Origin of the sequence: Streptomyces kanasensis (genome assembly GCF_043077165.1) — a bacterium.
GTDB lineage: Bacteria > Actinomycetota > Actinomycetes > Streptomycetales > Streptomycetaceae > Streptomyces > Streptomyces changanensis.
Genome location: NZ_JBIBSF010000001.1, coordinates 161,149 through 218,819, shown reverse-complemented (window position 1 = coordinate 218,819; position 57,671 = coordinate 161,149). Strand labels below are relative to the sequence as shown.

The 57,671-nt window shown below is 73.6% G+C and carries 41 protein-coding genes and 2 pseudogenes (2 of these 43 only partly in view); 28 read left to right on the top strand and 15 right to left on the bottom strand.

The genetic code is table 11. From position 1 onward, the window contains the following. Both ACF053_RS00895 and ACF053_RS00890 read right to left on the bottom strand, forming a co-directional pair. A pseudogene (locus ACF053_RS00895) lies at positions 1–831 on the bottom strand (hypothetical protein); it reaches 1,375 nt to the left of the window's first position. A 331-nt stretch (positions 832–1,162) separates the two neighbouring features. Further along, complete coding sequence (locus ACF053_RS00890) at positions 1,163–2,422, bottom strand: PP2C family protein-serine/threonine phosphatase (protein ID WP_391952609.1); 1,260 nt, start codon at positions 2,420–2,422, stop codon at positions 1,163–1,165. Positions 2,423–2,966: 544 nt separating this feature from the next. On the opposite strand from ACF053_RS00890, the pseudogene ACF053_RS00885 reads away from it, so the two are divergent. Together ACF053_RS00885 and ACF053_RS00880 are read left to right on the top strand one after the other, a co-directional pair. After that, a pseudogene (locus tag ACF053_RS00885) lies at positions 2,967–3,478 on the top strand (hypothetical protein). Between the two features lie 130 nt (positions 3,479–3,608). Continuing rightward, positions 3,609–4,679, top strand: a complete 1,071-nt coding sequence (locus ACF053_RS00880) for a hypothetical protein (protein ID WP_391951794.1) — start codon at positions 3,609–3,611, stop codon at positions 4,677–4,679. 202 nt (positions 4,680–4,881) lie between these two features. Here the strand turns inward: ACF053_RS00880 and ACF053_RS00875 are convergent, their stop codons facing one another. From ACF053_RS00875 to ACF053_RS00865, 3 genes are all read right to left on the bottom strand, one after another. Then, positions 4,882–6,123, bottom strand: coding sequence for a glycoside hydrolase family 64 protein (locus tag ACF053_RS00875; protein ID WP_391951793.1), 1,242 nt, complete (start codon positions 6,121–6,123; stop codon positions 4,882–4,884). Between the two features lie 178 nt (positions 6,124–6,301). After that, positions 6,302–7,009, bottom strand: coding sequence for a B3/B4 domain-containing protein (locus ACF053_RS00870; RefSeq protein ID WP_391951792.1), 708 nt, complete (start codon positions 7,007–7,009; stop codon positions 6,302–6,304). 234 nt (positions 7,010–7,243) lie between these two features. Next, on the bottom strand, positions 7,244–8,080 hold the full coding sequence (locus ACF053_RS00865) for an EamA family transporter (RefSeq protein ID WP_391951791.1): 837 nt from the start codon (positions 8,078–8,080) through the stop codon (positions 7,244–7,246). Positions 8,081–8,201: 121 nt separating this feature from the next. Here ACF053_RS00865 and ACF053_RS00860 point away from each other — a divergent pair, with 121 nt between their 5' ends. The 7 genes from ACF053_RS00860 to ACF053_RS00830 all read left to right on the top strand — a co-directional run bounded on the left by ACF053_RS00860 (position 8,202) and on the right by ACF053_RS00830 (position 20,966). Next, positions 8,202–8,786 (top strand): helix-turn-helix domain-containing protein, encoded by a 585-nt coding sequence (locus tag ACF053_RS00860; protein WP_391951790.1) that lies wholly within the window; start codon positions 8,202–8,204, stop codon positions 8,784–8,786. Between the two features lie 149 nt (positions 8,787–8,935). After that, on the top strand, positions 8,936–10,096 hold the full coding sequence (locus ACF053_RS00855) for a helix-turn-helix domain-containing protein (protein ID WP_391952608.1): 1,161 nt from the start codon (positions 8,936–8,938) through the stop codon (positions 10,094–10,096). Next, positions 10,003–10,578: a hypothetical protein gene (locus ACF053_RS00850; RefSeq protein ID WP_391952607.1), complete on the top strand. Its 576-nt coding sequence runs from the start codon at positions 10,003–10,005 to the stop codon at positions 10,576–10,578. The genes ACF053_RS00855 and ACF053_RS00850 overlap by 94 nt, the downstream gene beginning before the upstream one ends. 50 nt (positions 10,579–10,628) lie before the next feature. Next, positions 10,629–12,677, top strand: a complete 2,049-nt coding sequence (locus ACF053_RS00845) for an SPFH domain-containing protein (protein ID WP_391951789.1) — start codon at positions 10,629–10,631, stop codon at positions 12,675–12,677. A gap of 84 nt (positions 12,678–12,761) precedes the next feature. Further along, positions 12,762–17,630 (top strand): DNA repair ATPase, encoded by a 4,869-nt coding sequence (locus ACF053_RS00840; protein WP_391951788.1) that lies wholly within the window; start codon positions 12,762–12,764, stop codon positions 17,628–17,630. A gap of 268 nt (positions 17,631–17,898) precedes the next feature. Beyond that, positions 17,899–20,340: a bifunctional serine/threonine-protein kinase/ABC transporter substrate-binding protein gene (locus ACF053_RS00835; RefSeq protein WP_391951787.1), complete on the top strand. Its 2,442-nt coding sequence runs from the start codon at positions 17,899–17,901 to the stop codon at positions 20,338–20,340. Between the two features lie 281 nt (positions 20,341–20,621). Continuing rightward, the gene (locus ACF053_RS00830) at positions 20,622–20,966 is read left to right on the top strand and encodes a hypothetical protein (protein ID WP_391951786.1); all 345 of its coding nucleotides are present in this window, start codon (positions 20,622–20,624) and stop codon (positions 20,964–20,966) included. Between the two features lie 353 nt (positions 20,967–21,319). Here ACF053_RS00830 and ACF053_RS00825 read toward each other — a convergent pair whose 3' ends face one another. Together ACF053_RS00825 and ACF053_RS00820 are read right to left on the bottom strand one after the other, a co-directional pair. Continuing rightward, positions 21,320–22,918, bottom strand: coding sequence for a trypsin-like serine protease (locus tag ACF053_RS00825; RefSeq protein ID WP_391951785.1), 1,599 nt, complete (start codon positions 22,916–22,918; stop codon positions 21,320–21,322). 197 nt (positions 22,919–23,115) lie between these two features. Continuing rightward, the gene (locus ACF053_RS00820; RefSeq protein ID WP_391951784.1) at positions 23,116–24,156 is read right to left on the bottom strand and encodes a vWA domain-containing protein; all 1,041 of its coding nucleotides are present in this window, start codon (positions 24,154–24,156) and stop codon (positions 23,116–23,118) included. Positions 24,157–24,576: 420 nt separating this feature from the next. Here ACF053_RS00820 and ACF053_RS00815 point away from each other — a divergent pair, with 420 nt between their 5' ends. Further along, positions 24,577–24,849 carry a DUF3253 domain-containing protein gene (locus tag ACF053_RS00815; protein WP_391951783.1) on the top strand — a complete coding sequence of 91 codons (273 nt, stop codon included), beginning with the start codon at positions 24,577–24,579 and terminating at the stop codon, positions 24,847–24,849. 576 nt (positions 24,850–25,425) lie between these two features. Here ACF053_RS00815 and ACF053_RS00810 read toward each other — a convergent pair. After that, positions 25,426–26,460, bottom strand: a complete 1,035-nt coding sequence (locus ACF053_RS00810) for a hypothetical protein (protein WP_391951782.1) — start codon at positions 26,458–26,460, stop codon at positions 25,426–25,428. Between the two features lie 226 nt (positions 26,461–26,686). Between ACF053_RS00810 and ACF053_RS00805 the strand changes: the two genes are divergently transcribed. From ACF053_RS00805 to ACF053_RS00795, 3 genes are all read left to right on the top strand, one after another. Then, positions 26,687–30,244 carry a polymorphic toxin type 17 domain-containing protein gene (locus ACF053_RS00805; protein WP_391951781.1) on the top strand — a complete coding sequence of 1,186 codons (3,558 nt, stop codon included), beginning with the start codon at positions 26,687–26,689 and terminating at the stop codon, positions 30,242–30,244. Further along, complete coding sequence (locus ACF053_RS00800; RefSeq protein ID WP_391951780.1) at positions 30,244–30,696, top strand: hypothetical protein; 453 nt, start codon at positions 30,244–30,246, stop codon at positions 30,694–30,696. Before ACF053_RS00805 ends, ACF053_RS00800 begins: the two co-directional genes overlap by 1 nt. Before the next feature lie 173 nt (positions 30,697–30,869). Further along, positions 30,870–31,274, top strand: coding sequence for a hypothetical protein (locus ACF053_RS00795; protein ID WP_391951779.1), 405 nt, complete (start codon positions 30,870–30,872; stop codon positions 31,272–31,274). 132 nt (positions 31,275–31,406) lie between these two features. On the opposite strand, the gene ACF053_RS00790 is transcribed toward ACF053_RS00795, so the two are convergent. After that, the gene (locus tag ACF053_RS00790) at positions 31,407–31,865 is read right to left on the bottom strand and encodes a VOC family protein (RefSeq protein ID WP_391951778.1); all 459 of its coding nucleotides are present in this window, start codon (positions 31,863–31,865) and stop codon (positions 31,407–31,409) included. A 95-nt stretch (positions 31,866–31,960) separates the two neighbouring features. Between ACF053_RS00790 and ACF053_RS00785 the strand changes: the two genes are divergently transcribed. Beyond that, the gene (locus tag ACF053_RS00785; protein WP_391952606.1) at positions 31,961–32,542 is read left to right on the top strand and encodes a TetR/AcrR family transcriptional regulator; all 582 of its coding nucleotides are present in this window, start codon (positions 31,961–31,963) and stop codon (positions 32,540–32,542) included. A 692-nt stretch (positions 32,543–33,234) separates the two neighbouring features. On the opposite strand, the gene ACF053_RS00780 is transcribed toward ACF053_RS00785, so the two are convergent. Further along, positions 33,235–34,116, bottom strand: coding sequence for an NAD(P)-dependent oxidoreductase (locus ACF053_RS00780; RefSeq protein ID WP_391951777.1), 882 nt, complete (start codon positions 34,114–34,116; stop codon positions 33,235–33,237). Between the two features lie 108 nt (positions 34,117–34,224). On the opposite strand from ACF053_RS00780, the gene ACF053_RS00775 reads away from it, so the two are divergent. Next, positions 34,225–34,797 carry a TetR/AcrR family transcriptional regulator gene (locus ACF053_RS00775; RefSeq protein WP_391951776.1) on the top strand — a complete coding sequence of 191 codons (573 nt, stop codon included), beginning with the start codon at positions 34,225–34,227 and terminating at the stop codon, positions 34,795–34,797. Between the two features lie 480 nt (positions 34,798–35,277). Beyond that, positions 35,278–35,790: a DUF1203 domain-containing protein gene (locus tag ACF053_RS00770; RefSeq protein ID WP_391951775.1), complete on the top strand. Its 513-nt coding sequence runs from the start codon at positions 35,278–35,280 to the stop codon at positions 35,788–35,790. A 220-nt stretch (positions 35,791–36,010) separates the two neighbouring features. On the opposite strand, the gene ACF053_RS00765 is transcribed toward ACF053_RS00770, so the two are convergent. Both ACF053_RS00765 and ACF053_RS00760 read right to left on the bottom strand, forming a co-directional pair. After that, positions 36,011–36,559, bottom strand: a complete 549-nt coding sequence (locus tag ACF053_RS00765) for a DUF1062 domain-containing protein (RefSeq protein ID WP_391951774.1) — start codon at positions 36,557–36,559, stop codon at positions 36,011–36,013. 359 nt (positions 36,560–36,918) lie between these two features. Further along, positions 36,919–37,836, bottom strand: a complete 918-nt coding sequence (locus ACF053_RS00760; protein ID WP_391951773.1) for an alpha/beta hydrolase — start codon at positions 37,834–37,836, stop codon at positions 36,919–36,921. A gap of 285 nt (positions 37,837–38,121) precedes the next feature. Between ACF053_RS00760 and ACF053_RS00755 the strand changes: the two genes are divergently transcribed. Together ACF053_RS00755 and ACF053_RS00750 are read left to right on the top strand one after the other, a co-directional pair. Then, positions 38,122–39,798, top strand: a complete 1,677-nt coding sequence (locus ACF053_RS00755; protein WP_391952605.1) for an alpha/beta hydrolase — start codon at positions 38,122–38,124, stop codon at positions 39,796–39,798. Positions 39,799–40,799: 1,001 nt separating this feature from the next. Next, positions 40,800–41,768, top strand: a complete 969-nt coding sequence (locus ACF053_RS00750) for a DUF4232 domain-containing protein (protein WP_391951772.1) — start codon at positions 40,800–40,802, stop codon at positions 41,766–41,768. Positions 41,769–42,225: 457 nt separating this feature from the next. Here the strand turns inward: ACF053_RS00750 and ACF053_RS00745 are convergent, their stop codons facing one another. The 3 genes from ACF053_RS00745 to ACF053_RS00735 form a co-directional block, all read right to left on the bottom strand. Continuing rightward, the gene (locus tag ACF053_RS00745) at positions 42,226–42,480 is read right to left on the bottom strand and encodes a hypothetical protein (protein WP_391951771.1); all 255 of its coding nucleotides are present in this window, start codon (positions 42,478–42,480) and stop codon (positions 42,226–42,228) included. 453 nt (positions 42,481–42,933) lie between these two features. Then, on the bottom strand, positions 42,934–43,248 hold the full coding sequence (locus tag ACF053_RS00740) for a hypothetical protein (RefSeq protein ID WP_391951770.1): 315 nt from the start codon (positions 43,246–43,248) through the stop codon (positions 42,934–42,936). Next, complete coding sequence (locus ACF053_RS00735; protein WP_391951769.1) at positions 43,245–44,333, bottom strand: helix-turn-helix domain-containing protein; 1,089 nt, start codon at positions 44,331–44,333, stop codon at positions 43,245–43,247. The genes ACF053_RS00740 and ACF053_RS00735 overlap by 4 nt, the downstream gene beginning before the upstream one ends. 143 nt (positions 44,334–44,476) lie before the next feature. On the opposite strand from ACF053_RS00735, the gene ACF053_RS00730 reads away from it, so the two are divergent. The 10 genes from ACF053_RS00730 to ACF053_RS00685 all read left to right on the top strand — a co-directional run. Beyond that, complete coding sequence (locus ACF053_RS00730) at positions 44,477–45,106, top strand: DJ-1/PfpI family protein (protein WP_391951768.1); 630 nt, start codon at positions 44,477–44,479, stop codon at positions 45,104–45,106. Positions 45,107–45,654: 548 nt separating this feature from the next. Next, positions 45,655–47,442: an FG-GAP repeat domain-containing protein gene (locus ACF053_RS00725; protein WP_391951767.1), complete on the top strand. Its 1,788-nt coding sequence runs from the start codon at positions 45,655–45,657 to the stop codon at positions 47,440–47,442. Between the two features lie 665 nt (positions 47,443–48,107). Further along, entirely contained in the window at positions 48,108–49,505 is a 1,398-nt protein-coding gene (locus ACF053_RS00720; RefSeq protein ID WP_391951766.1) for a hydroxymethylcytosylglucuronate/cytosylglucuronate synthase, read from the top strand. Positions 49,506–49,702: 197 nt separating this feature from the next. Beyond that, entirely contained in the window at positions 49,703–50,692 is a 990-nt protein-coding gene (blsE, locus tag ACF053_RS00715; RefSeq protein WP_391951765.1) for a cytosylglucuronate decarboxylase, read from the top strand. A gap of 157 nt (positions 50,693–50,849) precedes the next feature. Next, positions 50,850–51,833: a CGA synthase-related protein gene (gene blsF, locus ACF053_RS00710; RefSeq protein WP_391951764.1), complete on the top strand. Its 984-nt coding sequence runs from the start codon at positions 50,850–50,852 to the stop codon at positions 51,831–51,833. 184 nt (positions 51,834–52,017) lie between these two features. Next, on the top strand, positions 52,018–53,196 hold the full coding sequence (blsG, locus tag ACF053_RS00705) for an arginine 2,3-aminomutase (protein ID WP_391951763.1): 1,179 nt from the start codon (positions 52,018–52,020) through the stop codon (positions 53,194–53,196). After that, on the top strand, positions 53,193–54,371 hold the full coding sequence (locus tag ACF053_RS00700; protein WP_391951762.1) for a DegT/DnrJ/EryC1/StrS family aminotransferase: 1,179 nt from the start codon (positions 53,193–53,195) through the stop codon (positions 54,369–54,371). The genes blsG and ACF053_RS00700 overlap by 4 nt, the downstream gene beginning before the upstream one ends. Further along, complete coding sequence (locus ACF053_RS00695) at positions 54,368–55,648, top strand: ATP-grasp domain-containing protein (protein WP_391951761.1); 1,281 nt, start codon at positions 54,368–54,370, stop codon at positions 55,646–55,648. The genes ACF053_RS00700 and ACF053_RS00695 overlap by 4 nt, the downstream gene beginning before the upstream one ends. A gap of 183 nt (positions 55,649–55,831) precedes the next feature. After that, positions 55,832–57,064 carry an MFS transporter gene (locus ACF053_RS00690; protein ID WP_391951760.1) on the top strand — a complete coding sequence of 411 codons (1,233 nt, stop codon included), beginning with the start codon at positions 55,832–55,834 and terminating at the stop codon, positions 57,062–57,064. A gap of 307 nt (positions 57,065–57,371) precedes the next feature. After that, positions 57,372–57,671, top strand: partial view of a hypothetical protein gene (locus ACF053_RS00685; RefSeq protein WP_391951759.1) — the 5' end (the start) only. The gene runs 1,599 nt beyond the window's last position; only the first 300 of its 1,899 coding nucleotides appear in the window; its start codon is at positions 57,372–57,374; the stop codon falls past the right edge of the window.

Below are 57,671 nucleotides of genomic sequence, written 5' to 3'. Positions count from 1 at the left end.
CGGCGCACGGGCCGCGACAGCGCGCGGAACCGGGTCGGCTCCCGCAGCGTCACGTCACCGTCCGACAGTGCGCAGGCCAGGCGGAGGACGTCGGTGACCGTGTCCAGGAGCGGTTCCGCGCCGACCGCCAGCCGGGCCCGGTTGACGAGCGCGCGGTTCTCGCGGACGGGTATCGCCGCCGGTTGGGGCCCGTCCGCGCAGTGCCCGGCGAGGAGCCGCAGGTCGCGCAGGGCGTCCTCGCCGAGCGGGATGCTGCTGCCGGCCAGCGCGAGGTACAGCGCGGTGACCTCGTCCTCCAGGACCGCCCGGGTGCAGCACCGTCATGCGGTCACCCAGGGCGGGGGTCAACTCGTCGTGCGCGGCGAGCACCTCGGCGTACGTGTGGCGGTAACGTCCGTACGAGGGCAGGGTGAGCAGGTCCACCACGCCCGCGCTCAGCCGGGCGAGGGTGCTGTCGCGCACGCGGTCGTCGGTGAGGGCCTCGGCGATGCAGCCCAACCAGAAGTCGAGGGTGTCGGGGACGTTGGCCGGGAAGTCCACGAAGTAGACGTTGTGCTCGACGTGGTCGCCGACCATCTGACGTACCGTGCGCAGGGTACGGACGGCGGTGTCGAGGACCGCCCCCTCGGACAGTCCGGACACGTGCTCCAGGAGCCGCGCGGACAGTTTGAAGCCCACCGACATCAGCGCGGTGTCGAACTGCCGTGCCGCGACGGCACCCTGACCCCCAGGGTCCGCGGCCGCGGCGGACACGGCGCGTCCGACGGCCTCCGCGGGGAGGGGGACGCGGTGGGTGTGCCGTACGACCAGCTGTTCGAGGGTGTCACGCATTGCCGCATGCTCGCAGACGCCCATGACCGGCTGCACCGAATTTCGGGCGCACGCCCGAGTGCGGTCCTGCGCCCGAGTGCCACCTGCGTCCGAGCGCGGTCCTGCGCCGGGGCGGCGCCGCGCTCGGACGGCCCCGCGCCCCCCGGTCGGCCCCTCGTCACCGGAGAAGGCCCCGAACGGCCGGCGTCGCCGGCTCCGTCCACCGCGCGGGCAGGCGCCGCGCCACCGTCCGGGCGGGCCCGACCGCCCCCGGCAGGTGCCACCGTCCGGGCAGGCGCCGCGCCACCGCGCGGCCGGGGGGCGCTCCCCTCGTGGGGGAGGAAGGCAGATGTCAGAGGGGCTGCCGCGGGCGGCCTGCCGACGCCTGCCCGGTGTCCGCGCCGGAACTGACGTGGCGCTGGGTCTCCTGCGGGCCGTGCCAGTCCAGGCACATCACGGTGGCGTCGTCCTCCAGCCGGCCGCCGGCGGCGTCCCGGACGGCGGACGTCAGCGTCAGCGCGGTCTCCCTCGGGTGCAGGTGCCGGGTGCGTTCCAGCAGGTCGAGCAGGTCGACCTGCTCGCCGTGGCGTTCGAGCATGCCGTCGGTGATCATGAGCAGTCGGTCGCCTGGGCGCAGGTCGACGTCCTGCACGCGGTAGTGGTGGGGCGCGACCACGGACAGTCCGAACGGGCGGTCCACCTCGCAGGCGATCACCACCGCGGTGTCCCCGCGCAGACGCAGGGGCCAGGGGTGACCGGCGTTGACGAGCCCGGCGCGCCCGGTCGGGAGATGGATGCGCAGCAGTTGCCCGGTGGCGTGGCCGTGGCCGTGCTCGGACAGGGCCCGGTCGGCCAGGTCGGCCTGCTCGATCAGGTCGGCTCCGGCGCGGCGGGCCCCCCGGAGGGCGCCGACCAGCACCGTGGCGGCCAGGGCGGCGCGGATGTCGTGACCCATGGGGTCGGTGATCGACACGTGCAGGGTGTCGCGGTCCAGGGTGTAGTCGAAGGTGTCGCCGCTGAGGTTCTCGGAGGGCTCCAGGTTCCCGCAGAGGGTGAACTGCGCCGCCTCGCAGGACAGTGACGGCGGCAGCAGCTGGTACTGGATCTCCGCTGCGAGGCTGGGGGGCTTGGAGCGTTTGCCCCAGGTGTAGAGGTCGGTGAAGCGCCCGTTGGCGATCACGATGTAGGCGAGGGCGTGCGCGGCCTCCCCGACTGCGGCGAGGACGTCCTGATCGGGGTCGGCCGGCAGGAACAGCTCCAGCAGTCCGATCGCGTCCCCCCTGTTGGTGACCGGCACGATCACCCGCTGCCCTCGGCCGGTCGACTCCCAGTACAGCCGCTGGGTACGGATGACCTGCTCGTAGACGGTGCCGAACAGGGGGATCCGCTCCGCTTCCCGCCCACTCCCTCCTGCCCCGGCGGTGGACAGCCGTGCCACCGCCTTCCCGGTGAGGTCCACGATGAGGAAGGAGGTCTCCGTGGCCTGGAAACGCCGCCGCAGGTCCTCCGCGATCACGTCGATGGCGTCCGCCGGCGCTGCCGTTTCCGCCGCCGTCAGCAGACGGGGTAGTTCGCTCTGCCCACCAGTCACGGCCTTCGGTCCTTCCACCATGCCCCCTGCCAGGTTGGGAAGCGCTTCGAGGAGCGTCGATTCGCGGTCAGCCACGTCACGTGAGGGGCGAGCGGTACGTCGGGGCGGCATCTCGTGCCATCCGCGTCGCACCGTGGTGGCGCCGGTGGCGGCCCCTTGCCGCCGAGGGCCCCGGCGCGCTGAGGACCGATTCGTCCGGGGCGGTGAGGACCGGGATCCCGGGCCCGGGTACGGCGATGTGCTGCTCGTCGGTGCGCATGTCTCCGAGGACGACACCGGCGCGGGCCCCGGTTCGCCGGCGGCCGCAGGACCGCCCGGACGAGTGAACGCCGTCACCGCGCCACCAGCCGACGAGAGGCCCCTGGCGTCCCTTCTGCGGTCGCGCGCTGGTGACCGGCGTGCCCGAGGCACCCCTGGCGTACCACGGGGTGCTCCGGCACCATCTGTCTGCCCCGCCTGCTCGCGCACCGCCCGTCCCGGTGTCGGCACCCGCACCAGCACCCGCACCGCTCGTCCCGGTATCGCACCGGCACCCGCACCGCACCCGCGTCCGCAAGAGGTACCCATGCGGCTCCGCTCCGTGCTCACCGCCCTCGCCCTGATCCTCGGGGCGGTATTCCCCCGGGCTCCGGGCTCGTCGGCGGCGCGACCGACGCCCACGCCGTCACCGAGATCAGTCACGCCACTGCGACCTCGATGTTCCGCTCGTCCGGCATCACGTGGTCGTCGTCCGGCGGTTGCTCCGACCGCAACAAGCCCACCTGTACGTCGTTCGAACAGCTCAACCTGGCCACCGCCAAGGGCGCCCAGACCCTGAGGAGCGCCAGCGGCTGCGCCCTCAACGTCACCGGCGCCACCGAGACCGGCCACGCCGGCGGGACCTACTCGCACGGGAACGGCTACAAGCTCGACTACAGCAAGTACACCTGCGTCGGGAACCACATCAAGAACGCGTTCACCTACCTCGGCACCCGCCCGGGCGACGGCGCACCCCAGTGGAGGTCCGGCTCCGGCAACGTCTACGCCGACGAGGGCAATCACTGGGACGTGACCTACCACAACTGCGGCGGGTGCTGACGAGCACGCCGTCCCATCCGGGTCCGCGAAAAAGGGACTGACAGATCGTCGTCGCCCTGCTTACGATGCCCGCGATGACCAACCTCTTCTCATACGGATGGGAGGAATCGTACGAGCAAGGTGAGTGCTGATGGCACATCACCCCGCGATCGCGATTCCGACCCCGCGTCTGCTCATGTGGCAGCGCGTGCGCCAGTACGCCGAGCCACCGTCCATGATCGAGACCGCCACCGCACGGCGTGCGGCCGGCGACTGGGCGGGGGCCTGCGCCGCCGCCCGCATCGACGTCGACCTCGACGTGCGCGCCGTGCGCGACCGCCACGGCACCGACCTCGCCACCCGTCTCCGCGCGGACCTGCGCCGGCTGGCGCCGGACCTGCTGCGCTGGCACATGCCCCGGATCGCCCCCGACGGGCGGCTGCGGCCCGGTCTCACCCTCTCCCTGGCCCGATACCGCGGCTCCGGCACCCTGACGCCGCAGCTGGTGGTGCGGACCCCGCCCGCCCGGGCGGACGCCGGACAGCGGATGTCCCTCGCCCTGTGGGACGGGCCCGGGGACCGCGCCGCCCCCGGGAACCACCCGCACCCGCACCCCGACCGGCGCTTCCGGCTCGACCTGCACCCGCACCTCTGGGACGCCGGGCGCAGCGGCGAACTCGCCCGGCGGTGCGGTGCGGTCGGAGCACCGTACGGGGCGCCACCCGACCGGCCCGCCGGCCACGGCGACCCGTGGGCGGTGGCACGGTGGGCCGCCGAGGCGGAGCACCTGCTACGGGCGGAAGGCCGCTCCCGGGGGGGGGCCTTCAGCGTGCGGCTCGGCGCGCGGAACCACGCCGTGCTCGAACTCGTCGCCCCCGACGACAACCACGTCCCGACGTGCCGGCCGCCGTCCGGGGCGCTGTCGCGGCAGCGGGCCGCGGCGCTCCCGGTGCTCCCGGAAGTGGCGGCCCGGGTCCTTCCGGACCTGGAGCTGCTGCGGGCCGGGCTGGTCGCGCCCGAGCGGTTGCACCCGCTCGTCGCCGCGGCGTTGGCACCGGCCTACCGCTCGGCACGGGTGGCCGGTACCGCCCCCGAGCCGCGGCGTTGGCACCGGCCTACCGCTCGGCACGGGTGGCCGGTACCGCCCCCGAGCCCGCCGACCCCCACCGGGTCCAGTGCCGGGGCGAGATCCACCGGATCGCCCTGTGGGACGGGGTGCTGACGGCCGTCGACCACGACCCTCTTCCGCCGCCCGCCGGGCCGGGACGAGGAGGAGGGCCCCGCCTACGTGCCGGGCACCCCGCCGCCCTGGGCCCGTGTCGTCACCATCGGCTGAGACCGCGGCGCGGCGCGACCCCACGACCGCGGGGCGGTACGCCCCCACGACCGGCCGCGGCGGTACCGGTCCGGCGGGCACCGCCCGGTCACGACCCGACCGACACCGTGAAGCGGCGCGGGTTGCCGTCGTGCGCGGCACCGGAGACGTCCGGCCGGCCGTCCGGACGGACGTCGTCGTAGGGGAAGGCGTAGCCGATCGGCGTGTTCGCGTGGACGACCCGCGCGTAGTGGTTGGTCGACGGGTCGCGGTAGTAGTCCGAGGGGGCCGGGCCGTTCGGCTGGTCGGCGTGGGTGAGCAGGGTTGTCCGGTTGAAGCCGGCGGCGAGGCGGGCGAGGAGCGCCTTGCGGTCGTCGGAGTCGCCGGGGTTGTTGGTGAACGGGCCGTGGTTGCAGGTGAAGACGTCCCTGGACGTGGGGCGGGTGAAACCGTGGCCACCGGTGAAGGTGAGGACGTCCCCGTGCACCCGGCCCACCCGGACGCCGCGCCCACCCTGGAGGTCGATGCGCAGGTCGGTGGTGCGGTACTTCTGCCACACGCGGTCGATGTAGCCGGTGAGGGCGTCGCGGAACGGCATCTGGGCGGGGCGGTCGAAGTACGGCGCCATGAGGTTCTGCGGGGAGATCACCCGGAGGACCGAGCCGTCGGAGGCGCGGATGACCAGCTTGTCCCACGGCTGGCCGTCCCGCGCCGCCTGGGCGACGAGCCCGTCCGCGATCCGCTGGAGGGCGCCGGCCGGGAGCGGGGCGACGGTGTGCGTGGCGTCGCCGGTGAGGGTCAGACCGATGGGGAGGGCGGTCACCAGGTCGACGTAGCTGAGGTTGGCGTACAGCTGCTGCGGGTTGAACGTGAACTCGGCGAAGGACCAGACGCGGCCGTGGTTGGGGTCGGCGGGCGTGGCGAAGGCGGGCTCGACGAGGGCGGGCCCGGGGTTGAGGAAGAAGTCGAGCCGGTCGTCACGGACGAAGTACACCCGCGCGCCGTACATCTGGGGCAGCGTCAGGACGACCGGGCCGGCGCCCGCCGGACGGAGGGGTATCGCGCAGTCGACGGGCAGGGGCGTGAGCGGGGCGGCGGGGGACTCGGGACGGTAGACGCCGCCGCCCGGGCGGAGCAGCACCCAGCGGCCGGTGCCCTGCTCGCGGCCGGTCACGTAGGCGCGGACCGTTCCCGGCAGGGAGCGGTTTTCCAGGGCGAGTTCGCAGGTCGCCGGTGCGGCGAAGGCCGTCGCGCCGCCTCCCGGACCGAGGGCGAGAGCCGTGGCGGTGGCCGCGGTCGCGGTGAGCAGGGTGCGGCGGGAGAGCGAGCGGGAGGACGTGGGGGACGCCATGCGTGCACTCCTGGGGGGTGGGGTGGTGGGTGCCGCTCACTTTCGTGGCGGTCGGAAAGGGCGTCAAGAGAGGTGACTGAGAGCGCTCTCAGATTCGCCATTCCTTCACGACGTGGCGCCGGAGAGGCTGGGGGATGTCGTCGCTTCCGCCGGCACGGGGCCCGCGGTGGCCCCGGGCTCAGAGGCCGGCCTCCGGGTGGGCGGGGGCGAGGTAGTGCACCGTGGTGCGTGCGGCGTGCGGGTCGAGCAGGCGCCGCAGCTCGTCGGCGGCGCTCTCGAGCAGGTGCCGGTCGTGGGTGGCGCGGAGGGTTTCGAGGGCGAAGACCACGTGGGTGGAGTCCTCGGTGACGCGGGTGCGGTGGGCGTCACGGTGGTTCCAGTGGCGGGTGAGGACGCCGGTGGCGTCCGCGTAGACGATCTCGCCGGGCTTGGGGTTCTCGACGGTGTCGGGCTCACCGAGCGGGGTGAACTCCTCGCCTCCGTCCGCGTGCCGGATGTCGACGTCTCCGGTGACGCGGTCGAGGTCGAAGGCGCCGGCGGGCAGGCCGTGGCCGACGGAGACGGCGTTGTACGAGTCGACGGCCGGATTGATGCGCGGCAGGACGCCCTTCTTGGCCAGACGCCGGCCGAGGGCGTCGACGCTGGGGCGGACGCGGCGCGGGTTGGTGCCGAACGAGCGGTAGGCGGCGTGCCACGCCTCGATGCGGGGGTCGCTCTCGTCGGCGGGTCGCCAGGTGCCGTCGGCGAGCTGCTGCTCCAGGCCCTCCAGGGCGACGGCCGTGTCGGGCCAGGGCTCGCGGCCGCGCAGGCCGGCGGCGGTGACCAGGGCGACGAGGGTGCCGGGGAAGGCGTCGGCGACGGCGGGGGTGAGGCGGAAGGTGGTCACGGGCGGGTCCGTTCGCGGGTAGGGGCGGGTGGCGCGCAGGGGTGGGGCGGGTGGGCGGGGCGGGTGGTCGGGACGCGGGGGCCGGCCGGGAGGCCGGGGCCGGCGGTCGGGACGGCCGGCCGGAGCCCGGCGGGGGGGGAGTGGAGCGGACGGCCGGGGCCTCCCCCGGCCGACGAGGTCCGGGGGCCGTCGCCGGCGCCGCCGGCGCGCGGGTGGACAGGGGGGAGGGGGCGGTCAGGCCAGGGCGAGGAGGCTGACGGCGACGGCGGCGGCGCCCAGTCCGACGAGCTGGCCGCGGTGGACGCGCTCGGCGAGCACGCCACGGGCGAGCAGGACGGTGCCGGCCGGGTAGAGGGCGGTGATCACGGCGACGACGGCGAGGTCGCCGCTGCGGGCGGCCAGCAGGAACAGCAGGTTCGCCACCGAGTCCAGCACGCCCGCGGCCGCCGACATGGCGTACGCCGGCTTCTCCGGGCCGAGCCTGCGGTACAGCAGCCCGGCGGCGGCGAGGGTGACCGCCGAGGAGACGGCCCGGCCCACGATCAGCGGGGCCACGCCGCTGTCGGACGGAGCCTGGTGCAGGCAGACGAGCTGCAGGGCGATGGCGGCTCCCGCGCCCAGGGCCAGCAGGAGCGCCGTACGCGAGGGGCGTACCGAACCGGCACCGTGACCGGCACTGACCAGGACGACCGCGGCCAGGGCGAGCGGCAGTCCGATCAGCCCGGCCGCGCCCAGGTGCTCGCCCTGCACCAGTCCCACGCCCACGGGCAGCATGGCGGACACCAGGGCGGTGACGGGCGACAGCACGTTCATGGGGCCGATCGCCAGGGTCCGGTAGAGCAGCGCGAACGCGGCGGCCGACGCGACCCCGGACGCGGCACCCCAGGCGAGGGTGTCGGCGCTGAACGACGCCCCGAGGAACGGCCACAACAGCAGCTCGACCACGAGCGAGGCCGGCGCCGCGATCATCACGGTCCGCAGCACGTGGGCCTTGCGGGCGCCGAGGCCACCGAGGAAGTCGGCACAGCCGTAGGCGAGGGAGCTGCCCAGGGCCAGCAGCAGAGCGATCACGGTACGTCCATCCCTTACTATTCAACCGAACGACCAGACCGTACAGTGAACCGACCGGTGTATGTCAACCAAACGACCGGATGGTGCATCGGAGTGGTCCACTCGCGAGGAGGGTGATCGGATGGCCGAGGCGGAGGAAGCTCTGCGGACGCTCGCGCACAACGTCAGGGCGGCCCGTCACCGCGCCGGGCTGTCGCTGGACGAGCTCGGCCGCCGCGCCAAGGTCAGCAAGGGGGCCCTGGTCGGTCTGGAGAAGGCCCAGGGCAACCCCAACTTCGCCACCCTGGTCCGACTGGCCGACACCCTCGGCGTCTCCGTCTCCGCGCTCATGGAAGGCCCGACGGAGGGCCGCGTCCGCGTGGTGAGCGCCGACGCCGTGACGCCGCTGTGGACCGGCGCGCGAGGGGGTGAGGCCCGGCTCATGCTGACGACCTCGGGCCCGGCCCCGGTCGAGGTCTGGCGCTGGCGACTGGAACCGGGCGAGGAGTACCCCAGCCACCCCCACCAGGCCGGGGTTCTCGAGACCGTCAGCGTCACCGCCGGCCGCATGACCCTGGTGGTGGACGGCACCGAGCACCCCGTCGAAGCCGGACAGACGGCCACGTTCGACGCCGACGCGCCCCACACCTACCGCGGTGCGGGCACGGAGACCTGTCACCTCGTCATGACCGTGCACCTGCCCCCGGGCCCCGCCGCCCCGGCGTGACCCCCACGGCGGGCCGGCCCCGCGCGGGCAACGGATACGAGCAGACGGAAACTGCTGCTCGGACCAGTTGCCCGCAGCGGACCCGGCCGAGAGGGTGACCGCTTCATGGTTCGCAGACCTGCCCAGCCGGTACCCGGAAGCCCCGCCTGGTGGGCGAGCCGGACGCCCCCCCCCGCGTACCGGCGCGGGCGCCCCCGCTGGACGCCGGGCGGATCGTCGACACGGCCCTGCGGCTCATCGACGACGAGCGGATCCAGGCGCTCACCCTGCGCATGCTCGTCGACGCCCTCGACTCCGGTCCGGCGACCCTCTGGCGGCACTTCGACGGCAAGGACGAACTCCTTCGCCCCCGTCGCCGACAGGATCCCGGGCGAGGCCCCCGTACCATCCGGCGGGTTGGACGGCCTGCCCTGGCGGGACGCGGTGACCGGTGGCGGAGGCGTTCCACGCCGCGCTCGGCCGGCACCCCCGCGCGCGGCCCCTGCCCGCGGCCCAGGTCCCCGTCGGCCGCCACGGTCTGCGAGCCAGGGAACGGCTCGTCACGTTGCTGCTGGCCCACGGGTTCCCCGGTGGGCCTGGCCGCCCGTGCCTTCACGGCCATCGGGCACTACGTGATCGGGTTCGCCATCCAGCAGTACGGGCCCGCCGCCCCTCGGGGCCCTGGTCACCGCACGGCGGCCAGGGCCCCTCGGCGTCCCCGCGACGGTGCCGACCAGGCTCGGCGGCGCGGGCCACGGTGCGGGCGGGGTGATCGCCGTCGAGACGGTCGAGCCCGCGCCCCCGACGAGCCGCCGGGGCGGTCCCCCGCGAGCCGCCGGGGCGGTCCCCGGCGTGCGGGCCGGTACCCCTTCGCGGCCTCCTCCGCCGGCCGTCTCCGCCCGCCTCGCGCGCGGCTTCCCGCAGGGAGCAAGGGGTACCCCGCCCCCCGGCCGGTCATGCCCTCTCCCGGCTCGCTGCCGCGCCTCCGGCGGGCCCCCTGCCGCCCGGGCGGAGCGGGGGAGGAGGGGTGGCCGGGGGAGCGGCCCCGGCATCAACGGGACGTCAAGTTTGCCGGAAGACGGCAATGCGCGTGGACTTGTCGTCCTGTCAGCATGACAGGGCCGGGGACAGCGCGCGATGCCGATGCCGTAGCCCGGAAATCACCGTGCCACGTCGGCGACGCGAAGGGGGACACTTCATGGGCGAGTTCTGGCAGGCCACCACCACGTTCCCCACGGTGCTGTTCACGGCGGCTCTCGCGGTGGTCGTCGGCTTCTGGTCGCTGGTGCTGGCGGGTGCCGCCGACCCGGACGGCTTCGACACCGACGTGAACACCGGCGCGCTCGGCCTGGGCGGGGTCCCCGTCTCGGTGGCGGTCTCGCTGCTGATCGGCCTGTCCTGGGCCTCCAGCCTCACCGGGTCCGTACTCCTCGCCCGCACGGGATGGCCCGACCTCGTCGTCCACCTGCTCGACGTGGTCCTGCTGTGCGCCTCCTCCGCCGGTTCCTGGCGCGTGACCCGGGCGCTCGTACGGCCCCTGGCGAAGCTCTTCCCCGACGAACGCGGGCCGTCCCTGCACGACTTCGTCGGTTCGACCTGCACCATCCGCACCGGGCGGGTGGACGCGGCCTTCGGCCAGGCCGAGGTCGCCGCGACGGACGGCTCCACCGCAGTCGTCCAGGTCCGGCAGGACGACGGCAGTCAGCTGGCGCTCGGGAGCACGGGACTGCTGTACGCCTACGACGACGCCGGCGGGTTCTTCTGGGTCGCGCCCTTCGACGAGGCGCTGGATCCCGGCCCCCGCCGCGGCTGACCCCGCGACCCTCCCACCTCAGCTCCCACCCTTCGATCCGGGGATTCCTCATGGATGCCATCTCTTGGGGCATCGGCGCGCTCATGGCCGTCGTCCTGCTCATCGCCATCGCCGTGCTGTTCGTCATCAGCCGGCTGTTCCGCAAGGTGGAACAGGGCAAAGCGCTCATCGTGTCGAAGATGCGCAAGGTCGACGTCACCTTCACCGGACAGGTCGTCCTGCCGGTCCTGCACAAGGCCGAGGTCATGGACATCTCGGTGAAGACCATCGACATCAGCAGGACGGGCCGCGACGGACTGATCTGCCGCGACAACATCCGCGCCGACATCCGCATCTCGTTCTTCGTACGCGTCAACAAGACCGTCGAGGACGTCATCAAGGTCGCCCAGGCCATCGGCACGGCCCGCGCCAGCGACCAGGCCACGCTGCAGGAACTGTTCAACGCCAAGTTCTCCGAGGCGCTGAAGACGGTCGGCAAGCAACTCGACTTCACCGACCTCTACACCAAGCGAGACGAGTTCCGGGACCGGATCATCCAGGTCATCGGCACCGACCTCAACGGCTACAGCCTGGAGGACGCGGCGATCGACCACCTGGAGCAGACGCCGCTCGCCCAGCTGGACGCCTCCAACATCCTCGACGCCCAGGGCATCCGGAAGATCACCGAGCTGACGGCCGTCGAGCACGTGCGCACCAACGAGTTCCGGCGCACCGAGGAGAAGGAGATCACCCGGCAGAACGTCGACGCCCGCGAGGCCATCCTCGAACTGGAGCGCCGGCAAGCCGACGCCGAGATCAAGCAGAAGCGCGAGATCGACACCGTACGGGCCAAGGAGGAGGCCGAGACCGCCCGGGTGGTCGAGGAGGAGCGGCTCCGCGCGCAGAGCGCCTTCCTCAGGACCGAGGAGCAACTCGGCATCCAGCGGGAGAACCAGTCCCGCGAGGTCGCGGTCGCGCAGAAGAACCGCGAACGGGTCATCGCCATCGAGAACGAGCGCATCGAGAAGGACCGCCTGCTCGAAGTGATCGCGAGGGAACGGGAGACGGAGCTGACCCGCATCTCGGCGGAGAAGGAGGTCGAGGCCGAGCGCCGCGAGATCGCCGAGGTGATCCGGGAGCGGGTCGCGGTGGACCGCACGGTCGCCGAGCAGGAGGAATCCATCAAGAAGCTCCGCACCGTCGAGGAGGCCGAACGCAAGCGGCAGGCCCTCGTCATCGCCGCCGAGGCCGAGGCGCAGGAGCAGCTGGTCAAGGACATCAAGGCCGCCGAAGCCGCCGAGCAGGCCGCCGTCCACCGGGCGGCGGAGGAACTGACGCTCGCCGAGGCCCGACACAAGGCCGCCGACATGGACGCCCGCGCGAAGGTCCGCCTCGCCGAGGGCGTCCAGGCCGAAGCCGCCGCCGAGGGACTGGCCGCCGTCCAGGTACGGGAGAAGGAAGCCGACGCCATCGAGAAGGCCGGCCGCGCGGAGGCCGAGGCGACCGAGGCCCGACTGCGCGCCGAGGCGGTCGGCACCCGCGAGAAGGCCCTGGCCGAGGCCACCGCCATCGGCGAGAAGCTCAAGGCCGAGGCGGCGGGTCTGACGGAGAAGGCCGCCGCGATGGCCGCGCTCGACGAGGCGTCCCGCTCCCACGAGGAGTTCCGGCTCCGCCTGGAGGCGGAGAAGGACATCCGGCTCGCCGGGATCGACGTCCAGCGGCAGGTCGCCGAAGCACAGGCCACGGTCCTCGCCACCGGACTGGAGAACGCCGACATCAACATCGTCGGCGGCGAGTCGGCCTTCTTCGACCGGATCGTCGGGGCGATGTCCCTGGGCAAGAGCGTCGATGGCTTCGTGCGGCACTCGCAGACCGCCCAGGCGCTGGCCGGGCCGTGGCTGGACGGCTCCGCCTCCTTCACCGAGGACCTGACGAAGGTGCTCGGCTCGGTGTCCACCGCCGACGTACGGAACCTGACCGTGTCCGCCCTGCTGACGAAGCTCATGCCGGCCGGATCCGGCCGCCTGGACGAACTGCTCGGCACGGCACGGCAACTGGGCCTCGCCGACATGCCGGTGGCCGAGCTCGCGGGGTTGGACGGCACCGCCGCCAAGAGCTGACCGACCGGTCTCGAAGACCTCCGGAGCTGCCGCGCGGGGGGCGGCAGCTCCGGAGCACCACCACGCACACGAGGGAGCTGGACAGTGACAGCCACGGGGACCACGACCGCGAGCGGCCTGGACGCCGGTACGTACGAAGTGCTGCGCGACCGCCTCGGCGCGCGGGCCGCCGAACTGGCCCGCCGCGCCGACGCCCTCAACACCGCACGCGTCGCGGCCTTCGGCGCCACCGAACTGGCCCTCACCGACACCGGCCACCTCCGCACGGACCGGGAACTCGTCGCCCGGGACGTCGTCGCGGTCGGCGGGGTGCTGCTCGTCGGGTACGAGGCGCCGTCGCCCGACGACGTCTTCGCCCTCCACGACCGTGACCTCGAACCCCTCCCGCACGACGCCGTGCCGGGCCTGCTCGACGACCCCGCCTTCGTCACCGAGTTCGCCGCCCTCCACCGCTACTACCAGGGCGCCCGGCTGCTGCGGCTGCGGCACGTGGACGGCACACTGCTGGCCGTGTTCCGGACCGGGGCCCAGGCCGCGGACGTCCGGGTCCTGCGCTGGTCCCTCGCCCCGTCCGGCGAGGTGCGGTTCCTCGACGCCCGCGGCGAGCGCGACCACGTCCTCCCCGCGCCGTACGACTTCCCGTGGACCGCGACGACCCGGGACGACCACGTCCTCGGGCGGCACCCGCACGTCGCCGTCGCCGGCGGCACGGTCTTCGTCTCGACGGTCGGCGGCACCCTCACCGTGAAGACCGACGACGACACGGAGACCGGCGACGGCGTGTACAGCGAGCCGGTCGACGAGCCCCTGCAGTCGCTGGCGGACGCGGAGGTGGCGTACGCGGTCGTCGGCGCCCTGGTCCTGCTGAGGGTGCGGCCCTACAAGGAGGAGACCTGGCGCCACCTGGTCTATCAGACGCTCACCGGGAAGGTGGTCCGGCTGGACGGCATCGGGCAGTCCTGCCGCCGCCTGCCCGACGACCAGGGCATCGTCTTCCCCGGCGGCTACTGCCTGGCCACCGGCACCGTGAGGACGTTCGCCCCCGACGCCCCCGACGACCCCGCCGCCTCCGGCATGGCCTTCGAGCGGGTCGTCCGCTCGCCGAACGGCGAGGACGTGCTGTACGCGTTCCACGCCGGCGCGCGGGGCCGCACCCTCCTGCTGCCGTACAACCTCATCCGCGAGGAGGTCGCCGCCCCCCTCGTGTGCCGCGGCCACGCCCTCCTCGACGACGGCACCCTCGCCACCCTGCGCGTCGAGACCGGTGAACCCGCCCGCCTCCACCCGGTACAGCTGTGGCGGACGCCGTACGTCTCCGGGGTCGCCCCCCGGGGCGAGGGGCCGCTCGCCCGCATCGGCAACGCCGACCTGGTCCGCGCCGTCGCGGACTGCCTCGCCATCGCCCGGCAGGTCGCCGAGACCGCTGCCACCCGCGAGACGTACGCCGCCCTGGTCGCCGCCTGCACCCGCACGGCCGACCGCTTCCCCTGGCTCGGCGACGCGGACGCGGGCGACCTGCGCGCCCCCCTGGAAGAGGTGCGGGCCACCGCCGAGCAGGTGCTGCGCGAGTTCGCGACCGTGACCACCCTCACCTCGCGGGCCGCGGAAGCCCTGACCGGGGCGGCGGAGGACCTGCGGCGGCTGGTGCGGCGCGTCCGCGGTGAGGCACCGGCCACGGCAGAGGAGTGGATCGAGCGCATCACCGCCCTGCGCCGCGCCCAGGGCCGCCTGGTGACGCTGAAGGACATGCGGTACGCCGACACCGCGGCCGTCGACGCGCTCGCCGGGGAGGCCGCGACGCACATCGCGTCCACCGCGCAGCGGGCCATCGCCTTCCTCCGGCGCGACGACGCCTTCGCCACCCAGCACGCCGAAGCGGAACGGCTCACCGCCGACGCCGGGGCCGCCACCACGACCGCCGAGGCGGCGACGGTCACCGAACGCCTCGACACGCAGGTCCTCGGACTCCAGACCCTCACCGAGGTGATCGCCGGCCTCGACATCGGTGACGCGACCGTACGCACGACCATCCTGGAGCGGATCGCCGGCGTCCTGGGCGGCCTGAACCGCGCCCGCGCGCTGCTCGCCGCCCGCCGCCGTGAGCTCCTCGACCAGGAGGGGCGGGCGGAGTTCGCGGCGGAGTTCGCCCTCCTCGCCCAATCCGTCACCGGCGCCCTGGCCGCGGCCGACACCCCGGAAGCCTGCGACGCGCAACTCGCCCGGCTCCTGCTCCGACTGGACGCCTTGGAGTCACGCTTCGCCGAGCACGACGGCTTCCTCACGGAGATCACCGACAAGCGCGCCGAGGTCGACGACGCCTTCGCCGGCCGCAAGCAGACGCTCCAGGACGCCCGGGCCCGCCGCGCCGAACGCCTCGCCGCCTCCGCCTCCCGCGTCCTGGAGACGATCGCCCGCCGCGCCGCCACCCTGGACGGCCCCGACGACGTCACCACCTACTTCGTCTCCGACCCGATGGTCGAGAAGGTCCGCCGCACCGCCCGCGAACTGCGCGAGCTCGGCGACCAGGTCCGGGCCGAGGAACTGGCCGGCCGGCTCGACGCCGCCCGCCAGGAGGCCGGACGGGCCCTGCGGGACCGCGCCGAGCTGTACGCGGACGGCGGCGCCACCATCCGGCTCGGCGCGCACCGCTTCGCCGTCAGCACCCGCCCACCGGAGCTGACGCTCGTCCCGCACGCGGACGGCGGCCTGGCGTTCGCGCTGACCGGCACCGACTACCGTCACCCGGTGACCGACCCGGACTTCGCCGACACCCGCCCCCACTGGGGCCAGCTCCTGCCGTCCGAGAACGCCGAGGTCTACCGCGCCGAACACCTCGCCGCGCGGCTCCTCGCGGAGCACGGCGCCGCGCACCTCGCCGCGGCCGACCTCCCCGACCTGACCAGGAAGGCCGCCGAGGACGCCTACGACGAGGGCTACGAGCGCGGCGTCCACGACCACGACGCGGCCGCCATCCTCTCCGTACTGCTACCGCTGTACGAGCGGGCCGGGCTGCTGCGCCACGCGGCCGCCGACCGGGCCGCCGCCCAGCTCTTCTGGGCCCACGGCACGACCGCCGCCGCCCGAGAGGCGTGGACCCGTGGGGCCGTGTCGCTGGTCCGGGCCCGGGACACCTTCGGCACGGCACCGGCCCTGGACGCCCTGCGCGCCGAACTGGCCGCCGCCGGAGCGCTCTCCGGCGCCGCGGCCGCGTACCTCGTCGAGGAGCTGGCCGCCGGCGGGTCCTTCACGACCAGCCCCTCCGCCCGCTCGCTGCTGGAGAAGTTCCGCCGGACCGTGGGCTCCTCGCCGTACGCCGCCGACGTCCGCGCCCTCCTCGCCGACGGGGAGGTGGCGGCGGCGCGGCGGCTGGTGGAGGGCTGGCTCTTCTCCTACGCGGCCTCCGGCGGCGAGGACGTCGACGCCGGGGACCTCGCCGAGGCGGTGGCGGTCGAAGTCTGCCCGGACCTGCCCCGCCGGGACGCGCAGTGCGCGATGACCGGCCGCGTCGAGGGCCTCCTCGGCACGCACCCGAGGATCGACCGGGGCGCCCTCCCCCTCCGCCTCGACGCGTTCCTCGCCAGGACGGACGACTTCGCCCGCCGGGTGGTGCCCGGCTTCCGCGCCTACCAGCGGCGCAGGAACGCGCTCGTGACCGCCGAACGCCGGCGGCTGCGCCTGGACGAGTACCGGCCGCGCGTCATGTCGTCGTTCGTCCGGAGCCGCCTCGTCGACGAGGTGTACCTGCCGCTCGTCGGCGACAACCTCGCCAAGCAGATCGGCACCACCGGTGACGGCAAGCGCGCCGACACCAGCGGACTCCTGCTGCTCCTGTCGCCGCCCGGGTACGGCAAGACGACCCTCATGGAGTACGTCGCCGACCGCCTCGGCCTGCTCCTGGTCAAGGTCGACGGGCCCGCCCTCGGCCACGACGTGACCTCCCTGGACCCGGCCGAGGCCCCGAACGCGGCCGCCCGCCGGGAGGTCGAGAAGATCCGCTTCGCACTGGCCGCCGGCAACAACGTCCTGCTGTACCTGGACGACATCCAGCACACCTCGCCCGAACTGCTGCAGAAGTTCGTGCCGCTGTGCGACGCCACCCGTACCCTCGACGGCCACGACCTGCGCGGCAAGCGCTTCGCCGTCTGCATGGCCGCCAACCCCTACACCGAGTCCGGCCGGCGCTTCCGCGTCCCCGACATGCTGGCCAACCGCGCGGACGTCTGGAACCTCGGTGACGTGCTGACCGGCAAGGAGGACGCCTTCGCCCTGAGCTTCATCGAGAACGCGCTCACCTCCCACCCGGTCCTCGCCCCCCTGGCCGGGCGCCGGCGCGCCGACCTGGAAGTGCTGCTGGACATGGCCGCCGGCGACCCCACCGCCCGCCGCGACCGGCTCGCCCACCCCTACGCGCCCGCCGAGACGGAGTCGATCCTCGCCGTGCTGCGCCATCTGCTCACCGTCCGGGCGACGGTCCTCGCCGTCAACGCCGCGTACATCGCCTCCGCCGGTCAGGACGACACCGCCCGCACGGAACCGGCGTTCCGGCTCCAGGGCTCGTACCGCAACATGAACAGGATCACGGCGCGGGTCTCGCCGGCCATGAACGACGCCGAACTGGCCGCCGTGATCGACGACCACTACACGGCCGAGGCCCAGACCCTCACCACCGGCGCCGAAGCCAACCTCCTCAAGCTCGCCGACCTGCGTGGCACCCTCACCGAGGAGCAGCGGGAGCGGTGGGAGGCCGTGAGGGCGGCGTACGTCGGCTCACGGGCACTGGGCGGCGCGGGCGACGACGCCCTCGGCCGGGCGGTGGCCGCGCTCGGACTGCTCGTCGACCGGGTCGCGGCCGTCGAGGTCGCCATCACCCGCGCCACGGACCGCCGTCACCGCCCGAGCCGTCCATCCGGCCGCCACGCGGCCCACGGGGAGGGGGGCGGCGATCCCCGATGAACCGCCGGGGCGCACCGGGTCCGCCGTCGTCCGGGGACCGCAGGGCGCTTCCCCACCGCGTCGCCGCAGGGCCCCGCCCCACTCACGAACGGCCGAGGTCGGTGGCCGAGCCCGGCCGGTGCCGGGACGGGGACGGGGGAGGGGGAGGGGCGGCGCGCGGCCGGAGGCATGCCGCGCGGCGACACGGGGACCGTGCCGCCGGGCCGGTGTGCGGGATCAAGCCATCATTCCGTCACCCGATCGGCCGATCAGGACCTAGAGTGTGCGCGTGACCGAGGAGAACTCCGCACTCATCGCCGGCCGGTACCAGCTGGTGGAACGCATCGGCCAGGGCGGCATGGGCCGGGTCTGGCGGGGCGTCGACCAGCAACTCTTCGGACGTGAGGTCGCCGTCAAGGAGATCCTCTTCCCGGCGGGCCTGGACGACGGCGACCGTGCCACGCTGCTCGGGCGCTTCATCGGGGAGGCCCGCGCGGCGGTCACTCTCAGCCATCCCGGGATCATCACCATCCACGACGTCGTGGAGCACCACGGTGCCCCCGTGATCGTCATGGAGTTCGTCCGTGGGGAGTCCCTCGCCGCGGCCATCCGCCGGCAGGGACGGCTGCCCGTGCGGCGGGTGGCGGAAATCGGCTCCGCCGTGCTCGACGCGCTGACCGAGGCGCACGACGCGGGGATCATCCACCGCGACATCAAGCCCGACAACGTCCTCCTGACCAAGGACCGCGTCGTCCTCACCGACTTCGGCATCGCCCACCTCGCGGACGCCACGACCAAGCTCAGCCACAGCGGGATCGTCATCGGCACCCCGCAGTACATGCCGCCGGAGCAGTTGGAGGGCAAGCGCCCGACACCGGCCAACGACCTGTGGGCGCTCGGCGCCACCCTCTACCACGCCGTGGAGGGGCACCCACCGTTCGAAGCCGACGGGCTCCACGCCCTCGCCGTGGCCGTCTTCACCCGCCCCCACCGGCCGCCGGCCCACGCCGGTCCGCTGGCGCCCGCGTTGGACGCGCTCCTCACCAAGGACCCGCGGCAACGCGCCGGCGCCCCCCGGGCCGCCGAGCTGCTGGCGTCGGCGGTCCGGTCCTCGCGGCTCGCGGCGGAGGCCACCGGCGAGCCGACCCCGGGCGAGCCCGACCCGGCACCCGTACCGGCCCCCGGCCCGGCACCCGACCCGGCACCGGCCCCGGTACCCGCCCCGGACGCGCCGCCGGAGCACGCCCCCACCCCGACGCGGGGGGAGACGGAACGCCCGTCCCCGCCACCCCTGCCGACGCCCACGGCCTGGGACCCCGCGTCCGCCCCCGACACCCCCCGCCGCCCGGTGCCGGACCCATCGACCGCCCCGACCGCCCCGGGCACCCCCGCCACGCCCGTGCCCCCTGCCGAGGACCTGATCCCGCTGGGCGGGACGGGTCGGCAGGTCCCCGACAAGACGGCGCCCGACCGGCGGCGTACCCTCACCCGGCGCTCCGCCGTCCTGGGAGTGGCCGCGGCCACGGTCGCGGCCGGCTCGCTCCTGACCTGGACCCTCAACCGTGGCGCCCCGGACGGTGGCGGTGGGGCGGCCGGCAGCGGTCCCGCGGCGCCGCCCGTCACCGTGGTGATCGGGGTGGACGCGCCGCTCACGGGCGGGCTGTCCTCCTTCGGCCTCGGGGTCAGGAACTCGGCCGACCTGGCGGTCAGGAACGCCAACCGGACCCGGCACGTACCCGGCGTCACCTTCCGGATCAAGGCTCTCGACGACGAGGCGACACCCGCCAAGGGCCGGTCGAACGCCACGGAGTTCATCGCCGACGAACAGGTACTGGGCGTCGTCGGCCCGGTCAACTCCGGCGTCGCCCAGACCATGGCGGAACCGTTCTCACGGGCGAACCTGGTCAACGTGTCACCGGCCAACACCGACCCCGTGCTGACGCTCGGCCCCCGCTGGGCCGGGGGCACCAAGTCCCGCCCGCACAGGACCTACTTCCGCAACCTCGCCACGGACGTCGACCAGGGTCCGTTCGCCGCCCGGTACCTCCACGAGGCGGGGAAGGAGAAGGTCTTCGTCATCGACGACAAGAGCGCCTACGGCACCAGCCTCACGTCGGGTTTCCGGGCCGAGTTCACGAAGCTGGGCGGGACCGTCGTCGGCACGGAAGGAGTCGACCCGGCGGAGAGCGCCTTCTCGGGCCTCGCCGCGCAGGTGCGGGCCTCGGGCGCCGAGGCCGTGTACTTCGGCGGCTACTACACCACCGCCGGGCCGCTCTCCCGGCTGCTCAAGCAGGCGGGCGTCGGCATCCCCCTGATGGGCGGCGACGGCGTCTTCGACCAGCAGTTCATCGCGACGAACCCGAAGGCCGAGGGCGATCTCGCCACCAACATCGGGGTGCCCGCCGAGGCCCTGGCAGGGGGACGGGACTTCCTCGCACAGTACCGCCGGGCCGGGTACCCGGAGCCGGCCGACTGGTACGGCCCCTATGCGTACGACGCGACGTGGGCCGTCATCGAGGCGGTGAAGTCCGTCGCGGCGGCCCACGGCGGCACCCTCCCCCGGGACGCCCGGGCGAAGACGGCGAACGCCGTGGCGGATCTGGCGTTCGACGGTGTCACGGGTCGCGTGGCCTTCGACGAGTACGGCGACACGACCGACCGCCGGCTGTCCGTGTACGCGGTGAAGGACGGCAGCTGGACGCTTGTGAAGAGCGGCCCCCACGCCCCCTGATCCGCCCCGGCGGACGGACGCACCCGCCGGGCCGGGACGGCCCCTCGGTCAGGCGGAGCCACCGGCCCGGCGGCGGGCCCGCCGGCCGACGTCCTGGAACGTGTCCGGGACAGGCGCGGCACCAGGGCTCTGAGCAGGGCGGACCGAGGCACCCCCGTCCGGGACAGCGCGATCCCGTTGTTCCGGCTCCTCCCGGCCCGGCACGCTCCTGTCGTCGCCCCGGACGGGGCGAGACCGCCGCCCATGTGGGAGGCGGAACGTGACCGAGAGGACACCGGAGAATGCCTCGCACTCGCCAGATCCTGATGCCCCTGGCCGCCGTGGCCATCGCGGCGGGAACCCTCACCGCGACCACCCCCGCGGCGGTCGCCGCGGAAGCCGCCGCCTGCGGCGTGTCCGCCCCCGACCGTGACAGGCGCCAGAACGGGCAGTACTTCACACAGGACGTCTACCTGCGCACCGGACCCGCCTGGGGCTGCGGGATCACCGGCACCGCCACCACGGCGAACTACGTCGACTACCACTGCACGACCGCCGGGTTCACCTACCTGCGGACCGCGTCGTCGAAGCTCGGCTGGGTCCACAACAGCTACCTGGTCGGTGGCGGCACCAACGTCCGCTGCTGATCCCGCCGTCACGCGAGCCGGTCGGGTGGCGGCCGGCAAGCCGATGCGGACACCGAGCCCTGGCTCGGTGTCCTTCGGCGCGTCCCCACGCGCCCCGGGCGTGGGCCCGCCACCGCGACGGGTGGACCCGACGGGCCCGGGAGGGGCAGCCGCACGTCGTTCGCCCGGCCTCGCGGGCGACCGGGACCAGTACAGACGGGACGGCACGATGGCCACCCGGCGTGGCCCCGGGCGGCTGCCGGTCGCGAGTGCGGCACCCCCCGGCGAGGCCGCCGGGCGATGGATCCGGCCGGCGGCCCCGGCCCGTGCCCGCGAGGGCGGAGGGCGCTGGAGCGGCGTGTACCGCCGGCTCGTCAGCCGATGAGGCTGTACGCGTTCCAGCCGCTGCCGACCTTCACACGGTTCTGGAGGGGCGCAGCGAGGTTGCCGGTGCCCTTGTAGAGCCAGAGGTCCCCGGCGGAGTCACGGACGAAGAAGTCGGCCTTGGCGTCGCCGTCGACGTCACCGCTCGCGGCGTAGGCGGTGTAGTTCCAGCCCGTGCCGATCTGGACGCGGTTCTGCCAGGGGGTGGCGGCGATGCCGGTGCCCCGGTAGAGCCACAGCTTGCCGTCGGTGTCGCGGGTGAGGAGGTCGGGCTTGCCGTCACCGGTGTAGTCGCCGCTGCCGAACGAGGTCAGGCTGCCCCAGCCGGTGCCCGTCTTGATCCGGGGCAGCAGTCCACCCCACGGGGCCTTGAAGGGGTAGACCCACTGGACGCCGTCGGCGTCGACCGCGACGATGTCCGGCGAACCGTCGCCGGTCACGTCACCGGGGACCGTGAGGGAGCGCATGGCGCCGAACCCGGAGCCCAGCTTCGTCTCGTACTCCTCGTGGGCCTCCGGGTAACCCCACGGGTCGATCTCGACCACTGCCCAGTGGCGCCAGTAGAGGTCTCCCGCCGCGTCGCGGTAGATGTGGTCCTGGGCGCCGTCCCCGTCGAGGTCGGCCTGCCGGAAGCGGGTGTACGTCGAGGAGATCCGCTGCCTGACCGGCGCGGACAGGCCGCTGCCCGTGCTGTTGTGGTGGTACGCCTTGCCGTCCGGGGTCATGGCGAAGAGATCGGCCCGGTGGTCGCCGTCGAGGCTGGTGGCCTGGATGCGCGGGGCGAGCTCGCCCACGAACGCGCTGACCTTGGTGAACACGGCCTGTCCGCCCTCGGACGTGCACCCGGGGCCGGTACCGCGCGAGTAGATGCCCACCAGGCGGCCGCGGACGATCAGCGGGCCGCCCTCGTCACCCGTGCACGGCGCGACGGTGCCCGCGTCCTCGCCGGTCGCCGGCTCGCCCGCGCACACCATGCGGCCGGGGGTCCAGGCGGTGCCGAGGGCGGTGGCGCACTCCTCGTCCGCGCGCAGGGGCAGCGTGGCCTCACGCACCGACGGAGCGGGCTCCGACGAGGTACCGCTGGTGCTGCCCCAGCCCCGGAAGGTCGCCAGGGTCCCGGGCGTGTACGACGCGGTGTCGTCGGAGGTCGTCAGCCGGACGGTCCTGTGTGTGTTCAGGTGCCCCAGGGCGGCGACCAGGGCGACGTCGTTGCGCCCCGTGGCCGGTTCGTACTGCGGGTGGACCCAGGACAGCTCCGCGTCGGACCCGGCCATGGCCAGATCCTCGTACTGCGGGGGCCAGTCCGCGTCCGTCGCCAGGCGGGTGATGCCGGAGGCGACGCGTATCTCCTTCGCCCCCGCCACGCACCCGGCCGAGGTCAGCACCTTGAGGTTCCCGCCGACGGCGGCGCCACCGCAGACGCGCTTCGTGCCGTCGGCGAGGGTGACGTGGACCTGCACCATCCAGTCACCCTCACCGCCCACCTCGCTGCCCCCGACCACGGCGTGCGCGGGCGCCGCGGCCAGCATGCCGCCGATCAGGGCCGCCGCGGCGGCCGCCGCCGGCAGGGACCTGCCGAGAAATCCCATCAGTCTTCCCCTCATATGAGCCGTCATCCGGCTACGTCACGATCTTCGACAGCGGGGCACGGCAAAGGGTTGTACCTCGTGGTCGAAGTGCCTTGGCGGCGGGTGCGGTTGGACGGGGGACGGGGGAGGGGGCTGCCGCCCCGAGCCGGCTTTGCGCCCTCGCCTCCCGGATCGGGAGCGAGGGCGGGACGCCGCGGTCAGAGCATGAGCAGCAGCCGCGTGTTCGGGACCAGCTTCCGGTTCACGCTCGTGCTCTGCACGAAGATGGTGAAGTCGTCGTTGTGGTCCGGCTTGATGCGCACTTCCACGTCCGGCAGGCGGAGCAGGGATCGGGCCTCGTCTCCCGTGTACACCCGGTCCGTCTTCTTCTCCAGAACCGCGATCTGCTTGCGCGCCTGGATCTTCTCCGACTTGCTCAGCTGGTAGAACGCGCCACCGGTGTGGTAAGTGTGTCCGCTCTCGACGACCCAGTCCCGTATCGCCGCGTCACGCGTCACCGGGATCAGCCGGTACGCGGACGGCTTCGCCGGGGTGAGACCGGCCGCCTTGATGGTTTCCTTGTTGACCGCCTCCGCGCCCGTGGAGAAAACCGCCCGCGATCCCCGAATGCCCTTCGTGCGGCCCACCATGAATTTCTCGGTGGCCTGCTGGATGACCTGCCCGGCCTCCTCCAGCCCCTGGGTGCTCGTGGCGTCCCAGATGGCGATGTTGTCCTTCGGGAAACCGCACTGCATGGCCTCCCGCTTGCCCATCTGGTCCGGCACGAGAACGGCCAGCGTCCAGTTGACCCCCTGCGTCTCGATCATCTCGGACACGGCACTCACCAGTTCGCGGGGGTCCTTGGTGGGCGAGTCCGGGCAACGGTGGCTGGCGTTCTCCTGGCCGTCGGTGAGGACGAACGTCAGGAAGCTGTGGTCGCCGTACAGTTGGGCGGTCTGCGCAAGCTCCCGCTGTGACTTCAGGGCGGCCGCGAGCAGGGCCGTCATCCCGCCGACCCGGTACAGCTGCTTCAGTGACGGCATCCGCAGCACGTCCTTGTCATAGATGACGCACTCCACCTTGTCGGCGAAGACGTACACCGTGACGCGCGTTTCCTGGTCGAGCTCCCTGGACCGGCGGGCGAGATAGGCGATTTGCTGGTCGGCGACTTCGACGACCTTGTGGCTCAGACGCGACATCGACGAACTGGCGTCCAGTACAAGGGCGACGTGATTGATGTAATTCTGGGTTCCGGACATGGCAGCTCCCCCTCTTTCCGAACTCGATGGACCTACCGTCTCACCCACCACTGACAATCACCCTGGCTCCCTGCCCGGTTGCAGAGCCGATCCGACCGGGGGCCGGTCGGGAGTCGTGTCGCGCCGGCCGTGGCCAGGCCGCGGCCCTCGCGTGCGCACGGCGGACCCGGTCACCGACACGCCCCGCCCCGGCACCGCGTGCGGCCGTGGGTCGGGTCGGAAGCGGGGAGAGGGATGTCCAGTGGGGCGTCCGCCGCCGGCCGCGCCCCCGATCCGTGACCCGGTGCGGCGCCCGTCATGTGAGCGAACACGCCCCCGACGGGCCCACCGTCCCCCCGACACCTCTGTGTACGGGACGGCTGGTGCGCACTGTCCTCGTCCCGTCCGCCCGAGCGACCGGACCACGGCGATACTGGCGGAATGACGGACATGGAGCGACAAACGGACCGGCGCCTGGAGCGGGCCATCCTGGACCTGCTGGAGCGTCGTGGCCCGGCCGCGTCGATCTGTCCCTCCGACGCCGCACGCGCGGTGTACGAGGGCGACGACGACGGCTGGCGCGCGCTCATGGAACCGGCGCGCCGCGCGGCTCGTCGGCTGGTCACGGCGGGCGAGGTGGAGATCACCCAGGGCGGCCGTCCCGTCGAGCCGAGCGGGGCCCGGGGCCCCATCCGGATCCGCCGCGCCCGCTGACAACCGAAGGCACCACGGCTCGGCGCGGCGCCCGCGCGGTCACCGCCAGGGCCGTACGGCCATGGGAGAAGCGGCTCGGTCGAGCCCCACCGGCCGCCGCCGGCCCCACCGGCCCCATGAGATCCCCAGCCGTGCGGGTTCGAGCCCTGGGGGGCGGGCGACCCGACGGCGGGCGCCCGGCGGTCACGGGCCGGTGGGCCCTCCGCGCGCTGTCCCACGCCCACCGGCCGGCCGCGCGTGCACCAGGACCGACGAGCAGGGGGCACACAGCCGCCCGGGCCGACGCCGACGGTGCCCTCACGACCCGCGCGATCCGCAGGAGGCGGCATCCCCGCCCGCACCGCTGCTGTCCGACGTGGGTGAGTGCCGTGTCGTCCGTTCGGCCGTGGCGCACCGCGGGATGCCGTCGGGCCGCCGGACGGCGCGCGGTCCCCTCCCTCGGCCACGGCGAGCGAGCAGGGTGCCTCCGGCGCCGGGTACGAAGGGCCGGGCCTTGAGCATGGCGCGATGCCGGGGACGAGGCGTGCGCGCCGCGCGTCCTCCACGACGGTGTGGGGACACGGGCGGCACGAACCACTACTGGATGCTCCAGCGGTGGGGATGCGTGGGCTCGGCCGGGCAGACGAAGACGTTCAGCTCGCCCCACCGGCCCACCGTCACCTTGGTGGGCGTGGCCGACTCCAGGTCACCGCCTTCCCGGGTCCGGTCCTCGACCGGGATCCAGCTCCTGCTGCCGCCGTCCCACTCGGAACTGTCGATCGTGATCAGCAGGACCATCGGCGTCGCACAGGCGGTGCAGTCCATCGGATAGGGGTCGGTCGCGTGCCAGGAGGCGTAGCCGCCGGCGCGCCAGCCCGGCGGGATGGACAGGTCGTACTGGTAGGCGGGCGTGTCGTCCGTCTCCTCCGGCTCGTCCTCCGCGGCCGCCTCGGCCTCCTCCTCCCAGGCGTCGAGCCGCGCGCACAACTCCTCGGGCAGTACGCCGGCGAACGGGTACGTGGTCACCTGTTCCGGGTGCAGGACGCACGGCTCGGCGACGTAGCCCTCGTAGCCGACGACCTCGGGTTGCGGCGGCGTGGTCAGGATCTCGCGGACATCCGCGGACCGCCGCCAGCGCAGCTCCAGGGCCATGCCGTGACCGGTGGGGCCGTGCCGGTCGAAGGGGCAGCACAACACCTGCAGCAGATCGCACCCCTCGGGCCCCGCGGGCAGATCGGGCACCTCGTGCCGGTAGAGCTGGGCCAGGGCGACCATCGGCAGCGGATCGGTGTCGACGATCCGATCGACGACGTGGTCGCGGCCGAGTTCGTCGAGGAGACGGCGCTCGTCCTCGGTCGGGCCGGAGTGCGGGTCGCGTGCCAGGGCCTCCGCCAGGACCTCGCGGTACCGGTGGATGTCCGCGGGCCGTCGACCGCGGCCGCGCCCGTGCGCCTCGTCGCACACCGGCCACGGTTCGTCGGCCGGCCACAGCAACGGACCGCCGACGGAGCTGACCGTGACGTCGGGCGCTCCGGGGCGCGGGTGCAGCCGAGTGGTGGTACCGCGGTATGCGGCCAGCTCCGGGAAGAGCGCCTCGATGTCCAGCGGGCGCGGCGGCGTCGTTCTGCTCATGCCGTGACCCTAGACGCCCACCCGCGGACCCGGTCACGGCCCCTTGGAGGGGCGGATCAGGACAGGTCCGGCGTCCGTAGAAGGTCTGCGCCTTCGGGCCGCGGCGGTCTTCCCGGTGACCCGGTTCTCCTCTTCCCGCCGTCGCTTGTGTGATCATTCCCCCGTAGACATGGGGGGGGGCGGCAGCGAACCGGTGTCCCCCTGACCGTCCAGGGGAAGAGGGGGCATGAACCCGATCATCACGCCGCACAGACGGCGTACGCGACCGGCACTGTTCGCGGCCACGGCTCTCACCGTGGCCATGAGCGTGCTGGGCACGACGGCCGCGGAAGCGGCACCCGCACGGACCGGCTCCGACCAGCCGGCGCCGAGCGCCCGCGCCCGGGTCGTCGAAGCGTGGCAGGAGGGGGGCCCGGCGACCCGACTCGCCGCGGAGCAGGCGCTCGTCGGCACGGACGCCGAGGTCCGGGAGTTCCTGGACACCGCGATGCGCGTCGCGGCCGAGGAGGACGACCGACTGACGGCCCTGCGGATGCTCAACACCGCGGGTCCCGGCGTGCGCGTGGCCGCGCAGCAGGCGCTGAGCGGGACGCCCGCCGCCCTGCGTACGTTCCTGGAGTCGGGCATACCCGACCCGTTCCAGCACGACCAGCGCGCCGACGTCCTGCGCGTCATGAACACCGGTGACCGCGCCGTGCGCGCCGCGGGACAGGCGGCCCTGGACGCCGGCACGCCCGAGGCGCTCGGCGCCTTCCTCAACACCGGGCAGCACAAGGCCCGCGAGGAGGACGAGCGCTTCCGCACCATCCAGATCATGAACGCGGGCGGCCCCCTCGTCCGGCAGGCCGCCGGCGAGGCCCTGTCGGGCAGCGCCGCCGACGTCCGGGAGTTCCTGGACAACGGGCAGCACGCCGCCCGGGCCCGCGACCAGGAGACCATGACGGTCACCCAGCTCGCCGAGGTCGCCGCCGAGGCGAGCAGGCGCGCCAAGCGGGAGACCGACCTGGCGAAGGACGCGTCCGCCAAGGCGCAGGCCGCCGCGGAGGAGGCACGCAAGGCCGCCGTGCGCGCGGCGGAGGAGACCGCCGCCGCCAAGGACGACGCCAAGAAGGCCAGCCGGGCCGCCGGGCGTGCCGCCGAGGCCGCACAAGGTGCCGCGCAGGCCGCCCGTACCGCCATCGGCGCGGCCAACCAGGCCACCTCGGCCGCCCGGATCGCGGCGAACGCGGCCACGGCCGCCGCCTCCGCGGCCGCCGCCGCCGGCCAGGCCGCCTCCCGCGCCTACCACTCGGCGAGCGCCGCCGTGAAGGACGCCGGGCAGGCCGCCGCCGCCCGCCAGGCCGCGCAGGACGCCCGTACGGCGGCCGCCGGCGCGCGCACCGCGGCGGGCGCCGTCCTGAAGGCGATCGAGGCGATCGGGCAGGCGGTCGGCTCCGCCCGTGCCGCTGCCAGTGCCGGCGCCAACGCCGCTGCCGCCGCCGCTGCCGCCGCCGAGGCCGGAACGCACTCGGAGACGGCGGGCGCCGAGGCCCGACGGGCCGCCGCTGCCGCGGCCGAGGCCCGCCGCGCCGCCTCCATCGCGAACAGCGCCGCCAACCGCGCCGAGTCGCTGGCCGCCCGGGCCGCCGTCGCGGCGCAGGAGGCACGCGCCGCCGCCGACAGTGCGGCCAAGCACGCCGACGCCGCCGCCGCGGCGGCGGAGGACGCCGCCGCGCACGCGGGCCAGGCCGCCGACTGGGCCAACAAGGCCACCGCCCACGCCAACGCGTCCCTCACCGCCGCCAAGGAGGCGAGGACCGCTGCCGACCAGGCCCGCAGGACCGAGGAGCTCGCCCGCGAGACCGAGGCCGCGGAGCTGGCGGCCGACAAGGACCAGGCCGTACAGGCCGCGGAGGACCTGAAGAAGAAGTACGAGGCGCAGCAGGCGGAGGTCGCCTGGGACGAGGCCGAGGCCGCCCGGCGCGACGCGGAGACCAAGCAGCTCCTCGCCGACGCCGCCGCACCCTCGACCGAGCCCGCCGTCGCGCTGGCCAAGGCCCGCAAGGCCGCGCTGAACCTCGCCAAGGACAGCGGTCCGTGGACCGGGAAGGCCGCGGAGGAGGCGCTCGCCGGCAGCGACGCCGCCGTCATGACGTGGGTGCGGACGGGCCGTCAGGTCGCCGAGGAGCAGGACGACCGCGCTCGGGTGACCCATCTGCTGCTGACCGGTGGCGCGTCCGTGAAGGCGGCCGCCGAGGCGGCACTCGCCGGGGACCACGCGCGGGTCAAGGAGTTCCTCCAGACCGGTCAGCACACCGTCATGGCCGACGACTACCGCGTGCGGACGCTGGAGATCATGCAGACCGGCGGGCCAGCCGTACGGCGCGAGGGCAGCGCCGCGATCGACGCGGGAACCACCGAGGCGCTGCGGGACTTCATCAAGACCGGCCAGCACAAGGCGCGTGAGGAGGACGACCGCGCGGAGACGCTGCGGATCATGAACGGTGGCGGAGCCCACACCAAGGCCGCCGCGGAGATCGCGCTCGCCGGCCCGCCGCCGCTGCTGCGCAAGTTCGTCCAGTTCGCCCAGCACAAGGCGGCGAAGAAGGACTACGACACGGCCGTCCACGTGGCGTCCGTCCGGCGTCTGGTCGCCAACGCGGCGCTGTCCGCCGCCCAGGCCGAGCAGCAGGCCGCGGAGGGCGCCAAGGCCGCGGCGGACGCACGCGGTGCCGCCGAGGCGGCGGCGGGCTACGCCCGGCAGGCCAAGGCCGCCTCGGACGCGGCCCAGGCGTACGCCGCCGACGCCGCCCGGTCCGCCGAGCAGGCCGACGCGTCCGCCAGGCAGGCGGCCGAGTCCGCCCGTCAGGCCAGGGCCGCCGCCGACCGGGCGAACGACGCGGCAGCCGCCGCCGGCCGGTCCGCGAGCGAGGCGGCCGCCTCCGCCGTGCGGGCGGCGGCCTCCGCCGACTACGCCTACCAGCAGGCCGACCGTGCCGCCGCCGCAGCCATCGCCGCCGGCAAGGACGCCGCCGAGGCCGCGGCGGCGGCGTACGAGGCGGTCCTGATCGCCGTGGTGAAGCTCGTCGAGGAGGCGACGAAGGACGACGGCACGGAGATCGGCACCGGTGAGCAGGACTATCCCGGCGACGGTGAGGACCTGAGCGGGGAGGGCGGACTGTCCGCCGCGGACAAGGCGACGCTGGTGCTCGACATCACCGGCATCTTCGACCCGTCGCCCGTCAGCGACGGCGCCTCCGGTCTGCTCAGCCTCTTCCGCGGTGACTTCGCCGGCGCGGGCCTGTCGGCCGCCGCGCTGATCCCGTACGCGGGCGACGCCCTCGCCAAGCCGGCGAAGTTCGCGAAGTACCTGGAGAAGTTCGAGAACCTCGCCAAGCACGCCACCGACCTCGACTGGGTCGGCAAGGCGGCGCACAGCCTGAAGCACCTGTCGCCGAACCAGTGGCACGACGCGCTCACCAAGATGAACAAGCTGTCCGGTGACGCCGCGAAGATGTACCAGAACAAGCGGTACGTGCAGGCCGCGGACAAGTTCGGTCTGCCCACGAACGGGCCCGTGCCGTTCGTCCCGCGCAAGGACTGGGACGTGAAGCGCCCGCAGATCAGGGGCGGCGGCTTCGAGGACAAGTACGGCAACATCTGGACCCGGGCCAAGGACGGCAAGGACGAGTGGGACGTGCAGATCCCGAAGGGCAAGGGATTCGAGACGTTCGCCGGGAGCAAGAACCAGGGCAAGGACTACTCCCACGCCAACATCTCCAGGGACGGCAAGGTGACCCACTGATGTTGTTCAAGCCGACCGACGTCGTGGCCCGGGTGTTCCTCAACACCCGGGACGCGGCCACGGCCGACGCGTCCCTGCGCGAGTGCCTGGGACTGGTCGCCGAACTGAGGCCCGTGAGTGTCGCGTTCGAGCAGGCCGATCCGGCGGGGCTGCGCCGCGGGTTCCTGGTGGAGCTCATGGTGGTGCTGCCGCCGGCCGCGGCGGAGCGCCCCGAGGAGGTGCTGCTCACCACGGTGCGCCCGCTGATCGGGCGGCTGGGCCTGGACGAGGCGCTGTTCGAGCTCGACGATCCGGCCGGCAGGACCGGCGGCGTGCTCCTCCCCGAGCACGTACGGGACGAGCGGCGCACGGCCTGCGGCGCGTACTGGCTGCTCGCGGGCATCGGCGTCGACCCGCTGACCGGCCAGGACACGGACGAGGCCGACTACGAGGGCGACGGCGACGACCTCTGACGTACGTCCGTACCGTTCCGGGCGGCGGGGCCGACCGGCCCCGCCGCCCGGAGCCATTCCGGGCTCCGGCGGGCCGCCGCACGTCCGCGGGCGTCCCACCTCCCGGCGGGGCGGTGGGCCTCACCCGGGCGCTCCCGCAGAACCGGCCGCGACCATCTGCCATCCTGCCTGCCATGCCCGCACGCAATCGGAGACTGCCCAGGCACCGCGCCTGGCCACTGACCGTCACCGACATCCACGAGTGTCTCGGCCCCGACCTGGCCCGTGCCACGGACCTGCAGTTCCTCACCGGGCACGACAGCGGGACCATCGTCCTGGGCGCGGCGTGGGTGGCTCCCTGCCCCCGCAACCACGGCCGTGGCATCCACCCGGACTCGGTCGGCTTCCGGACGGACGTGCACCCGGTCGATGCCGCTGAACGCGCCGCCGTCCGCGCGGTGCTGCGGGCGCAGGCCCTTCCGCAACTCCGAGAATGGATCACACAGGCGATCGCCGCCGACGAGACCTGGCGCCTGGCCCCGCACCAGCACTACTGGCGGCTCACCGACGGCCGGCTCACCCACCGCGACGAGGACTGAACGAGGCCCGGACGGGCGACATCAAGCCCGCCCCCGCCCCGGCGAGGTGCCCCGTACAAGCGCACCCCGAGCCCGGCAGGCGCCGCGGACCCGCTCCGCGAGGTGCTCCGGTCCGGAAGCCCGCCCGGGGACTCAGACGCCGGTGTACCGGGCGGCGTACTCCTCGCTGGGTGGGACGACGGTGATGACGTCGATCAGCACACCGTCGGGGGCGGCGACGATGAAGTGGCGCTGGCCGAACTCCTCCGTGCGCAGGGGCAGCACCTCGGTCAGGCCGGCCCCCGCCACGAGCCGCTGGTGCTCGCGGTCCACGTCGTCGACCTCGAAGTTCAGCAGCAGGCCGCCCCGCAGCGCGCCCCGGTGGCCCTCGGGGACGGTCGGGTGGGCGTGGTCCAGGAGGGCCAGCTCGTACTGCGGGGCGTCGGGGCGGCGCAGGCTGACGTACCAGTCCGCCGCGAACGTCACCTCGAACCCGAAGTGACGGGTGTAGAAGTCGCGGGAGGCCGCCACGTCCCGGGTGGCGAGCACCGGGTAGAAGCCGCCGAGTGTGGTCGTGGGCACGGTCGCGGGCATCTCGGGCTCGTTCGTCATCGCAAAGGTCCTCCGACTCCTTTCACATACCCCGGGTATGTGAATTCCGGCGTTAGCATACCCCGGGTACGCGAAAGGAAGGGGCGGTGCGCGCGATGGCGGTCAACCGGGCGGAGCGGCGGGCGGCCACACGGCAGGCGCTGTTGGCCGAAGGGTGGCGGCGGTTCGCCGCCGACGGGTACCACCACGTGGTGCTGGCCGAGGTGGCGCGCGCCGCCGGGGTGACCAAGGGGGCCGCCTACCACCACTTCGACAGCAAGGCCGGTCTCTTCCGGGCCGTCGTCGCCGAGGTCCAGCGGGACCTGGGCGAGCGGGTCGCGACCGCGGCCGAGCGGCACGAGGACCTCTGGGAACAGCTGAGGGCCGGCTGCCGGGCCTTCCTGGCCGCGGGGACCGACCCTGCGGTGCGGCGGATCCTGCTGGTCGACGCGCCGACCGTGCTGGGCTGGGACGAGTGGCGGGCCCTGGACGAGGAGTCGTCCGCCCGGCACCTCGCCGAGGTGCTGACGGCGCTCGCCGCAGCCGGTGTCATCGCCGGCCAGCCGGTGGAGCCCCTGGCCCGGCTGCTCTCGGGGGCGATGAACGAGGCCGCGCTCTGGATCGCGCGGGGCGGGGACCAGCAGGCCGCGGAGCAGGCGCTCGACCGGCTCCTGGTGGGGCTGCGCACTCCGGCCTGACCCCCTCGGGCCCCGGCACCCCGACGCTCGGCTTGTCGTATCGCGTGGCGACGGCTCCGACCTGCTGCGGCTTTTCCCATGGCCCGCTCCACCGTGCCCATGGTCCGCTCCACCGTGTCGCGATGCCTGTAGCGGTCCTCGTCGAAGCCAGGGGGTCGTCCGCCGCGTGCACCCCACCCGCCGCGGTCGGGCGGCTTGGTGGTCCGCGTTGGCGAAGGTGGGAACGGATTCGACGGGTGCTGTACGTCTTGTCGGCTCCGATGCCGTCCGGTGTGCGACGGGGCCGTCCCGGTCCCAGCCGGGGAACGCGGATTGTCCATGACCGACTCGAACCGGGTGCAGTCCGCCCGCTGTCCCGGGGTGATGAGCAGGGACAGCGGGCAGCGCTTTCCGTCTGCGCTGACGTGGAGCTGCGTGGTCAGGCCGCCACGGGACCGCCCGAGCCGCCGACCACAGCAGGTGCCGCTTGTGGACGGTCTGTCACGGGCCGAACCGATGGGGCAGCTCCCGCAACCGCGCTCCGGTGCTCAACCGGTGGATGATTCCGTTGGTCACTTGGCGTGGCTGCGCCGTCGGCCCCATCGGTTGCCAGTCACCGGCGGCAGCGGCCCCGGCACGGCCCACTCTTCGTCGGTCGGATCACCTCTGCTGATCCTGTGCGGCACGGTGGATCGCTCGTCGGGCCGGCGCGGTCACGCCTCGGCCTTCGCCATCAGCTTCACCAGGCTGGAGAAGCTGTCCGCGGCGTGGCCGGCGTCCATGCCGCGCCGGAAGAGGTCGGCGACCGCGGCCGGAAGGGCGGTGTCGACGCCCGCGTCGGCATTGGTGTGCAGGACGTGTTCGACGCTGGCCATTCCCATGGCCAGGCGGTCCACGTCGCCCATGTGTCGGCCGGCGTCGATGCGCTCGGAGTAGAAGGAGAAGAACCCCGGCAGCGAGTTCGCGGTCTCCACGGCGTGCGGCAGGATGTCCGCCGCCGTCAGGCCGTTGGCGTCGGCGAGGGCGATGGCCTGCCAGTAGCTCAGCATGGAGGTCCAGAACATGACCATGCCGATCTGGTACATGAGCGCGGCAAGCCCGGGGTCCTCTCCCCGGTGGTCGGTCCGTCCCGTGATGACTTCGAGCGCGGGCCGGTGCCGGTCGAAGACCTGACGCGGGCCGCTGTAGAAGGTCGAGGACTCGGCCTGCCCGATCCCGGAGGGCGGCACGGTGACGCCGCCGGTCAACTGGACAGCGCCCCGCTCGGCTGCCCAACGGGCCGCGCTCCGTGCCCTTTCCGGTGTGTCCGAGCTGAGGTTCACCAGGGTCCGACCGGTCAGTGCGGCCGAGGCGGGCTCAAGCGTGGCGTACATGGCGTCGTAGTCCGTGAGGCTGAGGATCACCAGCTCGTTGGAGGCGAGGGCCTCCTTCACGTTCGGCGCGAGCACCGCCCCACGGGCGACCAGGGCGTCTGCGCGCGACGCGGTGCGGTTCCAGACGGTGACGTCGTATCCGCGGTCGAGGAAGGCGCCGACCATGGCCTGCCCCATGGGACCAAGGCCGATGACGGTGACCGACTGCTTGGTGCTGCTCATGATGAGATCCCCACTTCCCACTAAAACGATCGCTCTATTCAGAGCACGGCGAGAAGGTACCACGCCCTAGAGCGAACGCTCTACTCAATAGGTCGCTACGGTGGTGGCATGCAGACCAGCACAAGGGACCGGATCGTCGTCGCCGCATCACGGCTCCTGCAGCGGCAGGGCTACGTCGGCACGGGAATCAAGCAGATCGCCCACGAGGCGCAGGCCACCCTCGGGTCCGTCTACCACTTCTTCCCGGGCGGCAAGGAGGCCGTCGCCGTCGCCGCGATCAAGCACAGCACCGAGGAATTCGCGACGCTTCTGCGGAAGGCACTGGACAGTGACGACGACCCGGCGGAGGCCGTGATGGCCTGTGCCCGACAACTCGCCGACGAACTGCGCGAGTCGGGCTGGATCGACGGCTGCCCCGTCACGGCTGCGGCCCTGGAGACACTCGGCGCCGACTCAGAGATCCAACAGGCATGCGCCGACGCACTGCGCAACTGGGAGCAGTTGGTCCGCGAGAAGCTGCTGGGCTGTGGTTTCCCCGCCCAAAGCGCCCGGGAACTGGCGACCACCGTCATCTCCGCCCTGGAAGGCGCCGAAGTCACCGCCCAGGTCAACCGCAGCGAGGAACCACTACAGATGGCGGGTCGGCAACTCGCCCGCCTCGTGCGCTCGTACGAGGTGTGAGGCGTGCCGGTCGGATAGGGGCCGGGCAGGCACTGGCCACCGCAGCAGGCGGTAGATCCTCATCGGAGAGACAGGGCCCGGGTCGGGACGTCGCGCCCCGTCACGATGTGGACACGGATGCTCCTGCCTCCCCGGCAGAACCGCTCCAGCTGATGCACGAGGGGCGTCGGTGCGCGGCGCGCCGCGCCCCTCGCACAGACGGCCCTCTGCCCCGCATCGCCGTTCTCCGGATGCGGGGCGGTGGTTCTCGACCCGCCGGGCGGTGGGCGCCCGGCCCGGCCCCCGACCACACGACCGGACACCGCCGATCACCGGCCCGGGGACCCATCTGCCCCCCCGCCGGGCAGTCCGCCGGCGCCAGGTGATCCCGATGTGACGGGCGGCCCGAGCGCGTACCGCATCCGTCGGCGGACGCTCCCGGCCGACCCGCATGTCGCGTTCCCGCCGGCATCGGCGATGGGGGCCGCGCAGCCTGAGTGCATGACGACAGTGACCTGTCAACCGACCGCCATCGCTCCCCACGTCCTCGACGGGCTCCGCGAACGCGACGACGCCGGTGTGGTTCCCCGCCGGTACGCGGGAGACGCGGACGGGGCGCCGTTGCGCTGCTGCCTGCGTCGCGGCGGCGCCGGCGAGCGGGTCTCGCTGGTGGCGTACGCTCCGCTGCGCCGGTGGGCGGCAGGGGCGGGCGTCGACCCGGGGGCCTATGACGAGGTGGGCCCCATCTTCATCCACATGGACCCGTGCCAGGGCCCGGATCCGGCGTCCGGCCACCCGTTCACCGAGACCGGGGCCCCGCGCGTCCTTCGCCGGTACGACGCCGGGGGACGGATCACCGGAGGCGCGATCGTGCGGTTGCCGGACGATCCCGACCGTGCCCAGGCCGCCGTGGAGGAGGCGCTGCACGCGGCGTTCGCCGACCCCGACGTCGCACTCGTGCACGTACGGGCGGTGGAGTACGGCTGCTTCCACTACGAGGTGCGCAGGCCCTGACCGGCCCGGGGACCTCCAGTAGGGCAGTAGGGGCGGCGCCGGCGCGGGTCGACCCCCGGGGCCCAAGGGCGGGGTCCCGGGCTGTCCGGGAGCCCTGGGTCCTCTGTGCCACACGGGCCCGGTGCGGCCAAAGCCCCGCTGCCGCGGCTGTTGAGCCCGATCCCTCCCAGGGGCCTGCCCGGCGGATCGCGCCGGACGGGCCCCTGGCCCTGAGGTGGGCTCAGCGCTTGAGCGTGAAGGTGAAGTCGCCGGAGAGCCCGCCGCTCAGCCGGACCGCCGAAACGAGTCTCCCCTCCACGAGGAGCCTCTCGACCTCGGCCCGTGACAGACGGCAGCCTTCGGCGATCAGTCGCACCGGCCGGACGGGGATCCGCGCCGCGAAGTGGACCGAGACGTCGATCACCTCGCGGTCGAGGTGTTCCGTCCCGCCGGTGTCGAGGCGCCAGGCGCCGCTCCAGTCGAGGGCGATGCGATTGCGGCGCTGCACGACCGGATCCCGGAGGAGCTCGGCTGTCAGGCCAGGGTCGTTGTCGTGCAGCCGGTCCAGCAGCTCGGGCCGTACGGAGCGCACGTGCGTCCGCTCCAGGACGGTGAGCTTCACCGTTTCCCCGCAGGCGGTGCAGAGCGCGAGGAGCCAGACGTCGATGAGCTTGTGGTGGGCGTTGACGCGGAACTTGCCGCTCGCGCGGAAGCGGTCGGACGCGCACACGTGGCAACGGCGGCGAACGAGCGGCAGGCAGGTGGGCATGACCACCCAGTTTTCGAGCACAGGAGTACACCGGTTTCAGTGAGAAGTCCGCAGCAAAAAGGAGCGCGGCGCGGAGGCGCGACACGCGACGATTCAGCGCTCGGGAGGTCTCACACGGTGTACAACGGCACGTCCTTGACGGTGACGACTGGGTCCGGCAGCACCGTAAGGGCACACAGCGGTGCCGCTCCACCGGTTTTCGGGCGCCCCCGCCCGGCGCCGTCCGGCGGGTCACGGACGAAGGCGCCGCCGGATCGCGGCGACGGTGACCGTGCCGCGGAAGACGGAGCCCCGACGGAGGCGTGCGGCCGCCGGGAGCGGATGGCGCGGTCGCGGGTGCGCCCCCGGCCGCCGTGCGCCAGGGCGCCGCTCCCGGGCCCCTACGACCGCGTGACGCGGTCGCGCAGCCAGGAGTCGACGTCGCCGAGCGCCGTCCTGGCCAGCGCCGTGGGGTGGCCGGTGAAGCCGTGGGGTGACTCGGGGTAGATCCGGAGCTCGACGTCATTGCCGGCCGCCGACAACCGGCCTGCCAGCGCCAGGTTGTCTTCCAGCAGTACGTCTGCGCTCCCGACGATCAGCAGCGTCGGGGGGAGCCCGCCGAGGTCGCCGTAGAGGGGGGAGACGTCGGGAACGGTGCGGTCTTCCACATGGCCGGCGTACGCCCGGATGAAGTACTCGTCCGCGATGCGGCGACCGGCCGGGGTGCGTGCGCTCAGGTCATAGGTGCCGAATTGGAGTGCCGCGCCGGTGAATCGGTCCACGGCGCCCCTGTCTCTGAGCCGGAGCAGGGTCGCCAGGGCGAGTGTGGCCCCCGCGGAGCTCCCGCCGATCGCCAGTCGGGACGTTCCGAAGCGGGCGTCGGCCTCCCGGACGAGCCAGAGCGCCGCTGCTTCACAGTCGTCGGGCGCCGCCGGCCAGGGGTGCTCGGGCGCCAGCCGGTAGTCGACGCTGACGACGGCGAGATGCAGGGCGTCGGCGAGCTCGCGGTTGCGTGCGTCTCCTCGCGCGGCGCAGTCCATGAAGAAGCCACCACCGTGGATGTCCAGGTAGACGCCCCGCGGCGGACCGTCGACGGGCGTGAAGATCCTGACGGGTACGCGTGCTTCCCCGGCTTCGACCGTCTCTTCCACGGCGGGCGGATCGGCGGCACGGGGAGCGGCCCTCCTCGCTCGTGCCTCCGTGAGCTCCTCCAGGGTGCCTGGGCCGCGGCCTGCCACCCTCGACGCGTAGAAGCGACGAGCCTCCTCGACCTGCTCCGCGGGCACGTCGGCGAACAGTGCCTCCAGCGCGAATCGCACGCGTGCTCCTCCTCACTCGGGTCCCGACTCCACGCTATCGCCGACGTGCGGTGCCGGATCCGTCGCCCGCCCGGGAGCCACCGCACGGTCACCGGGACGTCCTCGGGGGGATCGCGCGTTTCGGGTCCCGGCCGTCGCCGAGGAGTCTTCGGCCCTTACAACTCCAGTACCAGGCACGCCGGTTGTGTCATCCCCAGGGTGGAGGGGAGATGCAGCCCAGCGAGGGATCCGCAAGTGTGGCCGGTTCCTGGAAGATCCTTCGTGTCCGAACGTGTGACCGGAAGGATGGACCCCTTGCGCAGACGACGTCTCGCGCCCCTGTTGGCCGTGAGTGTGACGGCGACGCTGGCTCCCGCACTCGCCACGTCGACGGCCACCGCCGCTCCGGCCGCCACCCCGTCGACCGTCTCCTCGTCCGCCGCCGCCAAGGGTGGGCTGGACCGGTACGTGAAGCAGAAGCCGCGCTGGAAGCGGTGCGAAGCCGACTCCCCGGCGGAGTTCGAGTGCGCCACGATCAAGGTCCCGCTGGACTACCGGGCTCCCGGGGGCAAGCGGATCGACATGGCCATATCCCGGATCAAGAGCACCGCGCCCGACAAGCGGCGCGGTGTCCTGCTCTCCAACCCCGGCGGCCCGGGGGGCCCGGGACTCCACATGCCGCTGGGGATGCAGGAGAGCCTGCCCGCGTCCGTACGGCAGAAGTACGATCTCATCGGCTTCGACCCGCGCGGCGTGGGTCGAAGCAGCCCGGTCTCCTGCGGTCTGGAACCGGAGGAGGAGAACTGGCTGCGGCCGTACAAGGAGGAGACGTTCGGCAAGGACGTCGCCTGGGCGCGCGACGTGGCGGACAAGTGCCGGGAGAAGGCGGGCTCCACGCTCCGGCACATCACCACGCGCAACACCGCGCGGGACATGGATCTGCTCCGGGCGGTCCTCGGTGAGAAGAAGATCTCGTACGTGGGTTACTCGTACGGCACGTACCTGGGCGCCGTCTACACCCAGCTCTTCCCGGGCCGGGCCGACCGGTTCGTGCTGGACAGCGCGGTCGATCCGGCGCGTGCCTGGCGGGGGATGATCCAGTGGTGGGCGGAGGGCGCCGAGCCCGCGTTCGACCGCTGGACCGCGTGGGCCGCCGAGCGTTCGGAGAAGTACGGTCTCGGTGACACCCCGAAGGAGGTCGACCGGACCTTCTGGGACCTGGTCGCGCAGGCCGACGAGAAGCCCATCGAGGTGGACGGGCAGTCGATCACCGGAGACGACGTCCGGAGCGGGATGCGCCAGGCGGTCTTCAGTCCGCAGTACGCCAGTGAGGCCTTCGTGGAACTCAGGAAGGCCGCGGCCGGCGAACCCTCCTCCGCGGAGAAGCTCGCGGGGCTCGCCGGTTCCGCCGGAACCACCGGCTCCGCCGGGACCGGGGCGGACGGCACCGCCGCCGAGGCCGCCGAGGTGCCGTCCGACAACATGACGGCGAGCTTCTGGGCCGTGGTGTGCGGTGACAACTCGGCCGCGTGGTCCCGCGATCCCGAGAGCTACCGGCGGGACGCCATCGAGGACAGGGGCCGCTACCCGCTCTACGGCGACTTCGCGTCCAGCATCAAGCCCTGTGCGTTCTGGGGCAGGTCCGCGGAACCGGTGACCGAGGTGAAGAACAAGGTCCGCTCCCTGGTCGTCCAGAACGAGTGGGACTCGCAGACCCCGCTGCCGAGCGCCCAGGGCCTGCACGCCGTCCTGAAGGGTTCGAAGATGGTCACCGTCCTCGGCGGCGAGGGCCATGGCGTCTACCCGAACGGCAACGCCTGCACGGACGGCACGGTCACCGGTTACCTGCTCACCGGCAGGCTCCCGGCGAAGGACGTGACCTGCCAGGCGACGGCCGACTCGAACGCGGAGGCGCGGAGGAACCAGGAGCGGGACGTGCTCCCCGGGTCCCCGCTCCCGGAGCGTGCTCCGGACCGCTTCTGAGCCCGACCCCACGGCCCACTGCCGCGTGAGGCGGTGAAGGCGGGGCGGGACCTCCCGCGCGGGGTCCCGCCCCCTCGTGCGTCAGTGACGCCGCCGGTGCCGGGGCAGTCGGTCGACAGGCCCGGTGGCGGTGCGTCGCCGTCGGCGACGGCGGGGCGCCCGTCGGGCGCTCCGGCGGGAGCACCGGTCGCCATGGCCGCTGGGCGTGGCAGGCGGCAGGGCGGCACCCCGGGTCAGGAGCGACCCGATCCGATGCAGTGGGGGCCTGCGGTGCCGAGAGCGGGTGGTCCGAGAGGCGCCTGTTCACCTGTCCGGGGGAAATGCTGAAAAGACATCCGATTCGGGGTCGTTTTCCTCTTCCTTCCCTTGCCGGCCCGCATAATCTGCGCTCAATCGTCCCAGCAGTGATGAACCTGGAGGTAAGGGCATGGGTCTTCCCATCGTCGGTGGTTTGGTCGACAGCGTGGTCGGCATCGTGACCGGCACGGTGTACGGCATCGTGCCGCAGCTCGGAGCCCTGCTGCGTGGGCTGGGCCTGCCGCTCTGAGCTTGCGCGCGCATGGTGCGGAGCCGGTCTCGCCGAGCCCGGCACACTCCTGGACGTGAGTGGTGTTCGGCGCTCGCCTTTTCGTGGCGGTCAATGCTGTGAAAGGCCGTAGCGAACGGGGGGCGATTCCTGGGGAGGTGCCTGGGTCGACAGCCGACCCGGGCACCCGGCTCCCGTATCTCGGCTCCCGCACCCGCTCGGCTTCGGGCGCTGTACGGCCCGGTCCGCACGACATCGTTGACGTCGGGTGGCTTCAGGTCGAGGCGGGGCGGGCCCGGTCGGGGAGCACTGCTCGGGCAAGGCGAACGCGTCGACGGTGCCCGCGGCGGCCAGGGCCCTGCGGGGACGCCCGGGTCGCCGGCGCCGCGCCACCCACCTCGCTTGTGACACCCCTGTGACCCGAACTGTGACCCCCATCACGCGCGTTGGATCAGCGTGCTGATGGGATGACCGGATGAGCAGACTGACGTCTTCCCGCACGGGCCTCGCCGCGACCGCGCCCCTGCCCGTGTCCCTCGCCGCGATCGCCCTGCTGCTCACGGCCTGCGGGACGGAGCGCGCCGACGCGGGGCACTCCGGCGGACGTACCGCCGCGCCGCCGTCGTCCGTACAGGTCGACGATCCGGGCAAGGACGGCGTGCGCATCACCTCGTTGACCCTCCCCCCGGTTTCCCCCTCGCCCTCGCCCTCGACGCCCGGTGACTTCTCCGTCTCCGCCGACAGTCTCGCCTCCGACTCGGGAGTCTCTGCCTCCTACGAGGTCACCAACGACGGCGCCGAGACCCTGACCTACTCGATCGTCTTCACCTTCATGAGCAGTGACGGCGGTGCCATGGCCAACCAGACCGCGACCGTGCGCGACGTCGGCCCCGGGAAGACCGTGCGCGGCACGGTCCGGGCCGGGGTGCTGCCGCCCACCACGCCACGGGTGACGCAGGCCAAGGTGCTCGACGTGACCAAGGTCCCCGCGGGTGAGGCGCCGACCGAGGCAGGCGCGTGCCCCTCCTCCGGGATCCGCGTCAGCGCCGACGAGGGCGACGCGGCGATGGGACTGCGGGTCGTGGGCCTGCACCTCGACAACTGCGGTGCGCGTCCCTACACCGTCGAGGGATACCCGTTGCTGGAACTCCTGGGCGAGGACCGCAAGCCCGTCGAGGGTGTCAGGATCCTCCAGGGCAGCGGCGAGATCACCACCGGTGCGGGGCCCGACAAGCAGCCCCGGCCCGTCACGCTCGCACCCGGCGAATCGGCGATCGCGAGTCTGGTGTGGCGCAACACCACCGAGTCCGGTACGCCGGTGAACGTGCCGTACGTGCGCGTCCGGGCGAAGGTCGGCGCCGACCCCGTCACCGTGACCCCGAACCTCGATCTCGGCACCACCGGAAAGCTCGGGGTCAAGCCGTGGGAGAAGAGGGCACCTTAGGCGCCGACCGTCGTCCGGGCCCGATCCGCGGTGTCACTGAGCCTGACCGAAGACGTCCCTGGCGTTTCGGTCGGGCATCCGGGCCCCGGCCGCACCCGGACGCGGGCCCGGGGCTCCCACGCGCGGGCCGGGCACGTCGGCGGGAGGGTCCGCTCCCGCGCGGGGCCCCGTCGTCCCCGGACACGCGCACACTGCGCCGACCTCAAGCGGGGTCCCGGGGACGAGGCGAAGGAGACGCAGACGGCGACCGAGCGGGCGATGGCGCCCGCGCCGGCGGCCGATCCGCGTTGACCGTCGCACACGCCAGGCCGCTCGCCCGTCGCCCGCCGCGGTGTGTCGGTTGTCCTCTGACATCGCGGGCTCAGGAGCCGTGCGCGGAACCGCCTCGGCCGGTGCTCGGCCCACCGCGCAGGTGGGGCCGAGCACCGGCCGAGGCGGCCCCGGTACGGGGCTCCGTTCACGCGCTGACGACGAGGGCTCCGAGGATCATGCCGCCGACCAGTCCGACGGCGCTGACCACGAGGGCGACCGTGGAGAGTCGCTCGTGCCTCACGGCCTTGGCGATGATGGCCAGCACCAGGCCGATCACGCCGAACACGATCGGCAGGAAGATCAGAGCCACCGCACCGAGCACGATCGCGATGATGCTCAGCACATTGCCGGTCGCCGCGTGCTGCTGTCCGGTGGACTGGTTGCCGTACTGCGTGGTCATCTGCCACTCCTTCGGGACGATCAGCCTGAGGCCCGATCCGGAGTCGGACCGGCCCACCACCCTGGTGCCCCGAAGTCGGCCGGGAACACCGGGACTTGGGTCGGCCCGGCGACAGGGCCCCCGTCGTGGGTGCGAGGGTCCCCCGGTGCGGAGGGGGGCGTCGCGCCTCGGGGGCGGGGGTGACCCGTGGACGGTTGCTCCTGGATGCCGTCCGGTTTTCCCCCCCCGGTCCAGCCGGGGAGTGCTCCGGTCCGCAGAGCGTCGAGGGTGGTACGGCGACGTCGGCGGTGGCGGTAGCGGTAGCGGCCAAGGTGTTCGCCGGTGGGGCGCCGGCCGGGCGGGGGACCCGTTCGGAGGCGCGGCGGCGCAAGGAGGAGGCGCCGGGGCCGGGGACTCCGTGGACAGGCCCTGTCCGGCTGGCCGAGGCCGTCGTCCCGGTCGCCGGGGACTCCCTCAGGACGCGCTGCCACCGCGCTGATGGCCAGCCGTGCGGTGACTCACCGCGATCACGATGATGCCGGTCACCATGAGCAAGCTGCCGGTGAGGGTCCCCCAGTGCCGGGTGCCGAGGTCGTCGATCAGCAGCCCGAAGACCGCCTGCCATCCCAGGGCGGTGGCCATCATCAACTGCCCCCAGCCGTAGAGCTGCGGGCGGTGGACGGATTTCCGGTTCGTGGGAAGCGCCCATCCGCGGGTGATCGCCGCCATGCCCGAGGCGGCGGTGAGCAACCCCAGCAGGACGACCGGTATGCCGAGGTAAAGCCTCACATCTCCTCCTTGCGGGCCGGACTCGTGCCGGAACCCTGCGCGATCCTGACACCCCCCGTGCCCCGCGTCCGTGCGATCCCCCGGCGTACCGGGTCACGTCCGCGAGCGTCTCCGCCGCCCTCGGTGGCCGGTCGGCCGGGAAACTGGCGCCGGTAGGCCGAGGGACTGACGCCCATGATCTCCCGGAAGTGGTGGCGGAAGCCTGCGACGGTCAGGCCCACGCGGCCGGCCACTGTCTCGATCGGATGGTCCGCGGATTCCAGCAGTGTCGCGCCGGCGCGGATCCGTTGCTGTGTCAGCCAGCGTCCTGGCGGCAGACCGACCGCCTCGACGCAGCGACGCTCGAACTGTCGTACGGAAAGGTGGGCGATGCCGGCCAGTTCGTCGACGGTGAGGCGCCGGTGCAGGTGGTCCAGCGCGTACATCAGGGCCTTGCCGATCGGATCGTCGGACGGCGCCTTGTCCACCGGATGCTCCGCGAACTGGGCCTGGCCGCCTTCACGGTGCGAGGCCACGACCATGCGGCGGGCCACGCGCGTGGCGATGCCGGCGCCGTGGTCGCTGCGGATGACGTGCAGGCAGACGTCGATGCCGGCGGCGGTGCCGGCGCCGGTGATGACGGATCCGTGGTCGACGTAGAGGACCGACGCGTCGACCGTCACCTCCGGATGGCGTTCCCGCAGCAGACGGGCATACCGCCAGTGCGTGGTCGCCTCCCTGCCGTCCAGCAGGCCGGCGGCGGCCAGGGCGAACGCGCCGCTGCAGATCGACACCACTCGCGCTCCTCGCGCGTGCGCGTCCCGCAGCGCGTCCAGGACGGTCGGGGAGACCTCGCGGCGCACGTCCGCGACCCCCGGGACGATGACGGTGTCGGCGTACCGGAGCCGGTCCAGGCCGTGGTGCACCACGATGTCGAAGCCGCCCACGATCCGATGGGGCCCGGGTGCCTCGGCGCACACCTCGAAGCGGTACCACCAGTCCACGTCCAGCTCCGGCCGGGGAACCGCGAAAACCTCCGCGACTGTGGCAAGTTCGAACGGGGGCATCCCATCGAAGGCGAGGCAGGCGATCCGGTGACGGCGCATGACGGAATGCTAGCGGTGCGTGCCGTTTCCGACACTGTCGAGCGGTGCCCGTCCAGCCCGACCCTTGTCGCATGAACCCGGTGAAGCCAGTGAACCCAGACCTCACAGAACCCACGGACACCACCAACCCCAGGGGCGCTACCGTGCCAGTGACTTTCGGGATGCTCGTCTTCGACGGGGTCGAGGTCCTCGACCTGGGAGGCCCCTTCGAGGTCTTCAGCACCGCCGGCCGGCTGGCCCGCACCGCCGACGACGAGCCCCTCCTGCGCGTGCTGACGATCGCGACGACCGATCACCCGGTCCGCTGCCGCGGAGGACTGAAGGTCGTGGCGGACCACACCCTCGACGAGGATCCCCCCTTCGACGTGCTGGTGATTCCCGGCGGCGTCACCGCGGCGGTCGAGGCGGACGCGGGCGTCATCGACTGGGTGGCCCGGCGCCGACAGACCTCCGTGCTGACGTTCAGCATTTGCACCGGGGCCTTCCTGCTGGCCGCCACCGGGGCCCTGGACGGCCGCCCGGCCGCGACCCACTGGGAAGACCAGGACGAACTGGCCCGGCGCCGGCCGGACATCCAGGTGCGCACCGACGTCCGATGGGTGGACGACGGCGACATCGTCACCTCCGCCGGGATCAGCGCGGGCATCGACGCCAGCCTGCACATCGTGAGCCGGCTCTTCGGCGAACGGCTCGCCCGTCGCACCGCCACCCAGATGGAGTACGCCTGGGAAGCCGGACGCACCACCGAGGCCGGTGCGTCGGACGGGCCCTAGCCCGCCCCGCCGGCGCCCGCGCCAGTCGCTGGCCGTCTGGCGTCGGGAGCCGGCCCGAGGGGGTCCTCCGGCGGGACGCCGTGGGGTGGTGAGTGGCGACCGACCGCCGAGCCGGTACCGCGTCAGGCGACGTTCGCCCGGTGAAGCGGATCGTCACCCGGACGGCCCGGCACCGACGCGCCGATCGGGAGCCGGCCCCGATCGGCGCGTGCTGGACCGTGAGCGGCCGTATGCGGCCGAGGTGTCGAGCGAAGAACCGCAGCGTGCCGTCCAGCTCGAACGCCGAGACGTCCCCGTGCCTCGCGGTGGTGCGCGGCGGCGGCGAACGTATCGCGAAGAACCTCACCCGCCGGCTGGGCCGAAACGGCGACAGGGCGAACGTCGCCTGCTGCGGCACCAGTTCGGGTACGGGCACGTGTCCACAAATCCGTCCAGGTGGTCGATGCCCGGTTGTATGATCCAGGCGCCGCCGAGCCGCGCGTGCGCCCCTCAGGCGCGCCGGCCGCTGCGCTCGCGGCCTTCGATCACTCACCCCAGGGGGGTTCTGCATGGCATTCCACCGTACGGGCCGCGCGCACGCGCGCGCCCGGAGACTCGCCTCGTGCACCGCTCTTGCTCTCGCCTCCGGCCTGTTGCTCTCGGGCACGGCCGTCGCGGACGACGGCAGCGGCGCCCCGGTGCCCGGCCGCGCGCCGGTCGAGCGGGCCACACCCGGCATCGAGCTGCCGCAGGGACAGCTGCCGAAGAAGCGGCGCATGTCGACGGAGACGACCCAGCGCACGACGGCGGGAGCACCGTCCCGCCACGACTTCACCGGTGACGGTACGAGCGACCTGCTGTACCGCACGCTCGACGGCTCCTACTATCTGAAGCGCTACGAGGACCCGGACAACGACACCGCGTTCGCTCTGCAGGGGGAGTCGGGGGAGAAGTTCAAGGACGTGATCCCGGTCGGTGACCTGACCGGTAACGGCACGGCCGACGTGCTGACACTGTCCCCGTACGGGGCCCTCTCCTTCCGTGAGACGTACACCGGTGCCACCGGCACGTCCAGCGCGTACTGGACCGGCACCGGCTGGAACATCTACAACAAGGTCCTCTCGCTCGGCGACGTGAGCGGCGACGGCAAGGTCGACGTGCTCGCCCGCACCGCCGACGGCGAGCTGTACCTGTACCGCGGCACGGGCGTGCCGAGCGCTCCGCTCCAGGCCCGCACGAAGGTCGGGTCGGGCTGGCACGTCTACGACCAGTTGGTGGGCGTGAACGACGCCAACGCCGACGGCCTGGGCGACCTCTACGCCCGCACCCCGGGCGGCGAGCTGTACTTCTACCCGGGCTCCGGCAACGCCGCCGCGCCGTTCCAGGCCCGCGTCAAGGCGGGCACCGGCTGGCACGTCTACAACCAGCTCTCCAGCTCCGACGACAGCCCCGCCAACCCGTCCGATGACGGCCGGCCGGAGCTGTTGGCCCGCACCACGGGCGGCGCGATGTACTACTACCTCACGGACACCGCCACGGGCCGCCCCACCGAGCGGATCCTGTGGGCCGCCTCCAGCTGGAACACGGCGGACCTGATCGTCGGCGCCGGTGGCAACCCGCAGACCGGCAAGTCCGAGATCCTGGGCCTCGACAGGAACGGCACCCTCTTCGCCTACTACTCCCGCAACAACGGCACGCTCACCGCCCGCGACCAGATCAGCGAGGTCGGCGGCTGGGCCGGCGCCCGTGTCCACTTCCCCAGCTCCCTGGACGGCAATGGCCACGCCGACCTCCTCGAGGTCTACCTGGGCCACCTGTACAACTACGAGTACGGCAACGGCCCGTACTCGCTGGGTGGTGGCTGGGACGCGTTCAACGCCCTGACCGGCCCCGGCGACCTCACGGGCGACGGCAAGGGCGACCTCCTCGCCCGCAGTGCGGGCGGCACGCTGTACCTGTACCGCGGCGACGGCCGGGGCTACGGCTTCGCCGGCCGCACCGGCCTGGGTACCGGGTGGAACGCCTACAACGCCCTGGCCGGCGCGGGCGACCTCACCGGCGACGGCCGCGCCGACCTGCTGGCCCGCACCCCGGACGGCACCCTCTACCTGTACGCCGGCACCGGCTCCGCCAACGCCCCGTTCAAGGCGCGCGTGAAGGTCGGCACCGGCTGGAACGCGTACGCCAAGCTGGTCGCCCCCGGCGACCTCACCGGCGACGGCCGCGCCGACCTCCTGGCGGTGACCCCGAGCGGCACCCTGTACCGCTACACCGCCACGCACACCGGCACCCCCAACCCCTTCGCCACCCGCGCGAACCTCGGCACGGGCTGGAACACGTACACCCAGCTCCACTGACCCACCACCACACCAGAGCCCCGGGCCGACCCCCGCCGTCCGGGGCTCCGGCGTTCCCTCCCCACGGGCCCACCGGCCCCCCGGCCCCCGGACAAGCGGGGCCCCCGGCCCTCCGGCGCGCCCGGCCCACCCGGGCGCGCCGGACGGCGGTCCGTGGAGCGACCGGTGCGGGTCCGGCAGGTGGCGCACCCGGTGGCTGCCCGCCTCCGCTGCGCGTGCCGCCCACCTCGCATGCCGGCACGCGACCAGGTCCTGCCGCGCGGTCGGTCCGCGGACCGCCGCTGCCCCGGACGGGGACGGCACACGCCTTTTTGACCACTTCGCGCCAGCTTGGCGGACAGGGATCGGCGTAGGTCGTTTAGTTTCGGACGACCTGCTGTGGTTGGCCACTGGCATATACCGGCCATCGACCCCGTTCCGCGGGCCGTCCGCAGGCGTCCGTCCACTCCCTCCTCCCCCTGGTTCCCCGGCCATTCCGAAGGGGCGGGCGCGTCCACTACGCACCGTGCATCCCCGCCGATCCCCGCCGTCTGCGCCGGTCCGTACGACTGGCTCGAAGTCATGACCACCTCCTTGCCCGTCCACGCGAAGCAGGTGACCGTTACACCGGATGCCGGAGCGCCCGATTCAGCTCCTCCGGCTCTCAAGGAGGTCGAGGAAGACCGATGGATCCTGTAGCTGATCTGCTGTCGCCGGCCGGAGACCCGGACCGCGCGATCCTCCGGGGGGCGGCCGAGCCCACGACCATCGCCCTGGCCGGGGCGGAGTTCGGTTGGGGCAGCAGTGGGAAGCTGAGCGCCGTCCTGTCCGCGCTGGCCGAGCGGGGGTCGGACGGGCCCCTGCGGCTGGTCGGCATCGGATCCGGCCTGGGCCGGCCGCTCCTCGCCGCGCACCCCGTGGAGACCTGGTACGACCTGCCGGAGTCGGGCGGGGACACCCTCGACACCGTGCGACGGATCGTCCGGAGCGAACGGGTGGCAGCGGCGCTCGTGGTACTCGACGGGCCACTGGCCATGGCGTTGGAGGCGACCGGGGTGCCCACGGTGTTCGTGGACAGCCTGCCGTTCCTCTGGACCGACGGCGACCGTCCCGACCTGCCCCTGGACGTCTCGGTGTACTGCGCGCAGCGCTGTGTCGAACTGCCGCCGGAGTGCCGGGGAGTGCTCGACTCCGTACGGGCGTTGCGCTGGGTCGACGCGATCGTCGCCACCGCGTCGGGCCGTCCGCGCCGGACCGGGCCGGAGCCGGCGACGCGTGGCCCGGGGGAGAGGACGGGCGCGCCGGCGGAGGCGGGGAGGGAACCGGCGGGCCCTCCGGCCGCCCCGTACCGCAAGGCCCTGATCAACCTCGGCGGGCTGCGCGCCCCCAGGCTCGCCGACTGGTCGCACTACCCGCGCCTCGTGGTGCCCGCGGCCGTCGAGGCACTGGCCGCCGAGGGGGTCGGCGAGGTGCACATCGCGGGGAACGTACCCTCCGACCTGGGCGCCCGGCTCACCGGCGGCCGAGCCGGCACGCCCCGCACGACGGCCGGGCCGCTGTCCCACCGCGCGTTCCTCGACCGGCTGGCCGAGACCGACGTCCTGCTCACCTCCCCGGGCCTGACCACCCTGCTGGAGGCGGACGGCTTGGGCGTGCCCACGGTGTGTCTGCCGCCGCAGAACGTCAGCCAGGTGTTCAACGGCCGCTTCCACAGCCGGGCCGTGGGGGCCGACGTCCGCACCCGGTGGCCCGAGGACGTCTTCGCCGAGGACGACGCGCTCGCCCTGCGGGCCGAAGGGGAGGACCACGCGCTGACACTGATCTACGGGAGCATCGCGAAGACGGCCACGGGCCCCGGCGCGGACGCGGCCCGCCGCCGACTGCGCGACGCGATACGGGCCGCCCTCCGCACGGCCGGCACGCACGAGGGCTGGGGCGGGCTCGCCTCGCAGGTCGGCACCGGCGGCGCCGCTCAGGTCGCCGACGCCGTGTTGTCGCTGGTGGAGCGGACGACCGCGCCCCGGGGACCGGCCGACGCCGCAGCGGCGCCCGGCCCGGGACCGGTGGCACGGCCGGCGAGCTGAGCCGCGGTCCGGCACCACGGCCCCGTCCGACCCGTGGGGCGTCGGCGCCACCGCTCCACCGCACGGTCGGAGCCCGGGCCCGTCGCCCTCCCCCCGGTCCCGTCCCCACCGCACCGCACGGACCGTCGGGTTCCCGTCCATGGGCACCGCCCCCGTACAGACCACAGCAGCTCCGAGCCGCCCGGAAGGTTCCGTCCATGCGCGAGCGTCAGCGGTATCTCTTCATCAGGATCCTGGAAGCCTGCAACGCCGACTGTTTCATGTGCGAGTTCGCCCTCTCCCGCGACACCTTTCGGTTCTCCCTGGAGGACTTCACCGACCTGCTGCCCAAGGCGCGCGACGCGGGAGTGGGGTACGTGCGCTTCACCGGCGGTGAACCGCTGATGCACCCGGATGTCGTGGAACTGGTGCGCGCCGGCACGGCGGCCGGGATGCGGATGTCCCTGATCACCAACGGCAGCATGCTGCCGAAGATGGCCCGTGCCCTCGCCGAGGCGGGTCTCGCCCAGGTCATCGTCAGCCTCGACGGGTCCTCGGGCGTCACCCACGACGTCTACCGCCGTTCCCCCGGGATGTTCGACAGCGGACTGCGCGGGTTGCGCGAGGCCGCGGCTCTCGGCGTCCTGCCCCGTGTCAACACCGTGGTGGGCCCGCACAACTACGACCAGATGCCGGAGCTCCAGCGGGTGCTGACCGAAGCCGGGGTCAAGCAGTGGGAACTGTCCGCCCTGAAGCTCGACCGTTCCATCCGCTACCCCGACCCGGACGAGGTCCGCGCGGTGTGCGACCCGGTGTACGACGCCGACCCCGAGACCTGGCTCGTGCCCCTGGGCAAGCGCTTCTACGGCGACACGCCGGAGGAGCAGGAGCGGTACTTCACCGAGTCGCAGACGCCACGCGCTTCCCGACCGCTGTGCCACGTCGTCGACGACGTGATCTACGTCGACGGCAAGAACGAGCGGATGTACGCCTGCAGTTGCCTGCCGCACCGGGAGGAGGACGGCGACGCCGGAGGCGCTCCGCTGCGCGAGAACGGGGCGATCAGTCTCGACACCCCGGTGTTCCGGGCGCACGCCGACTTCTTCCGCGACCGCGGTCCGGAACTGTGCGCCGGCTGCTCCACGACCGCCGCAGGCTACAGCGACGACGTCGCCAGGCTCGGGACGGCGACCCCGTGGCAGTACTGAACCGGCGGGCCTGCGCCGGTCCGAGCATCCACGCGGGACCACCCACCGGATCGTCGGCGCCCCGCCGCCCCCGCGCCCGGCCGCCCGGCGCCCGACGACCGGGGGACCGGCACCCGGACGACCCGATGACCCGACAGGCAGACGGAGGGAGGCACCGATGAGCACCACCCCGCCGGACGTCCCGGCCGCGACGCGCCACCGCCTGCTCCTGGTGGCGCGGGACGGCGCACTCGACTCCCTGCTGGCCGGGCGCCGGATCGCCGCCCACACCGGTGACCTGTGCCTCACCCGCGGCCCCGGACCCGGCGCCCGCCCCGGTGACGAGCCCGACGGACCCCGGCCGGACGTGGCCCTCGTCTGCGACGACCGGGACGCGACCGCCCGGCTGCTCGCACTCGGCGTGCCCGTGGTGCACCTGCGCTCCGGGCACGATCCCGGCGCGGCGCCGGCCGACGAGGCCCCGGCCGACGAGGCCCCGGCCGGTGCCCTGCACCGGGTGCACCTTCCGGGGTGGCTCCCGGGCCCACGCCCCACGGGCCGCGACGTCCGCACGACGGGGACGCTGGCCCCCACCCGTCTGAACCGCGGCCGGACCCGGGCGGGCACGCTGCTGCTGCTGTCGTTGTGGGGCGTGCCGGAGGCCGAGGCGGCGGCCTTCGTGGACGGCCCGATGGTGGCACTGGCCCGGGAGGCGGCACGCCGCACCGGCCACTGCGACATCGTCCACGACACCGCGGGAGCGCTGGTCCGCGCCGCCCTGGGCCCCGACGCGGCGGCGGCCGGCACCTCCGGGAGCATCACCGTCCACCGTGCCGCCGAGGTCGACGTGGACGCGCTGCACGCTCGCGCCGACGTGTGCTTGGCCTCTCCCACGCTGGCCGCGCTGACCCTGGCCCAGGCGCGCCACGCCCCCTTGACCCTGCTGCCCCCGCTGGGCGCCGCCCAGCGGGACCTGGCCGAGCGGGCCCGCGGCGCGGTGTCCCTGCCGGAAGCCACCGACCCGGCCGACCCGGAGCTGTGGGCGGCGCCCCGGGACCCGGCCGCCGACCCCTGGCGGGAACTCGCCGCCGCATCGGACGACCTGCGCGGCGCCCAGCGCGTCGCCCGCACCCTGCGACAGCTCTCCTTCGCCCCGCTGTGACGCCCCGCCCGTGATGCCCCGCCCGTGACGCCCCGCCGGGACCGGCCCGGCCGTGCACCTCGTCGTGCCATCCCGTGACGACGCCGTGGAGCCCGCCCGTCGAGCTCCTCGGTCCCCCTGCCCGCGAGCGAGCGCGATCCGCGCTTCCCGACCCCCGCCCCACCCTGTCGACACTGGAGTCGCCATGTCCCGTACCCCCGGTGAGACCGACGCCGCCACGGATCCGGACGCAGGTCAGCCGCCCTTCCGCCCCGTCGTCCCCGACGAGCAGTGGCGCGACTGGCGGTGGCACATGCGCAAGCGTGTCACCAACGCGGAGAAGGCCCGGCAGTGGATCCGGCTCAGCCCCGACGAGGAGGAGGCCATCGTCAAGGCGGCGGGGAAGTACCGCTGGAGCATCACGCCGTACTACGCGTCCCTGATGGACCCCGACGACCCCGAGTGCCCGGTCCGGCGCCAGGCCGTGCCCGCGATGGGGGAACTCGCCGAGTTCTCCGGCGCCGAGGTCGACCCGGTCGGCGACATGTTCTACCGCAAGACCAACCGCGTGGTGCACAAGTACCCGGACCGGGTGATCATGCTGGTCACCGAGGCGTGCCCGGTCTACTGCCGGCACTGCACCCGCAAGTTCCACACGACCGACGTCGACGGCACCTACTTCCGTGACGACGAGGGCGGTTCGTACGACGAGGACCTGCGGTACATCGCGGATCACCCGGAGATCAGGGACGTCCTGCTGACGGGCGGGGACCCCCTCTCGTACCAGGACGGCAAACTGGAGGAGATCGTCTCCGCGCTCCGGGCCATCCCCAGCGTCGAGATCATCCGCATCGGCAGCCGCTTCCCGGTGCTGCTGCCGCAGCGGATCACCGACGGACTGTGCGAGATGCTCGCCCGCTACCACCCGGTCTGGCTGAACACCCACTTCAACCACCCCAAGGAGATCACCGAGGAGTCGGCCGCCGCGGTGGACCGCCTGCTGCGGCACGGGATCCCGGTGGGGAACCAGACGGTCCTGCTGCGCGGCATCAACGACGACGTGGGGACCATGCGCAGGCTCATGACCGAACTGCTGCGCATCCGGGTGCGGCCCTACTACCTGTACCACTGCGACAACGTCACGGGCGTCTCCCACTTCATGACGTCCGTGGAGAAGGGCTGGGAGATCATGGAGGGACTGCAGGGCCACATCACCGGCTTCGGTGTGCCGCAGTACGTCCTGACGACCAGGATCGGCAAGATCCCCATCGCCAGGCCCTCCTACAGCGAGACACCGGACGGCCTGCTGCTGCGCAACCACCGCGGCCAGGAGATGGTCGTCGACAGCTCGGTGCACCCGATCCGGGAGAGCGATCTGCGATGACCCTCGACAAACGGCTCGGACAGCGCTTCCTGCCCTACGGCGCCAACTACCTCGCCTGGTCCGACATGAGCGAACTGCGCGAGGTCGTCGAGCAGAAGGTGCTGTTCCGCTACCAGACGGAGTCCGAGAGCATGGCCTCCCGGCTGGAGCGGACGGTGGCCGACCGCCTCGGCGCGGCCCACGCCCTCGCGGTGCACAACTGCACCGAGGCACTGCGCCTGTGCCTGATCTCCACCCGCCCCTCCATCGGGGACGTCGTGTACGTCCCCGCCGTCACCTTCGTCGCCGTGGCGGGCGCCGTCCTCTCCTGCGGACTGATCCCGGTCCTCGTCGACGCGGACGAGTCCCTCTCCATGGACCCGACACTGCTGCCCCCCGACGCCCGGCGGGTGGTGGTGGCCCACATGGAGGGCACCGTGGCCCCCGTGCCCCCGGACGTGCCGTACGTGATCGAGGACTGCGCCCAGTCGCTCGGCGCGCGGCTGCCCGACGGACGGCACGCCGGAACGGCCGGCTACGCGGGCACGTACAGCTTCCACCACAACAAGGTGCTCACGTCGGGTGAGGGTGGCTTGATCGTCACCAGTGACCGCGAGGCATGGGCCAGGATGCGTTCGTACCACGACCACGGTTCGGCCCGCGTTCCCGGTCGCTACCCCACGTGGGACGCGGACGCCCACTACGGGGAGAACTTCGTCACCAGCGAGGAGGTGGCCGCCGTGCAGTCCCAGCAGTTCCGCCACCTCGACGAGGTGCTGGCCGGCCTGGAGCGCATGTACGCCATCGCCATGGAGCTGCTGCCCGACCGCCCGGACCTGCGGGTCCTGCCGCGGGCCGCCGGTGACGCGAAGGTCAGCCTGCGTTTCCGCTGGGAGAGCCGGGAGCTGCGGGACGCGGCCGTCGACGCGCTCACCGCCCGGGGCATCGCCAACTGGACCCTCGACAAGTACCTGCTCCCCGACCACCCCGTGCTGAAGGCCCGCAGGTCGCTGTACGCGGACGGGTTCCCCTGGAGCCACGCGCCCGACCGGCCGCTCGCCGTGAGCCGCGACGGGTTCGCGCGCACCCGCGATCTGCTGGACCGCACCCTGTGCGTACCGCTCTCGCCCGAACTGCCGGAACAGGAGCAGATCGTCGCCGCCAAGACCGTGTGCCAGGTTCTGGAGGCGGTGTGAGCGGCGTCCCCGACCGGGCGGCCGACCGGCCGCCGGTGCTGCTGATGGCCGACGACCGGGCGTCCTCCTTCACCCGCCACGCGGCCCGGGCCCTGGACGGCCGGCTGGTACTGCTCCGCTTCACCGGGCTGCGGCGCGACCTGTCGCCGGAGTACCTGCGCGAGACGGCGCACCTGCCGGCCTTCTGGGTGCGGGAGGGAGTACCGCTCGAGGACGAGGCGCACCGGTACCGCGTGTGGGCCGACTCGCTGCCGACGCGCCCGACCCGCTTCTGCAACCCCTCCGAACCCCGCCAGGCCGTCGCCCAGCGGTTCGCCGGCCTCGTCGGACTGCCCCACCTGACACGACGGCAGGTGCGGTGGGTGCGGGACAAGGCGGCGATGAAGGACAAGTTCCGGCAACTGGGGCTGGACACCGCCCGCTACGCCCGCGTGCGCGCCCCCTCGGACGTCGTGGGGTTCGCCGGACGCCACGGCTGGCCCCTCGTCCTCAAGCCCGTCGACTCCTTCGCGTGCGTCGACACCCACCGGCTGGACGGCCCGGACGACCTCGCCGCCGTCGACTTCCCGGCGCGGGAGTGGATGGTGGAGGAGTTCCTCGCCGGCACCGAATGGGAGGCGTGCGCCCTCATCCACGCCGGAGAGGTGCTCGACGCCTGGCCGAGCGCCATGCCCTGCCGGCCACTGGACATCGTCGACGGTGCCATGAACGCCAACATCAGCGTCGGGAACGGGGAGGGGCCGCCCGTCGACGTACGGGAACTGGTCCAGCGCATCGTGAGCGGCATGGGCATCGACCACGGCTACGCCCACCTCGAGTTCTTCGTGGACGGCGACACGGTCCGCATGGGCGAGATCGGGATCCGGCTGGCCGGCTGCGAGATCACCGCCAACCACGGTCTCGCGTACGGCTTCGACGTCTTCGGCGCGACCCTGGACGTCTACCTCGGCCGCCGCCCCGACCTGCGCTACCGCCACCGCCGCTGCGTGGGCGACCTGCTGCTGCCGCTTCCCCGCTCCGGCGTGGTCCGGCACGTGACCGGTGCCGAGGAGCTGAAGCGCATCCCCGGAGTCCTCGACGCCGTTCTCAAGGTCGAGGCCGGCGCGACGGTCACCGGCCGCCGCGCCTCGCACAACGCCTCCGGACACGTCCACGTCGCCGGAGCGTCCGTCAGCGAGGTGGAACAGCGCATGCGGGACGTACTCCGGGCCTTCAGCATCGAGGTCGATCCGGTGCCGGAGCCGGACGCCGCGCGACCCGGGGCGGCGCCCCCCTGACCCTGACCCGATCGCGCCGGTCCGAGATCCGGGCCCCGACGTCCCCGGCGCGACGACGACGGCCCCCGGGCCGGGCGCACGGAGACGACAGCGAAGAACGAAGACCACACGGCCGCGCCCGCGGCCGGACGCCGAACGGCCGGCCGCCCGAGGGGCGATGGCCGCGGAAGGGAGATCGAACACGTGGCCAGCGGTGTGCCCCGCCAGTTCCTCGTCCTGCTGACGCGCCCACACGTGGCGGGGGCCGCCTGGTGGAGCGTGGTGTCCCGGCTGCCCGTCTACCTGATGTCGCTGGCGATGGTGCTCGTGGTCCGCGAGCAGGGCGGCAGTTACGCCCAGGCGGGTTTCGTCGCCGCGCTCTACACGCTGGGGATGGCGGTGGGCAGCCCGCTCGTCGCGCGGCGGGTGGACCGCCAGGGCCGGCGAGCCGTGCTGCTCGTCACCGGTGTGGCCTACCCCGCCGCGCTCGCGCTGCTGGTGTGGGCGACCCGCCCCGGCGACTGGGCGCAGCCCGTCGCGGCCGTCGCGGCCGGGATCGCCCTGCCGCCGGCCAACGCGGTGATGCGGTCGCTGTGGGCCCGGCTGCCCCTGCGGGACGAGGAGCGGGAGACCGCCTACCTGTGGGAGGCGTTGCTCACCGAAGTGCTGGTGATCGGGGCACCGCTGATGCTCGCCGGGTTGATGCTCGCCGGGTCGGCGGGGACGGCCGTCGTCGCCGTCGCCGCGATGGGCGGCGCCGGGGCCGTGGGCCTGGCCCTGACACCCCTCCCGTCCGGCGTCCCGGAGAGGAAGCCGAGGGACACCGACGGCGCCCGACGCCCGTGGTTGGGTCCGATGCGGACACCGGCGATGGCGGTCCTGACCGCCGTCATGGCGACCTGCGCCGTCCCCGTCGGGCTGTTGACGCTGGCGATCCCGGCCTTCGTCGACCGGCACGGATCGACCGGGGGGACCGGGGTGGTGTACGCCTGCTGGGGGGTGGGCAGCGCCCTGGGGGCCCTGCTGCTGGGCCGGTCGAAGTCGGAGGTGGCGGTGCACCGCCGCTTCCCTTGGCTGGTGCTGGCCTTCGCGCTGGGCGTCGGGCTGCCCCTGCTGGCCACGTCGCCCCTCACCCTCGGTCTCGCCCTGGCCGTCGGCGGGCTGCCCATCGCGCTCGTGTCGGCGGGGGAGATGACCCTGGTCAGCCAGGTCGCCGACGGCCGGCTCCTGGCGGAGGCGTTCACCTGGGCCTCGCTGGCCACGGTCGTGGGCGACGCGCTGGGCCAGCAGGCGGGCGGACTGCTGATGGCACCACTCGGGCCGCGAGGGGTGTTCGCGGTCGCCCTGGCGACCGCGCTGGCCGGCGCGGCTCTGGCCTTCGCCTGCCGGACGCTGCTGGGCACGAATGCCGTCGAGACGGCGGAGCACACCGCATGACCCCCGCCCCGCCGGAACACCGCACACGGCCCCCACCCCTGCGGAGCGGGCCCGCCGACCCGCCGGCCCGCGTCACCCGGGCCGCACGCCATCCGCCGCCCACCGGGGGAGCGGCCCCCCGCCGCGACCGAGAAGCGGCCCCGCCGCCCGGGGGAGCGGTGCCCCGCCCCGGCCCCGGTAGGCGCCGGCCGGTCCCCGCACGACGACCCCGCGCCGGCAGCCCCGGCCGACCGTCCCCCTCCCACGGCCCCTGACGAGCGGCCGTCCCGTCCCACCGATGACCATCAGGAACCGAGGTAACCCCGTCATGGACGCAGCCACCGACGACCAGCGGCAGCACGGGCGCTCCCTGCCCCCGCCGGGCACCGGACCGTTCCGCCCGGTCGCCCACGCGGAACTGCCCGACGCGGTCGAGGCGTTCCTGCGGGCGCCCGACCGCACGCCCGTACCCGTACCCGTCGAAGGCCGGCCCGATCTGGCGGAGAGCATGGCCCTGGCCGCCCGGCTGTACGCGGGCAGCGCGCTGCCCCGCCCGCTCGACACCGGTGTCGTCCTGGGCGTGAAGGACCTCCCGGACGGCACCGTCGAACTGGCGCGCCCGCTCGCC

What these genes read in the sequence shown, in the direction of transcription:
- ACF053_RS00785 (WP_391952606.1), top strand. Translation starts at nt 31,961, where the DNA reads ATGGCGGTCAACCGGGCGGAGCGGCGGGCGGCCACACGGCAGGCGCTG.
- ACF053_RS00810 (WP_391951782.1), bottom strand. Translation starts at nt 26,460, where the DNA reads ATGAGCAGAACGACGCCGCCGCGCCCGCTGGACATCGAGGCGCTCTTC.
- ACF053_RS00860 (WP_391951790.1), top strand. Translation starts at nt 8,202, where the DNA reads ATGGCCGAGGCGGAGGAAGCTCTGCGGACGCTCGCGCACAACGTCAGG.
- ACF053_RS00845 (WP_391951789.1), top strand. Translation starts at nt 10,629, where the DNA reads ATGGATGCCATCTCTTGGGGCATCGGCGCGCTCATGGCCGTCGTCCTG.
- ACF053_RS00725 (WP_391951767.1), top strand. Translation starts at nt 45,655, where the DNA reads ATGGCATTCCACCGTACGGGCCGCGCGCACGCGCGCGCCCGGAGACTC.
- ACF053_RS00890 (WP_391952609.1), bottom strand. Translation starts at nt 2,422, where the DNA reads ATGGTGGAAGGACCGAAGGCCGTGACTGGTGGGCAGAGCGAACTACCC.
- blsF (WP_391951764.1), top strand. Translation starts at nt 50,850, where the DNA reads ATGAGCACCACCCCGCCGGACGTCCCGGCCGCGACGCGCCACCGCCTG.
- ACF053_RS00790 (WP_391951778.1), bottom strand. Translation starts at nt 31,865, where the DNA reads ATGACGAACGAGCCCGAGATGCCCGCGACCGTGCCCACGACCACACTC.
- ACF053_RS00700 (WP_391951762.1), top strand. Translation starts at nt 53,193, where the DNA reads ATGACCCTCGACAAACGGCTCGGACAGCGCTTCCTGCCCTACGGCGCC.
- ACF053_RS00750 (WP_391951772.1), top strand. Translation starts at nt 40,800, where the DNA reads ATGAGCAGACTGACGTCTTCCCGCACGGGCCTCGCCGCGACCGCGCCC.
- ACF053_RS00780 (WP_391951777.1), bottom strand. Translation starts at nt 34,116, where the DNA reads ATGAGCAGCACCAAGCAGTCGGTCACCGTCATCGGCCTTGGTCCCATG.
- ACF053_RS00875 (WP_391951793.1), bottom strand. Translation starts at nt 6,123, where the DNA reads ATGGCGTCCCCCACGTCCTCCCGCTCGCTCTCCCGCCGCACCCTGCTC.
- ACF053_RS00755 (WP_391952605.1), top strand. Translation starts at nt 38,122, where the DNA reads ATGGACCCCTTGCGCAGACGACGTCTCGCGCCCCTGTTGGCCGTGAGT.
- ACF053_RS00880 (WP_391951794.1), top strand. Translation starts at nt 3,609, where the DNA reads ATGGCACATCACCCCGCGATCGCGATTCCGACCCCGCGTCTGCTCATG.
- ACF053_RS00825 (WP_391951785.1), bottom strand. Translation starts at nt 22,918, where the DNA reads ATGGGATTTCTCGGCAGGTCCCTGCCGGCGGCGGCCGCCGCGGCGGCC.
- blsE (WP_391951765.1), top strand. Translation starts at nt 49,703, where the DNA reads ATGCGCGAGCGTCAGCGGTATCTCTTCATCAGGATCCTGGAAGCCTGC.
- ACF053_RS00805 (WP_391951781.1), top strand. Translation starts at nt 26,687, where the DNA reads ATGAACCCGATCATCACGCCGCACAGACGGCGTACGCGACCGGCACTG.
- ACF053_RS00735 (WP_391951769.1), bottom strand. Translation starts at nt 44,333, where the DNA reads ATGCGCCGTCACCGGATCGCCTGCCTCGCCTTCGATGGGATGCCCCCG.
- ACF053_RS00745 (WP_391951771.1), bottom strand. Translation starts at nt 42,480, where the DNA reads ATGACCACGCAGTACGGCAACCAGTCCACCGGACAGCAGCACGCGGCG.
- ACF053_RS00775 (WP_391951776.1), top strand. Translation starts at nt 34,225, where the DNA reads ATGCAGACCAGCACAAGGGACCGGATCGTCGTCGCCGCATCACGGCTC.
- ACF053_RS00815 (WP_391951783.1), top strand. Translation starts at nt 24,577, where the DNA reads ATGACGGACATGGAGCGACAAACGGACCGGCGCCTGGAGCGGGCCATC.
- ACF053_RS00800 (WP_391951780.1), top strand. Translation starts at nt 30,244, where the DNA reads ATGTTGTTCAAGCCGACCGACGTCGTGGCCCGGGTGTTCCTCAACACC.
- ACF053_RS00820 (WP_391951784.1), bottom strand. Translation starts at nt 24,156, where the DNA reads ATGTCCGGAACCCAGAATTACATCAATCACGTCGCCCTTGTACTGGAC.
- ACF053_RS00770 (WP_391951775.1), top strand. Translation starts at nt 35,278, where the DNA reads ATGACGACAGTGACCTGTCAACCGACCGCCATCGCTCCCCACGTCCTC.
- ACF053_RS00720 (WP_391951766.1), top strand. Translation starts at nt 48,108, where the DNA reads ATGGATCCTGTAGCTGATCTGCTGTCGCCGGCCGGAGACCCGGACCGC.
- ACF053_RS00830 (WP_391951786.1), top strand. Translation starts at nt 20,622, where the DNA reads ATGCCTCGCACTCGCCAGATCCTGATGCCCCTGGCCGCCGTGGCCATC.
- blsG (WP_391951763.1), top strand. Translation starts at nt 52,018, where the DNA reads ATGTCCCGTACCCCCGGTGAGACCGACGCCGCCACGGATCCGGACGCA.
- ACF053_RS00795 (WP_391951779.1), top strand. Translation starts at nt 30,870, where the DNA reads ATGCCCGCACGCAATCGGAGACTGCCCAGGCACCGCGCCTGGCCACTG.